47 protein-coding genes (2 of these 47 running past the window's edge) are annotated in these 57,671 nt (G+C 51.2%); 17 read left to right on the plus strand and 30 right to left on the minus strand.

Features of this window, described 5'->3' with window-relative positions; genetic code table 11:
- The 8 genes from pqqE to AB4876_RS06565 form a co-directional block, all read right to left on the minus strand.
- Positions 1-55, minus strand: partial view of a pyrroloquinoline quinone biosynthesis protein PqqE gene (gene pqqE, locus AB4876_RS06530; protein WP_368380845.1) — the beginning only. The gene continues 1,103 nt to the left of window position 1, outside the view; the window shows 55 of its 1,158 coding nt (coding positions 1-55); the start codon lies at positions 53-55; the stop codon falls past the left edge of the window.
- Positions 48-320 carry a pyrroloquinoline quinone biosynthesis peptide chaperone PqqD gene (pqqD, locus tag AB4876_RS06535; protein ID WP_368380846.1) on the minus strand — a complete coding sequence of 91 codons (273 nt, stop codon included), beginning with the start codon at positions 318-320 and terminating at the stop codon, positions 48-50. The genes pqqE and pqqD overlap by 8 nt, the downstream gene beginning before the upstream one ends.
- Positions 317-1,111: a pyrroloquinoline-quinone synthase PqqC gene (gene pqqC, locus AB4876_RS06540; protein WP_368380847.1), complete on the minus strand. Its 795-nt coding sequence runs from the start codon at positions 1,109-1,111 to the stop codon at positions 317-319. The genes pqqD and pqqC overlap by 4 nt, the downstream gene beginning before the upstream one ends.
- Positions 1,108-2,118 (minus strand): pyrroloquinoline quinone biosynthesis protein PqqB, encoded by a 1,011-nt coding sequence (gene pqqB, locus AB4876_RS06545; RefSeq protein WP_368380848.1) that lies wholly within the window; start codon positions 2,116-2,118, stop codon positions 1,108-1,110. The genes pqqC and pqqB overlap by 4 nt, the downstream gene beginning before the upstream one ends.
- Before the next feature lie 55 nt (positions 2,119-2,173).
- Positions 2,174-2,245, minus strand: a complete 72-nt coding sequence (gene pqqA, locus AB4876_RS06550) for a pyrroloquinoline quinone precursor peptide PqqA (RefSeq protein WP_368380894.1) — start codon at positions 2,243-2,245, stop codon at positions 2,174-2,176.
- 387 nt (positions 2,246-2,632) lie between these two features.
- Positions 2,633-4,153: an acetaldehyde dehydrogenase ExaC gene (gene exaC, locus AB4876_RS06555; protein ID WP_368380849.1), complete on the minus strand. Its 1,521-nt coding sequence runs from the start codon at positions 4,151-4,153 to the stop codon at positions 2,633-2,635.
- A gap of 250 nt (positions 4,154-4,403) precedes the next feature.
- Positions 4,404-5,585 (minus strand): porin, encoded by a 1,182-nt coding sequence (locus AB4876_RS06560; protein WP_368380850.1) that lies wholly within the window; start codon positions 5,583-5,585, stop codon positions 4,404-4,406.
- A gap of 442 nt (positions 5,586-6,027) precedes the next feature.
- A complete protein-coding gene (locus tag AB4876_RS06565; protein ID WP_368380851.1) occupies positions 6,028-8,340 on the minus strand; it encodes a TonB-dependent receptor in 2,313 nt (770 codons plus the stop codon).
- A 272-nt stretch (positions 8,341-8,612) separates the two neighbouring features.
- Between AB4876_RS06565 and AB4876_RS06570 the strand changes: the two genes are divergently transcribed.
- Positions 8,613-10,793, plus strand: a complete 2,181-nt coding sequence (locus tag AB4876_RS06570) for a 4Fe-4S binding protein (protein ID WP_368380852.1) — start codon at positions 8,613-8,615, stop codon at positions 10,791-10,793.
- Here the strand turns inward: AB4876_RS06570 and AB4876_RS06575 are convergent.
- Both AB4876_RS06575 and AB4876_RS06580 read right to left on the minus strand, forming a co-directional pair.
- On the minus strand, positions 10,790-12,667 hold the full coding sequence (locus AB4876_RS06575) for an N-acyl-D-amino-acid deacylase family protein (protein ID WP_368380853.1): 1,878 nt from the start codon (positions 12,665-12,667) through the stop codon (positions 10,790-10,792). The genes AB4876_RS06570 and AB4876_RS06575 overlap by 4 nt on opposite strands.
- Before the next feature lie 18 nt (positions 12,668-12,685).
- Positions 12,686-13,303 (minus strand): TetR/AcrR family transcriptional regulator, encoded by a 618-nt coding sequence (locus tag AB4876_RS06580; RefSeq protein ID WP_368380854.1) that lies wholly within the window; start codon positions 13,301-13,303, stop codon positions 12,686-12,688.
- 150 nt (positions 13,304-13,453) lie between these two features.
- On the opposite strand from AB4876_RS06580, the gene AB4876_RS06585 reads away from it, so the two are divergent.
- Both AB4876_RS06585 and acs read left to right on the plus strand, forming a co-directional pair.
- Positions 13,454-14,356, plus strand: a complete 903-nt coding sequence (locus AB4876_RS06585; protein WP_368380855.1) for an alpha/beta fold hydrolase — start codon at positions 13,454-13,456, stop codon at positions 14,354-14,356.
- Positions 14,357-14,615: 259 nt separating this feature from the next.
- Positions 14,616-16,559: an acetate--CoA ligase gene (acs, locus tag AB4876_RS06590; RefSeq protein WP_368380856.1), complete on the plus strand. Its 1,944-nt coding sequence runs from the start codon at positions 14,616-14,618 to the stop codon at positions 16,557-16,559.
- A 44-nt stretch (positions 16,560-16,603) separates the two neighbouring features.
- Here acs and AB4876_RS06595 read toward each other — a convergent pair whose 3' ends face one another.
- Both AB4876_RS06595 and yghU read right to left on the minus strand, forming a co-directional pair.
- Positions 16,604-17,215: a hypothetical protein gene (locus AB4876_RS06595; protein ID WP_368380857.1), complete on the minus strand. Its 612-nt coding sequence runs from the start codon at positions 17,213-17,215 to the stop codon at positions 16,604-16,606.
- A 225-nt stretch (positions 17,216-17,440) separates the two neighbouring features.
- Positions 17,441-18,283 carry a glutathione-dependent disulfide-bond oxidoreductase gene (gene yghU / locus AB4876_RS06600; protein WP_368380858.1) on the minus strand — a complete coding sequence of 281 codons (843 nt, stop codon included), beginning with the start codon at positions 18,281-18,283 and terminating at the stop codon, positions 17,441-17,443.
- Positions 18,284-18,510: 227 nt separating this feature from the next.
- Between yghU and AB4876_RS06605 the strand changes: the two genes are divergently transcribed.
- A complete protein-coding gene (locus AB4876_RS06605; protein WP_368380859.1) occupies positions 18,511-19,809 on the plus strand; it encodes a serine hydrolase domain-containing protein in 1,299 nt (432 codons plus the stop codon).
- A 98-nt stretch (positions 19,810-19,907) separates the two neighbouring features.
- Here the strand turns inward: AB4876_RS06605 and AB4876_RS06610 are convergent, their stop codons facing one another.
- The 6 genes from AB4876_RS06610 to AB4876_RS06635 all read right to left on the minus strand — a co-directional run bounded on the left by AB4876_RS06610 (position 19,908) and on the right by AB4876_RS06635 (position 25,848).
- A complete protein-coding gene (locus tag AB4876_RS06610) occupies positions 19,908-20,366 on the minus strand; it encodes a hypothetical protein (RefSeq protein ID WP_368380860.1) in 459 nt (152 codons plus the stop codon).
- A gap of 159 nt (positions 20,367-20,525) precedes the next feature.
- The gene (locus AB4876_RS06615) at positions 20,526-21,275 is read right to left on the minus strand and encodes a DUF2894 domain-containing protein (protein ID WP_368380861.1); all 750 of its coding nucleotides are present in this window, start codon (positions 21,273-21,275) and stop codon (positions 20,526-20,528) included.
- On the minus strand, positions 21,272-21,955 hold the full coding sequence (locus AB4876_RS06620) for an OmpA family protein (RefSeq protein WP_368380862.1): 684 nt from the start codon (positions 21,953-21,955) through the stop codon (positions 21,272-21,274). Before AB4876_RS06620 ends, AB4876_RS06615 begins: the two co-directional genes overlap by 4 nt.
- Positions 21,952-24,054 (minus strand): DUF802 domain-containing protein, encoded by a 2,103-nt coding sequence (locus AB4876_RS06625; protein WP_368380863.1) that lies wholly within the window; start codon positions 24,052-24,054, stop codon positions 21,952-21,954. Before AB4876_RS06625 ends, AB4876_RS06620 begins: the two co-directional genes overlap by 4 nt.
- Complete coding sequence (locus tag AB4876_RS06630; protein WP_368380864.1) at positions 24,051-24,863, minus strand: DUF3348 family protein; 813 nt, start codon at positions 24,861-24,863, stop codon at positions 24,051-24,053. The genes AB4876_RS06625 and AB4876_RS06630 overlap by 4 nt, the downstream gene beginning before the upstream one ends.
- A gap of 214 nt (positions 24,864-25,077) precedes the next feature.
- Positions 25,078-25,848 (minus strand): glutathione S-transferase N-terminal domain-containing protein, encoded by a 771-nt coding sequence (locus tag AB4876_RS06635; protein ID WP_368380865.1) that lies wholly within the window; start codon positions 25,846-25,848, stop codon positions 25,078-25,080.
- 257 nt (positions 25,849-26,105) lie between these two features.
- Between AB4876_RS06635 and AB4876_RS06640 the strand changes: the two genes are divergently transcribed.
- From AB4876_RS06640 to pta, 4 genes are all read left to right on the plus strand, one after another.
- Positions 26,106-26,894 (plus strand): enoyl-CoA hydratase/isomerase family protein, encoded by a 789-nt coding sequence (locus tag AB4876_RS06640; protein ID WP_368380866.1) that lies wholly within the window; start codon positions 26,106-26,108, stop codon positions 26,892-26,894.
- Positions 26,895-26,965: 71 nt separating this feature from the next.
- A complete protein-coding gene (locus AB4876_RS06645; RefSeq protein WP_301028373.1) occupies positions 26,966-28,336 on the plus strand; it encodes an acyclic terpene utilization AtuA family protein in 1,371 nt (456 codons plus the stop codon).
- A 1-nt stretch (position 28,337) separates the two neighbouring features.
- A complete protein-coding gene (locus AB4876_RS06650) occupies positions 28,338-28,670 on the plus strand; it encodes an AtuA-related protein (protein ID WP_301028372.1) in 333 nt (110 codons plus the stop codon).
- 200 nt (positions 28,671-28,870) lie between these two features.
- Positions 28,871-29,842: a phosphate acetyltransferase gene (gene pta / locus AB4876_RS06655; RefSeq protein WP_368380867.1), complete on the plus strand. Its 972-nt coding sequence runs from the start codon at positions 28,871-28,873 to the stop codon at positions 29,840-29,842.
- A 7-nt stretch (positions 29,843-29,849) separates the two neighbouring features.
- Here the strand turns inward: pta and AB4876_RS06660 are convergent, their stop codons facing one another.
- The 3 genes from AB4876_RS06660 to AB4876_RS06670 are packed head-to-tail and all read right to left on the minus strand — an operon-like array spanning position 29,850 to position 35,211.
- Positions 29,850-30,620: a M48 family metallopeptidase gene (locus tag AB4876_RS06660; RefSeq protein ID WP_368380868.1), complete on the minus strand. Its 771-nt coding sequence runs from the start codon at positions 30,618-30,620 to the stop codon at positions 29,850-29,852.
- Positions 30,621-30,641: 21 nt separating this feature from the next.
- Complete coding sequence (locus AB4876_RS06665) at positions 30,642-32,156, minus strand: ATP-binding response regulator (protein ID WP_368380869.1); 1,515 nt, start codon at positions 32,154-32,156, stop codon at positions 30,642-30,644.
- Positions 32,146-35,211, minus strand: coding sequence for a cache domain-containing protein (locus AB4876_RS06670; protein ID WP_368380870.1), 3,066 nt, complete (start codon positions 35,209-35,211; stop codon positions 32,146-32,148). Before AB4876_RS06670 ends, AB4876_RS06665 begins: the two co-directional genes overlap by 11 nt.
- Positions 35,212-35,403: 192 nt before the next feature.
- Here AB4876_RS06670 and AB4876_RS06675 point away from each other — a divergent pair, with 192 nt between their 5' ends.
- Positions 35,404-36,021 (plus strand): response regulator transcription factor, encoded by a 618-nt coding sequence (locus AB4876_RS06675; protein ID WP_368380871.1) that lies wholly within the window; start codon positions 35,404-35,406, stop codon positions 36,019-36,021.
- Here AB4876_RS06675 and AB4876_RS06680 read toward each other — a convergent pair.
- Genes AB4876_RS06680 through AB4876_RS06690 form a run of 3 tightly spaced genes read right to left on the minus strand, consistent with a single transcriptional unit; the run spans position 36,018 to position 39,641 of the window.
- A complete protein-coding gene (locus AB4876_RS06680) occupies positions 36,018-36,344 on the minus strand; it encodes a YqcC family protein (RefSeq protein ID WP_368380872.1) in 327 nt (108 codons plus the stop codon). The two genes, AB4876_RS06675 and AB4876_RS06680, sit on opposite strands and share 4 nt — an antisense overlap.
- A 6-nt stretch (positions 36,345-36,350) precedes the next feature.
- A complete protein-coding gene (gene dinG / locus AB4876_RS06685; RefSeq protein ID WP_368380873.1) occupies positions 36,351-38,474 on the minus strand; it encodes an ATP-dependent DNA helicase DinG in 2,124 nt (707 codons plus the stop codon).
- Positions 38,475-39,641: a 1-acyl-sn-glycerol-3-phosphate acyltransferase gene (locus AB4876_RS06690; RefSeq protein ID WP_368380874.1), complete on the minus strand. Its 1,167-nt coding sequence runs from the start codon at positions 39,639-39,641 to the stop codon at positions 38,475-38,477. It lies immediately after the preceding gene.
- A 352-nt stretch (positions 39,642-39,993) separates the two neighbouring features.
- Between AB4876_RS06690 and AB4876_RS06695 the strand changes: the two genes are divergently transcribed.
- Positions 39,994-40,593, plus strand: a complete 600-nt coding sequence (locus AB4876_RS06695) for a cysteine hydrolase family protein (protein ID WP_368380875.1) — start codon at positions 39,994-39,996, stop codon at positions 40,591-40,593.
- A gap of 16 nt (positions 40,594-40,609) precedes the next feature.
- Positions 40,610-43,189, plus strand: a complete 2,580-nt coding sequence (locus AB4876_RS06700) for a PAS domain S-box protein (RefSeq protein WP_368380876.1) — start codon at positions 40,610-40,612, stop codon at positions 43,187-43,189.
- 26 nt (positions 43,190-43,215) lie between these two features.
- On the opposite strand, the gene AB4876_RS06705 is transcribed toward AB4876_RS06700, so the two are convergent.
- The 6 genes from AB4876_RS06705 to AB4876_RS06730 form a co-directional block, all read right to left on the minus strand.
- Positions 43,216-45,486 carry a TonB-dependent receptor gene (locus AB4876_RS06705; RefSeq protein WP_368380877.1) on the minus strand — a complete coding sequence of 757 codons (2,271 nt, stop codon included), beginning with the start codon at positions 45,484-45,486 and terminating at the stop codon, positions 43,216-43,218.
- Positions 45,487-45,567: 81 nt separating this feature from the next.
- Positions 45,568-46,962 carry a parallel beta-helix domain-containing protein gene (locus tag AB4876_RS06710; RefSeq protein WP_368380878.1) on the minus strand — a complete coding sequence of 465 codons (1,395 nt, stop codon included), beginning with the start codon at positions 46,960-46,962 and terminating at the stop codon, positions 45,568-45,570.
- A gap of 11 nt (positions 46,963-46,973) precedes the next feature.
- Positions 46,974-48,152, minus strand: a complete 1,179-nt coding sequence (locus tag AB4876_RS06715) for a cytochrome-c peroxidase (RefSeq protein ID WP_368380879.1) — start codon at positions 48,150-48,152, stop codon at positions 46,974-46,976.
- A 12-nt stretch (positions 48,153-48,164) separates the two neighbouring features.
- Complete coding sequence (locus AB4876_RS06720; RefSeq protein WP_368380880.1) at positions 48,165-48,842, minus strand: c-type cytochrome; 678 nt, start codon at positions 48,840-48,842, stop codon at positions 48,165-48,167.
- 525 nt (positions 48,843-49,367) lie between these two features.
- Positions 49,368-51,224, minus strand: coding sequence for a S8 family serine peptidase (locus AB4876_RS06725; protein ID WP_368380881.1), 1,857 nt, complete (start codon positions 51,222-51,224; stop codon positions 49,368-49,370).
- A gap of 221 nt (positions 51,225-51,445) precedes the next feature.
- A complete protein-coding gene (locus tag AB4876_RS06730) occupies positions 51,446-52,465 on the minus strand; it encodes a DUF2804 domain-containing protein (RefSeq protein WP_368380882.1) in 1,020 nt (339 codons plus the stop codon).
- A 1,004-nt stretch (positions 52,466-53,469) separates the two neighbouring features.
- Between AB4876_RS06730 and AB4876_RS06735 the strand changes: the two genes are divergently transcribed.
- The 6 genes from AB4876_RS06735 to arsH form a co-directional block, all read left to right on the plus strand.
- Complete coding sequence (locus tag AB4876_RS06735) at positions 53,470-54,519, plus strand: DUF3034 family protein (protein ID WP_368380883.1); 1,050 nt, start codon at positions 53,470-53,472, stop codon at positions 54,517-54,519.
- A 41-nt stretch (positions 54,520-54,560) separates the two neighbouring features.
- Positions 54,561-55,022: a group I truncated hemoglobin gene (locus AB4876_RS06740; RefSeq protein WP_368380884.1), complete on the plus strand. Its 462-nt coding sequence runs from the start codon at positions 54,561-54,563 to the stop codon at positions 55,020-55,022.
- Positions 55,023-55,041: 19 nt separating this feature from the next.
- Positions 55,042-55,647 (plus strand): FMN-binding protein, encoded by a 606-nt coding sequence (locus AB4876_RS06745; protein ID WP_368380885.1) that lies wholly within the window; start codon positions 55,042-55,044, stop codon positions 55,645-55,647.
- Between the two features lie 22 nt (positions 55,648-55,669).
- Positions 55,670-56,563: a PepSY domain-containing protein gene (locus tag AB4876_RS06750; protein ID WP_368380886.1), complete on the plus strand. Its 894-nt coding sequence runs from the start codon at positions 55,670-55,672 to the stop codon at positions 56,561-56,563.
- Positions 56,564-56,597: 34 nt separating this feature from the next.
- Positions 56,598-57,281 carry a cupredoxin domain-containing protein gene (locus tag AB4876_RS06755; protein WP_368380887.1) on the plus strand — a complete coding sequence of 228 codons (684 nt, stop codon included), beginning with the start codon at positions 56,598-56,600 and terminating at the stop codon, positions 57,279-57,281.
- 114 nt (positions 57,282-57,395) lie between these two features.
- On the plus strand, positions 57,396-57,671 hold the start of the coding sequence (arsH, locus tag AB4876_RS06760; protein ID WP_368380888.1) for an arsenical resistance protein ArsH. The gene runs 432 nt beyond the window's last position; only the first 276 of its 708 coding nucleotides appear in the window; the start codon lies at positions 57,396-57,398; its stop codon lies beyond the right edge, outside the window.

A 57,671-nucleotide genomic window follows, 5' to 3' on the forward strand; every position in this document is an offset into this window, starting at 1 on the left:
GTTTAGCTAAAGACCCTCTAGATTTAATCGGGCTAGACAAAATCGGGCTAGACAAAATGCGTCCAGCCCTTGTCGTTGGCCGCGATAAAAAAGTCGATTACGTCGTCGGCTATGCCCTCACCGTCAGGGTATTTTTGTTCAAGGGAATCACTGATTTCTGCTACCGATTTTTTGCCGTCGCAGGCACTGAGTATTTCACCGGCGCTGGCATTGAGCTTAACCATGCCCTCCGGATACAGCAGTACAAAGCTGTCTTGCACCGGCTCCCACTGCAGGCGAAAGTGGCGGTGTAAACACGGGATTTGCTGAACGTGGTTCATAAACTGGTCCTCACAATCTGCTCTGTGCCGAGATGATGGTAGGGCGGCTGCATATGCACATACGCCATGCTGATGGCATCTAATAAGCACCACAGCACGTCTAATTTAAATTGCAGAATATTGAGTGCGTGTTGCTGCTGTTCTGCACTGCGAAAATGCGCCAAGGTAACGCTTAAGCCATGATCAACATCGCGGCGCGCCTCGCCAAGCCGCTTGCGGAAATAGCCCAGCGCCTCACTGCTAATCCAGGGATAGTGTTCGGGCCAGGAGCTTAAGCGACTCTGGTGAATTTCTGGGGCAAACATTTCGGTGAGCGACGAACACGCCGCCTCTTGCCAGCTCGCGCTGCGGGCAAAATTAACATAGGCATCAACCGCAAAACGCACGCCGGGCAGCACATGGCGGTGGTTCAGCAAATCATCACGTTTAAGACCACAGGCCTCGCCCAAGTATAACCACGCCTCTATGCCGCCCTTGTCATCACTAGGGCCATCGCCACGGCCATCCTGGTCGATAATGCGCTGCAGCCATTCGCGGCGAACCGCCCGATCTGGGCAGTTGGCTAATACCGCCGCGTCTTTCATCGGTATATTGCTTTGATAATAAAAGCGGTTAGCCACCCAAGCGCGAATTTGCTCTTTATTGCAGCGCCCCTCATGCATCGCAACATGAAAGGGGTGATAAATATGGTAAAAACGGCCTTTGTCCCGCAGCTCGCGCTCGAAGTCACTCGCCGACAGCGCCTCACTACGCTCGCTGATGGATGTGATGTGGTGCGCGCGCTGGGTCACCGGATCACCCCCACATTCTCCCCTTGATTTGGCACCTGAGCCGAAACGTCTGGCGCTAGGCTCGACGATTTAGCTAGCGCATCCTCACTGGCATCAAGCAGTATCTCCATACCGTCTGCCGCCACTTCGATCCCCTCTTTCGCCAATATGGCGCGTTCGGGAGAATCTTCGTCGAGGATAGGATTGGTGTTGTTAATATGAATAAGAATTTTGCGCTGGCGGCTAAAGTCGCGCAGCTTTTCGATCATGCCGCCGCGACCCGACTGGGGCAAATGGCCCATCTCTCTGGCGAGCTTGGTGCCCACCCCCGCAAAGATCATTTCGTCTTCGCGCCAAAAGGTACCGTCTACCATAAGGCAGTTGCTGCGCTGCATATAATCGATAACTGTGTCGTCTAAGCCGCCAAGACCCGGCGCGTAGAACACGCTGGTACCGGAATTCATATCTTCAATATAGAGCGCGACGTTGTCACCGGGGTGGGGGTCGTGCCGATGCGGTGAGTACGGCGGCGCTTTGCCGCAAATCGGCACGGCGGTTATGCGCAGACCGTCGAAACCCGCTGGTGTAATCGCACTGCCGTCAATGGCGAGTTCGCAGTAGTTAATACCGCCATTCCAGCTTTCTAACATGGTAAAAACGGGGAAGCCGGTGCTTAAATCTTGATGCACCATACGGCTGGCGTACACGTCGAAGGGGCAACCTTCGCGCAACATCAGCAAGCCGCTGCTGTGGTCAATTTGGCTGTCGACTAGCACCACCGCGCCAATGCCAGTGTCTCTTAGCCCGCGCTTTGGCTGCAGGATTACATTGGCTTCAAGCTGGGCACGGATGTCTGGCGAGGCATTAATTAACAACCAAGAAATACCGTCGATACTCACGGCAATCGACGACTGGGTTCGCGGCGTAGCGCGAATTTTGCCATTGCGAACGCCGTAACAATTCTGGCAATTGCAGTTCCATTGTGGAAATCCACCGCCTGCGGCAGAACCTAATACATGAACTCTCATTGCAATCTACTTCTCTGACGCGGCCACCCAAACACCGTTTAGGCAGCCTGCAAATTTAACGGTTTGCGAAATACATAGTGACTTCAAAACCTAATCGCAGATCTTGGTATCCTGGCTTTATCCACATGAGACTTACCTCTCTTATTTAAGTAGTTATTGCGTTTTCAGTATTCTGCGGCAGCTAACGGGGATGGTGTTTCTGCCACCCTTCGATAGTAAGCACAGCACCCCACCGCTAATACTGTACTTTAGAACTAGACCTAAGCGCTTTTAGTCCTAGGTCCATCGCGCGCCAAAACCGTCCAACAGCACTGCAGCGCTTAATGACAGGCAAAAAAAAGCCGCGACCTAAAGTCGCGGCAAACACAACGTCTTACCACTGCCTGGCGCGCACCTCTGACATAGGCCGCACCAGTTTAAACTGCGCATCAGTACCACAGCGCGCTGCAGCCTTCACCTCTACAACACACCCGCTAAGCGCTGGCTTTTAACAGCCTGTGGCTGACGTGAAAGCTTAGAAGAAGCCAAGCGGACTAGTGCTATAGCTCACTAACAAGTTTTTGGTTTGCTGGTAGTGATCCAGCATCATTTTGTGATTTTCGCGACCAATGCCGGACTTTTTGTAGCCGCCAAACGCCGAGTGTGCTGGGTAGGCGTGGTAGCAGTTAGTCCACACGCGGCCGGCTTGAATATTGCGGCCCATGCGGTAGGCGCGATTCATGTCCCGTGTCCACACGCCAGCGCCCAAGCCGTACTCGGTGTCGTTGGCAATGGCTAGGGCTTCTGCTTCGTCTTTAAAGCTGGTCACACCCAGCGTTGGTCCAAAAATTTCTTCTTGGAAAACACGCATTTTATTGTGACCTTGCATCAAGGTTGGCTGCATATAGTAGCCGCCAGCTAAATTGCCCTCTAAGACATTGCGGTTACCGCCAATCAGCATCTCAACGCCTTCGGCGCGGCCAATGTCCATATAGCTGAGGATTTTTTCAAGCTGCTGTAGCGAGGCCTGCGCACCCACCATGGTTTCGGTGTCGAGGGGATTGCCCTGCTTTATCTCGCGGGCACGAACCATAACCCGTTCCATAAACTGGTCGTAAATGCTCGCTTGCACTAGTACACGAGAGGGGCAGGTACACACCTCGCCCTGATTAAAGAAGCCCAGCAACATGCCCTCTACGCATTTGCTGATGTAGTCTTCTTCGTAATTCATCACGTCTTCAAAAATGATATTAGGTGACTTGCCACCCAACTCGACCGTTGAAGGAATCATACTGTCGGCGGCGTATTTAAGAATCTGCTCGCCTACTGCGGTCGATCCAGTAAAGGCAATTTTGGCAATGCGCGGGCTAGTGGCCAATGCGGCGCCAACATCTTTACCAAAGCCATTAACAATATTGATGGTACCGGCGGGAACAACGTCGGCAATCACTTCCATTAACACTAAAATGCTCGCTGGGGTTTGCTCTGCGGGCTTCATTACCACACAGTTACCAGCGGCCAGTGCGGGGGCTAATTTCCACGCGGCCATGAGCAGAGGAAAGTTCCAGGGAATAATTTGCCCAACAACGCCCAGCGGCTCGTGGAAATGGTAGGTAGCGGTATGCTCGTCTAACTCTGCAGCAGTACCTTCTTGGGAGCGAATGCAGCCGGCAAAGTAGCGGAAATGGTCAACCACCAACGGCAAATCAGCATTGAGGGTTTCACGTACACCCTTGCCGTTTTCCCAGCTCTCGGCGACCGCGAGCATTTCAATATTGCGTTCAATACAATCTGCAATTTTTAACAACACATTAGACCGCTCAGCGGGCGATGTTTTACCCCAAGCGTCCTTGGCTTTATGAGCGGCATCCAGTGCCAGCTCGATATCGGCTGGGGACGACTGGGGCACTTCACAAAAAGGCATACCGGTTACTGGGGTAATATTTTTGAAGTACTTGCCGTCAACAGGAGCGACCCATTGGCCGCCGATGAAATTCTCGTACCGGGCTTTAAATGTGATAACTGAGCCGGCTTCACCTGGTTGTGCGTAAATCATTTTTCCAACCTCGCTAGATATTATTAGTACGATAGATATTCAAATAGCCCAAACAGTGGCCAGGGCTGGTATTACTCATGCTATGACGATTAGCAGCAATCATTAACTGTACTTTGGTGCCCTTGAGCTTAGTCATTTAGTCGTAGACCCAGCTTTACAGCCCCATATACCGTGACACTTACCGACAAAAAATCCGGGCTCTCTTATCAAGAAGCGCCCGGAAAGCATCGACCCTAGGGGAGATTAGTCACTAAAAATTGGCGATAAGACCCAAGGCAAGGGTGCTGGTCTCTTCTTCTGCACTGCCAATTTCTAGGGTGTTCACGTTGTATTCCAGCACCGTGCGCAGCACCGCGTTAATGTCGTGAAACCACGCAATTTGGCTGGTGCTGTTATTCCACTCAGTTGAGGTTTCAACAGTGGTTTCACCGTAGGAGATAACAAAGCGCTCGGCGCCCATTGTGTAAGCCGCTTGGGCCACATAGCCGTCGCTGTCTACTTCCTTCCCGCCTTCAGAAATTAAACCCTGTAAACCGAGTGCCGAATCGGTAGCGGGCCCCAGCAGCAGGCCCAAACCTTCACCCGAGAAGCCAGACAGGTTTAGCGCAAAGCCGCCAATCTTAAATTTTGCGCCGTAGGAAAGTCCCTGCGAATCAACGTCGGCAACACCCACCGCCTCGCTCTCTGAGCTTTGCTTTAAAAAGCCCAGCCATGTGGTAAGGGAATTGCCCTCGCCCATTGCCGTGTTATAGGTCAGCTCGCCTTCGAAGCGCGGCATACTCTCTTCGCTGCTGCGCCCAGCGCCGGTATCTGTTGTGGTATTACCAGGATCGATAATGCCGACTGCCAGTTTAAAGCCGCCCGCAAAGTCTGGTGTGCGATAGGTGATCTGAGCGTGCGGGAAGGGATAGTGATAACCGCTACCAATATGACCAAAGGACACGCCCTGACCGTCGATCAAACCCAAGGTGTCGTTAACCGCGCCATAGCCCTGCAACATTTCATCTAAGAAAATGTTTGAGCGGCTGAACAGGGTAAAGTCTTTACCAAATAATACTTGGCCCCAATCGCTGTCGACAGTTGCGTAGAATTGACGCACATCAATACCGGTAGACGTTACTGCACTATCGCTGTCGTTAATTGTGACCCAGAACGACGAGCGGCCACCAACCTTAAGGTCGCCCACTTGTTTACTAAAATTAAAACCCACCCAATTTGGCAGCAAACCCATTTTGACCCGCGACTGGGTGCGATCCACACCGCTAATGTCATTATTGGTATCGCTTTGCACAAAGAAAGTATTAAACGAGGCATCTATCGATACCGTCGTGTCGCCTTGATTGTAAACCTCAACAGCCGCCATCGCCGGAATACTAAAAACCAGCGCGGTAGCGCCAGAAACCATGTGCCGTATTATTAAATTCTTATTCATGAGTTCCCCCAAAATTTTTGGCTGCTTAAGCCATCAACAGCGTCGCAATAAATTGCTCACCACATATAAACCCATCACCACATTGCAGCGATGCGCTTAATATGCGCAAATAGTTCCCGCATCCCCATACCACCTTGCGGCGAAATAAACGGTCTTTTGGCTATAAGACCAGACTAGAAAAGTGCTACGCCTAAAGGATGAAAAGCGGGTGGCGATGGCGCATTAATGGCTAATAATAAGATTTTGGAATTGCGGAAGAGCGTAAATAAAAGGCGGTAATTTATCTAAATAGGCTACACAGCAGGCAAGCCGTCAATAAGGTCATTCTTAAACATCGTTATGCTGAACTTGATCCAGAACCTAATACCACCTATGTAGTTCACAGCTAGCCCACCAGATGCCGGATCGAGTCCGGCATGACGACGTTACTACACTCGAAAACCTACCAACTGTACTTAAGCCTCAGCGCTAAACTGCGTGGCGGCGCGGGGCTGAGAAATCGCGGACTGTCATTATCTAAATCATCGAGCACTTCATCTGGCTCACCATACAGACCGAAGCGCTCATATTCTTCGTTTAGAATATTCTTCGCCTGAATATGAAAAGCTAGATTTTTAGTAGGACGATATTCCGCATTGGCACTCACCACCGTGTATGAGGCGGTTCGTGCATCTTGATTGGCTTCGTCACCCCGCAAATACACCCCGCTGCTGCTATTCACGCCAATGCCGCTACTCAGTTTTTCGGTCCATTGATAACCCAGCGAAAGTTTGGCGCTGTGCGCGGGAATCGACGGTATTTTGCTGCCTTTTTCAACACGCAATGCGCCGTCTATGTTACTGGGGTGGTTCGGCGAGAAGGAGGTGAACGCCGTTGCGTAGCTGGCATCCAGATAGGTATAGCTTGCGTCCAGCAGCCACTTGCCGCTGGTAACGGAGGAATTCGCTTCAATACCACGATGGCGGGTATCGCCAATATTTGTAAAGAAGCCTTGGTTGGACGACACACCGCCCACAGTTTGAAAATGGATGTCATCGCGATTGCTTGTGCTAAATAGCGCGACGCTCCAAACCTGCACGGTGTTTTGGATACTCGTGCCGCCAGCATGCTCACCACGTATTCCCCACTCCACACTGCGGGCAACAACCTCTTTCAGCGGCGGATCAGCAAGAAAGGTATTGGGCAGTACGCAGGGTGCGTCGGGGTGGGAGCACGCCAACTCCACGGGAGTTGGCGCTCGCGAGGATTGATACATGCCGGTGTACACGCTAAGGGCATCTGTTAAAAACCAGCGCAGACCTAAGCCGCCGTTTAAACTCGTATAGCGATGATCTGCCGTTAATTCTGGGCGCTCGCCACTCAAGTCTTTTGCGCCTACATCTACTTGGTTATAACGCAAAATCGCGGTCAGACTAAGCTGGTCGTTAAGCTGAATCGTATCCGAAAAATAGGCCGCCGCCATCGTGCTGCTGGCACGCAGTACCGTAAAGCCTTCTGCGTCATATAGGCCTGAGCCTGTGGTTGAACGGGTTTCGGTTAAGTTCGCAAACTCGACTTGGGAGTTAAAGTCGGTGATACCCGCCAGATAATCCGCGCCGACGGTGATGTGATGATTTAACGGCCCTACCTCGTAATTCCAAAATAGCTGCGCGCTGGCGCCCCAGCTGCGCTGCTGGCGGCGACTAATATTATTAACCGCATCAAATTCACTGCTCACCCCATTGCCAAACTGATCCCGCGCTAGCTCATCACTGTCGTCTTCACAGAGAAAATCGTCATTTGGCGTTTCGCATTTTTCAAATTCGCTGCCATCCCCATTAAAGCTATTGCTATACACCTGTCGATAAAAAACATTGGACGAAAACTTTACCTCCTCCGACAACCAGCGCGAGTACACAATATTCGTCATGCTCATTTGATTTTCTGTTAAATCTGGGTGGGTAAACACCGCATCACGCTCAGTCTCTAGTAAACCAACTGGAATGGCGCCATTGCCTTTTAGATAGGTATCCGAGAAGTTAAAAAATACGTCTAACTCGCTTTGTTCATCGTGGCGGCTCACTGCTGCATAGAGATTCCTCGCCTCGGTGGGCGAGTAATCTCGCCAGCCGTTCTCGCTGTATTTTTCTACTGACACAAACCCAGCCCAGTGTTCGCCGTGGGCGCCCTGTGATACCGATAGTGTGCGCTGCCCAAAAGAGCCCGCGCCAAACTCCAGTGCGCCGCTCGGCGAGGTAAATCCGGTCTTGCTGTTTATGACGATGGCGCCGCCCAAGGCGTTTTGACCAAATATGGGGTTCACCCCAGCAATCAAGGCCATTTCTTGCACGCTGCTCGCGGGTAATAAATCCCAATTTACCGTATCGCCAAATAACTCATTCACCCGCACACCGTTGTAATACACCACCAAGCCCTGCGCAGAACCCAATAGCGGCGATGCCGCGTAACCGCGAAAACGAATATCCGGTTGTAGCTGATTGTTCTGGGCGTCGCTAAGCGAAATGCCGCCGCCGTGTTGGTCTAAAAAGCCAGCCACCGAATAGGATTTATCTTTCTCTAACTCGGCCGCCGAGAAAATTTGCACTTGAAAGGGGGCAAGCTCGGTAAGCGTCCCCACGCCCATGGGCGACATGCCCACCACCCTCACATTTTCAAGCACCTTGTATTCGGTATTTGCCAAGGCCATTGACGATGTGCCCACCAGTAATATCGCAACGCATATAGGCCGCCGATATTTTATTTGCGAACTGCTCATTATTATTCTCCGCAGCGGGTATTAAAACTCCCCAGCCTACGGCATTACCGCGACGGCACAATTCAACTAAAGGGCGGCTAGGCAATTGCCACACCCTACTTTAGTCGCAAAATTGCCTCCCATAGCCTTGCCGCCGCCACTCTCGCCCGCGACCAAGACCAAAGTAGTAACGAACTGCGCGCTAAGTGGTATTCATTAAGGCCAATCGCTAATAGAGACTAGTTATTGCGCACCACCTCGGCAATAAAGTAGATAATTAGCAAGGTGTCGTCATGATTAGCAAAAGCAGCCACAAGCGCCACATTCCCTTACTCTTTGGCAGCCTGCTTTTGCTGTGCCTATTTAGCCTATACCCGCCTGCGGCTAGGGCCGACCTTAGCGCCAAGGCCAGTATCCCCGAAAACATTCTTGCGCTATTTCCCCGCGCCAACCGCGCGCCCGAGTTTGATCCGGCAACGAGAATTTGGGCGGTATATCAGCTCAATGAAGTTATTGGCTACGCCTATGAATCCAACGACTTTGTGGACTTCAAAGGCTTTTCTGGCGAGCGCATTAATGTATTGATTGGTCTAGACATGGATGGCCGCTTTGCTGGCCTGCACATACTTAATCATCACGAGCCCATTTTTCTGCATGGCCTTGGCCCCAAGCCACTAAAGGAATTTATTAACCAATATCCCCAACACAGCTTGTCGGAACATATTCTTTTTAGCGACCGGAAAACCGGACAAGGTGACGGCGGCAGCCACAACACTTACTTCGATGGCGTGACCAAGGCCACAGTGTCGATCATCGTTATCAACGACACCATCCTCTCATCCGCGCGGGAAGTTGCACGGCGAGTGCTTCCGGCTTTTGCACAACAAGCGCCCGCGGTGGTTCGCTCAGATGTATTTACTGCAATGGATTGGCAGGCGCTATTGGTGAGCGAGCTTGTTAAACACTGGACCATCCCCAGCGCGGATTTAGAAGCCAAGCTTGGTCACTCGCTGTCGAGTTATTTAGCAGACCAAGTTGACCTAAGCCAGGCAGACAGCAATGGCGATAGCAAAACTGAGCTTTACTATGCGTATCTAAATGCACCGAGTATCGGTAAGAACCTGCTTGGCGAGGAAGACTATCAGCGCTTAATGACCACGCTGAGTGACGGCGAGCAAGCTATCGCCATTATGTCTAGCGGGGTTTACGACTATCTCGGCGCCGACTTCCGCCCCGGTACGATTCCAGAGCGTGTCAGCCTTGAGCAAAACAATATCCCTATTACACTCCGCGATATTAATTTCTTTGATAGCAGTCAGCCCAATCTCCCTGAGGGCGCGCCAGCGCTCGACAACCTACGGATATTCAAAATTCGACCTCAGGCCGGTTTTGACCCCAGCAGCGCCATGCAACTGATACTGAATGTAAAACTAGATCGCAATCATTTGGTTCATGACAGCATTTATGTAAAGAGCGACTACGAGTTACCCGACAAGCTCTTTAGTCAGCTAAGCACACCAGAAACTAGCAAACCCGACGCCATGTGGATCAAAATTTGGAAGGGCCGCCTAAACGATATTGCAATACTCCTGTTGGGATTAAGCCTACTCACTGTTGCTTTTAGCCTTCAGCGCCAAATCGTCAACCATAGTCGTGAATTCCTATGGTGTAGACGTGGTTTTTTACTCTTCACCCTTGTTTATATTGGCGTTTACGCCCAAGGCCAACTGTCTATCGTGAATCTTATCGCGTTGTTTATGGGCGCTATAAATGGCTTTGATATCACTGTATTTCTGCTCGACCCCATCATATTTATACTTCTCGCCTACACCGCAATCAGTCTTGTGTTTTGGGGGCGCGGGCTGTTTTGCGGCTGGCTATGCCCTTTTGGCGTGATGCAAGAATTCCTCGCCAATGCCGCCGGCAAGCTGGGAATAAAACAGTGGCATATTAGCCCTCCGCTGCACCGCCACTTACTCAAGTTGAAGTACCTGATCTTGATTGGCTTACTCGGCACTGCGCCCTTCTCCCTTACCGCCGCAGAAAAAATGGCTGAAGTTGAGCCCTTTAAAACTGCGGTCACATTAACGTTTATGCGCGACTGGCCGTTCGTTATGTACGCGGCCATTCTTCTTGTACTGGGTTTATTCATTCATAAGTTTTACTGCCGCTATATTTGCCCGCTGGGCGCGGCACTGGCAATTTTGGGAAAGATTCATCGCTTTGAATGGCTGGACCGACGTCAGGAGTGCGGTAGCCCCTGCCAGCTGTGTAAGCATCGCTGTGGTATTAACGCGATAAACAAGACAGGCAGCATCGACTACGACGAATGTATTCAATGCTTAGAATGCGTGGTTATTTTACAAGATCCAGCGCAATGCGCGGCGGCGATGTCTGCTGAGAAAAAAAGCCAGAAAGCCCGCGCGCCACGTATTGATACTGTCACCATTATTGAAGGCAACAGTACTTCTTAGTGTGCGGTCGCTCTAAGCAAACGCCCCATCGGCTTTTTGCCAAACTGACCAGAGAATTCATCATTTTCCCAGGCGACATTACCGGCAATCATGACCAGCGGCACAACACCGTCGGAGCGATTCACTAATTGATCGTGATTGTATTCGGTGCGGAACTGGCGAATAACGTGGGCTTCGCCGTCGTAGTTCGCTAGCGCCTGTGGGTCAACTAAAATCAAATCTGCAGTATCCCCTTCGTTGATCGTGCCGCCTTTAACACCAAAGAGATTTGCGGCATCTTTGGTAAGTCGCTTCACCATATACGAGACGTCTTTATCACCGCCACTGGAGGCGAGTTTGAGGCTGCGCAAATTAACATCGTAAAACGCCATATTGGTCAGATGCGCGCCGCAGTCGTTGAAGCCTGGCATAAGCAGGGGATTCATTAATAATTCGCGAATAGTCTCTGGGTTGCGGTTCGCTGTGACTGTGCTCCAGCTAAGGTCAAGGTCAAAGCTACGCAACAGCTGCAGCATAAAGTCCGCTTCGTCACTGATCCAAAAGAAATCACTGTTAATAATCTCTTTTTCTGCTTCATTACATCCGCTCGGTGTCTCGCCGCGTTTAATCGCGATGATGCGGTCCAGCAGGTGCTGCATATTCAAGCCTACCCAATTATCAATTGGGCAGCCTTCCACGGTCATATCACTTAATTTGCGATTGAAAGCATAGTCTTCCATATTGAGAATACGCTTTAGCCTCGCCGCGCTCCAGCCATGCTTACCCTTTAGCCACATTGCCCTAAACGCTTTAATGTAATCGGCGTCATTCAGGATACGTAGCCGCGCGTCGCGATCTTCGATGTCAGTTTCATTCAGTTTTCTAAGCTCAGGTATCTCTTCTGATAATGGCGTTACTGCACCATCTGACCAAACTTTAAACGGCGCACCCAAGGCCTGAAGATGAAAGTCGCCGCGGAGAAATTTGGAATTTAAAACTTTGCTAAGCAACTTCGCTAAGCGTAGAAGTTTCCGGTTATTCGCCACATCTAAGGCAGCGACGACCGTGGTTCGCAATGGTCGTTTATGCAGTCTGCCACTGGTCAACAAAAACGTTTTTAAGGTGTTAATCGCACTGTCTTTTGGTGGTGTTGCCTGCCATACCGCGCCGTTGTCCCGCACGACCTGAGTCAATGCTTTAATTTCTTCGTATTTGGCAAATTGGGTGGGGATAGTTTTTTCGCAATTCGGCTGATTGGCCAGGTAATGAAAGGGCAAGGCGTCAGTCGAAAAGCCCGCGTAACCCAGTTTAAGCGCAGCGCCCAAGGTAGCCTGCATGTTCTTTAATTCACTGTCACTTGGGTCGCGGCTAATGCTGGCATCAAATCCCATGGTATCAATACGTAACATTGAGTGCGGAAATAGGGTGACGACATTAGGCCCTAAATTGAGTTGCTCTAGATGTTCCAAATACGCTTTTGGTGAATCCCAATCGACTTTGTCTGCGCAGCTGCGCAATAATGACTTTGGTAGATTTTCCACCCGAGCAAAGCAATCGACGATGGGGTCTATATCACCGCTGCGCTGGTTCCCAAACGCCAAACCTAAACTGCAATTTGCGATAACAACGGAGGTCGTACCGTGCCGCACCGACTCGGGCAAACCGGGCGCAACTTCGAGCTCTAAATCGTAATGGGTATGGATGTCAAAAAAGCCCGGCATAAGCCATTTTCCACTGCCATCGATTACGCGTGCCGCACCCTCAGTGGCTAAATTTTTACCTCTTGCCACAATTTTACCACCCGCGATTGCGATATCTTCTATAACAGCAGCTTCACCGTTATTAAAAATTTTGGCATTTTGAATTAGTGTGTCAACTATTGCTGATGAGCTCATGACTTATTATCTCTATTCTTATAAGTTATCGAAATAACTGGCGAGCATAGCTGCGCCCAGTTGTAATGTAAGCACTTTTGATTGTTCAGGGCGGCCAAATACCTGGCGATGCACCAAGCCCTCTGCCATGGCAAATAGATTAAAGGCAACGGCATCGGCGTTTTCAATATTAAAGCGATTCACAAACATCAATACCCGGTCATACAACATTTTTTCGCCTTGGCCTAAAATTTCGGCCAGATCAGGATCGAGTTCTTTGCGCTGCTCTAATATTTGGTGAAGCTCAGGCGCTTGCTCATGAAACCCATAAATTAACTCCAAAACCTGATGGAAAATCCGCTCCGTGGCACCCGTTTTTACACTGGCCGTTTCCGCCTTACTACTGAGTTCAAGGAACTCGGTCGCCGACGGCACTTGTTGATAAAGCTCTTCCATGCGCTGCTTTGCTATGACGCGAAGCATATCTTCTTTATTTTCAAAATACTGATAAAAAGTACCCGTCGCGACACCTGCTTTATTCGCCACTGTCTTTGCCGTGGTATCGTGATAACCAAGGCTAACAAAGCACTCGCTTGCCGCAGCGATTAAGGCAGCACGTTTTTGTTTGGCTCTAGCTTGCGTTGGCATGGCTTTCATTGGGTGGCTCTATTCGTTTATTTTTACGGCGTATCAAACTGCTTATCAAAACAATATAGCCAAAACTTGAACTAGACGTCAAGTTCAGTTTTAATGACAGCACGTTAGTCTATTCTTTTTGCTTAAGAGCATGGGTATATTGGGGTAAACATGGACACTGATAATAAAAGCAATTTAAAGACAGCCCTTACCAACTGGAAGGCCAGCGGAGAGAGGCTGGAACTCAAGGGCCACCAAATATTCGTTAAAGACGAGGGCCCGAGCGACCTCCCGGTATTGCTGCTTATCCACGGCTTTCCCACTTCAAGCTGGGACTGGTATGGCATATGGGATACGCTAAAAGCACGCTTTCGCCTAGTCACCCTCGATATGCTGGGCTTTGGTTATTCCGACAAACCCAATATCAGCACCTATTCCATTCACGGCCAGGCCGATATTGTTGAGGCACTGATTACCGCCAAATCTTTAGATCAGTTTCATGTCTTGGCCCACGACTACGGCGACACCGTGGCCCAAGAACTATTGGCACGACAGCAGCAGGGCGTCGGCGCTGGCACATGGTTGTCTTGCTGCTTTTTAAATGGCGGTTTATTTCCTGAAACACACCGCGCAATATTGACCCAAAAATTACTCCTGAGCCCGATAGGCCCACTGCTAAATAAACTATCCGGCTATAAGCAGTTCAGCGCGCGATTTAGCTCAGTATTTGGCGACCAAACCAAACCCACCGAAGAAGAACTCCGAATCTTTTGGGCGCTCATTAATGAGAAAGGCGGAAAGCACATATTTCACAATTTAATTACCTATATGCGGGACCGCAAAGAACATCGTGAACGCTGGGTAGGTGCACTGAACAACGCCACTATTCCGCTCGCCTTAATCAATGGCTCGGTAGATCCCGTCTCTGGGGCACACATGGTCGCACGCTATAAAGAGCTAAAATGTCGTTTAGATTACTTAGGCGAATTGGCGACCGTTGGCCACTATCCTCAGGTTGAAGACCCCGTAGGTGTCACGCGGCATTTCTTCAATTTTATTAATAGCCAAAAATAAGGTTCAACCAAGCATAGTTCGTAATGACGTGCTAGGTGCCTGTTTTACAGGTACCTAGCACAATAATTTTTTAAAGCGATTTTTGTAAATGTATTCCTACGCCCCACCGCAAACTTCCCGCAACTAATTAAGCACCACCAGCGCCGCCCAGCAGTAGCTGCCACTTTCTGTGTAGAAGCTTTACGACTTTAGTTCAATTGTTATCAGCAGCAAGCACAGTGACACTTAGCACCATAATTTTTATGTCGGAACGCCTGCCATGTCTAAAAACCTCGTACACAAAGTGCCTAAAAATTTTCACGATGCACACATCACCCCACAAAAATATAAAGAGATGTATCAACGCTCAATAGATGATCCAAATGGCTTCTGGGCAGACATGGCAACTGAGTTCTTAGATTGGAATCAGACATGGAACCGCGTTGTTGACTACAATTTTTCTAAGGGCCAAGCCCAGTGGTTTAGTGGTGCCGAACTTAACGTTAGCTACAACTGTATTGACCGGCACCTACCCAAGCGTGCGAAGCAAACCGCGCTAATATGGGAAAGCGATAATCCTGAAGAGAGCATGGAGATAAGCTATGCCGACCTCAAGACAGAAGTGTGCAAGCTTGCCAACACCTTAAAATCGCGTGGTGTTAAAAAAGGTGACCGGGTGTGCATTTACTTGCCTATGATCCCCCAAGCAGCTTACGCAATGCTTGCCTGCGCCCGCATTGGCGCGGTGCATTCTGTGGTGTTTGGCGGATTCTCACCAGAGGCGCTTAAAGACCGAATACTGGATGCCGATTGCCGGCTCGTTATTACCGCCGACGAAAGCACCCGGGGCGGTAAAAACGTACCGTTAAAGGCCAATGTCGACAAGGCACTCGCCCATTGCCCAGATGTCCACACCTGCCTTGTTGTTAAGTGCACCCACAACGATATTCCATGGGTCGCGGGCCGCGACATCTGCTACCGAGATTCCGTTAGCGTAATGAGCGCCGACTGCCCACCCGAGTCGATGGCTGCCGAAGACCCGCTATTCATTCTCTATACCTCTGGCTCAACAGGCAAACCCAAGGGTGTACTCCACACCACGGCAGGCTACCTATTGCAAGCGGCCATGACCTTTAAATACACTTTTGACTATCGCGAAGGCGAAGTCTACTGGTGCACCGCCGATGTTGGCTGGGTCACCGGTCACACCTACATTGTGTATGGGCCGCTGTGCAACGGCGCCACTAGCCTCATGTTTGAAGGCGTACCAACATACCCGGATGCCGGTCGTTGCTGGGACATTGTAGACAAACACAAGGTTAATATTTTCTATACCGCGCCAACTGCAATTCGCGCACTACAAGCCCAAGGCGATGAGTTTGTTAGCCGCAGTGATCGCAGCAGCCTACGTTTACTCGGCACCGTGGGCGAACCTATTAATCCAGAAGCATGGGAGTGGTACCACCGTGTCGTTGGCGACGCGCGTTGCCCGATCGTCGACACATGGTGGCAGACCGAGACCGGCACTCATATGATCACCGCACTTCCCGGTGCCACCGACCTAAAACCCGGTTCCGCGAGCTTCCCCTTCTTTGGCGTGCAACTGGCGTTGCTGAATGAAGACGGCAGCGAAGTGCAAGGCGCGGGTTCGGGCTACTTGGTGGTTAAATCATCTTGGCCAAGTCAAATTCGCACCATCTATGGCGACCACCAGCGTTTGATCGACACCTATTTTAGTACCTACGAGGGCTACTATTTCACCGGTGACGGTGCCACCCGCGATGCCGACGGCTACTACTGGATTACTGGCCGGGTCGACGACGTGCTCAATGTGTCTGGCCACCGCATGGGTACCGCTGAAGTTGAAAGCGCCTTAGTGCTGCACCCTAAAATTGCCGAAGCCGCCGTGGTAGGCTTTCCACACGACATTAAAGGCCAGGGTATTTATTGCTACGTCACCCTTATGGACAACGCTGAGGTCGACGGCAATTTACGCGCGGAACTCATTGCCTTGTGCAGCCGCGAGATCGGCCCCATTGCCAAACCCGATGTAATTCAATGGGCGCCCGGTTTACCAAAAACACGCTCTGGCAAAATTATGCGCCGCATTTTACGCAAAATAGCGGAGTCTGATATGGACTCCCTCGGCGACATTACCACCTTAGCGGACCCAACCGTAGTTGATACTTTGATAAAAGATCGCATCAGCATGATGGCCAAGTGAGGTAGCAAGAAAGAGGGTACGGGCTTACGATAAGCCCGTACCAGTCATTGCGCTGCCATCACCAGCGACTCCGGCTTAGCCACCTTGTCATTCAACCTCTCACTAGGCGGCAGTTGTCCACCATCTAGTTTAATTAAATACGCCATTACATAAGCGGCGGGAAATACTGCCACGGTATCCCTGCCTGGCTTTTTAGCCTCAAACCGCACCGCGAGACCAGACGCCATAGCGTCGTCTAACTGTTGGCGACTCAGCTCTGCAGTAACAATCTCCTGCTGCACGCACTCTAAGTACGTGCTACTACACCGCGAGAAGCGACGCTCTTCAGTATTAAAAGGCAGCGCTTGGCCGCCTAAGCTTGCCGCGCGGTAAAAACGCCAGCCTCCCATATAACGCATTTCCAATAAGACTTGATGACGCGCGACGCCCTGATCATCGGTAATGGTTCGAATATAGCGCTGGCTGTAATCATCTACCCAGCCAATCGGAACCCGCTTAGCGATGCTCATGCCGCGCAGGACCCGTTCTTTATCCACCCCGACCTGCTCATACTTAGTGAGCGCAACAATATCTGCCACGCTCAAAACATCTTGCGACTCTGCGTATGCCGCCACCGATACCCAAGCACCTAACAACACGACGATTAGCTGTTTCATACGTCCTCCACGAGTTAAATCACCCTGTATTATTATTTGGCTCAACCCAGTAACTGAGCGCTCAATCAATAATTACGAGATTCGACTCAAAGTGGATTTCGGAAGAGTTGGGACAACAATATCTGTATCGACTGTATTTAGCGCCCCGACATGGCGCTAAATACAGCAAGCAAATTAGAAGGAAAGGCTAACTGTTATTGAGAAGGCCACTTATCGACCGCCCCACTACTCAAAATCCTGCGCACTGTGCCGCTCGGCCATTTGGCTCTCTTCCGGCCCCCACACCCGATTCACTCGGCGGCCACGCTTTACCCCTGGGCGCAGCGCAATCTGATTTGCCCAGCGCAACACATGTGCATAAGAGGCCACATCAAGAAACTCCGCCGCGTCGTAGAGATAACCCTGCACCAATGCGCCATACCATGGGTATGTGGCGATATCCGCAATGGTGTAGTTATCGCCACACAGGTAAGTATTATTAGCAAGATGCTTATCCAGCACATCAAGCTGACGCTTAACTTCCATGGTGTAGCGGTCGATGGGGTACTGAAATTTCTCTGGCGCGTAGGCGTAAAAATGACCAAAGCCACCACCCAAAAAGGGTGCACTGCCCATATTCCACATTAACCACGACTGACAGGCAGCGCGCTCCGCCGCTTGCTTTGGATAAAATGCATCGAATTTTTCGGCCAAGTACAGCAGAATTGCCCCCGACTCAAAAATTCGAATTGGTGGGTTGGCACTGCGATCTAATAGAGCTGGAATTTTAGAGTTGGGATTAATCGCGACAAAGCCACTGCCAAACTGATCGCCATCGCTAATATTAATGGTGTAGGCGTCGTACTCCGCATCACTAATCCCCAGCTCCAATAATTCTTCCAGCATCACCGTGACCTTTACACCGTTTGGGGTCGCCAAGGAATACAGCTGGAGTGCATGCTCGCCAACCGGCAGTGCTTTTTCGTGAGTCGCGCCAGAAACTGGCCGATTGATATTGGTAAATTTACCACCACTCTGATTTTCCCAAGTCCAAATAGCTGGCGGCGTGTAGCTTGGTGATTCTGACATTTACATTGACTCCCGTTGCGGTGAAAACAGCGTTTACCCGACCTAATACGCTAGTTAAGCATGGTACAAGTGATATCACTAATAGAGCAATTAAGCGCCACTTTGTTACACCTACCGCGATAATCGCCCTATATGACCCTAAAAAAGCCAACATTGGAATTTTCAGCCATAGAGACAGTGCATTAGGCGTGCTATAAAAACGCCCCGCTTAAAAGCAGAGAAGTGATATGCCGGTTACTCCTAGTGCAAATAAAATCTGTAAGGCCATCTTTAGAGCCCCGACGCTGTCACCGACGGCCACTAATTCACTAATCATAGATCCCGCTGAGCAGCCTATCGACTGCGGCGATATTGAAGCTATTTGGGCAAGTGCAGAAGCTCTCCATAACAGTGGCATGCACCCGATGGTGAGCATGTGCTTACGCTATAAAGGTAAAACCGTACTGCATCGCAGTATCGGCCAAGCGCGGGGTTTAAATAATGAAACACCGGTGGGCGCACAATTAGATACGCCAGTATGCCTATTCTCTGCATCCAAGGTAGTCAGTGCCGTACTCATTCACAAGCTTGCGGAAGATGGCCTGCTAAATTTGCTTAATCCCGTGAGCTATTACATTCCGGCTTTTGCACAAAATGGCAAAGCCAGCATTTCGATATACCAACTTTTGGCACACCGCGCTGGTGTTCCAGGGGTGCCACCCGGCACATCGCCAAGCATACTGTTTGATCCGCAGGAATCATTGCGCCTAATTTGCGAGCAGCCGCCACTAGACAACGACGGCCGCGTGTTGGCTTACCATGCCATTACCGGCGGCATTATCGCCGCCGAGTTAGTTAGGGTGTGCACGGGCCTAACCATGAACGAATACCTAGACAGGGTTATTCGCAAGCCGATGGGCTTCAAGTCATTTACCTTCGGCATGCCCAAAAGCAGCCGAGGTAGCGAAGCCCAAAATTACATTAGCGGCCTTCCCAGTGTATCGATGCTAGGAAGACATCTGGAAAAAATTCTCGGCGCCAATGTCGATAGCGTGGTTGATATTTCAAATACTGATGAATTTCTCGACGCCATCATCCCCGCCGGGAATTTATACGCCAACGCCGATGAGGCCTGCCAGTTTTTCCAAATGCTGCTTCAAAAGGGCGAATGGCACGGCAAGCAAATTTTATCTCCGCTGCTAGTATATCGCTTAACTTCTGAGGCTTCGCGACCGCAACATGATCGCTCGCTCGGGGTTCCCATGCGCTACAGCGCGGGCGCGATGTTAGGCGGCCGCGTGTTCGGCCTGTATGGCCGTAACACACCCTATGCTTTTGGCCATTTAGGGTTTTCAAATATATTTTGCTGGGCCGACCCTGAGCGCGACATTGCCGTCTCGCTGCTGAATAATGGCAAGCCTGTACTGGGCAGCCACATGTTTCATCTACTGGGTTTAACGGAAAACATTCGCAAATGCTTCCCCCAAAAAAGTGATATGTCAGGCTGGAGTGGTAGCTTTGGCCAACATGAGCTAAGCCCTAGCTAAATCAGTTGCGGATCTAATCCGGCAGGAGTAGATCCGCATAACAACAGCAAAAATAAATGCTGGTATTATGCGATTAACTACCAAGATCCGCAGCGTGCTTACATTTCGTGTAGGCGATTAGCCGATTGCGCCATAAGCTTAATTTCATGCTCTTCAATGTCGATTAATTGTTCCAGCATTTCTGCAGCCGGTGTAGCAATACAGCGGCTCAGTAGGAAGCGGTAGAGATCAATCAGCTGCGCATGGATGGCACTAACCTCGGCGAACATTTCATCTGCCGACATTTGCGCCCAGCGCACATCGGTTTTTTCAGTATTAGGCAAGGGCTGATCATTTAAAAATTCCGCACACCAAGTACCCAGTGCAGCATCACTTTCCGTGGGTTTAAACGCAAAGAGGACTTTGGCTAAACTACGCTCATGATCGGCAATATAATCGCTGAGCATTTTTGCGCGCTCATCACTGCTACTCGCCACACTATCTTGCAAATAGCCGGCGAAGGACTGATGGTAGGCCGCCGACCACTCAACCATTTCCTGCATTGTTTCAATGTGCATATTGTTACTCCTAAGATCGCCAGTACGTGCTAAACGTATGCTTGGGACAAGTAAAATCACAAACATACTCACGAGACTGCGCAAAGGGGTACAGCACAAACCTTGGGCGAACGGCTGAATAAGCAGCTGCTTATTGCTCTATAAATTGAGGGGAGGTCGCTAGCTTGGCTTTTTCTTTGCCTTGCCGCGGCCACCGACCCGACTGTTTTTCTTATCGGCTTTGGTATTGGCAGCAGTATCTAATTGCTCTACCCAAAACAACGTGTCGAGATAGCTCACGTAGCGATTTAAATACTGCGGTGACAATTCGCGCATCATGGTCAGCGCCTTGATGGCCAGCATTTGAGGATTGAGCGGGCCGGGACTTTCAGGGCCTTCGGCAATCGCAAGCTCCACCCGTTTTTCGACGGCGCGGCGCTGCTGATGCACCCGCATGGTTTGACTGGCCTTTAATGATTTAAGCGGGCCGTCGCTGGTTTCTGGTTCTGCGCTCTGGCTTGAGCTCGGCTTGGGACTAGCAGCGTACATTTCCGATTGCAGTAGCGCGCGCTCCTGCGCCTGCATCTCCTGCTCCAAACCTAAGGGGCCTGCTGCGGCCTGGGGCTGCGCCCGATCTAATACTTGGCGCAACTCGACCAAGGCCTTTACGGTCGCACTCTGACACCCTGCGCTCGGCTGCACCTGAGCGGAATCAGACGCGGCAGACAAATCCTGCGCCGCCGCACGGGCATTACGATAGTCGGTTAAGGCTCGGTGACTTTTCGCTGTGAGCTGTTCATTTAACGGTTCGCTAGCCTGCTGAGCACGGATCGCCAGCGCTTCAATATAGCGAAAACGCACTGGGTCGAAGCTGTCGTCTCCCGCCGCTCGCAACGCGGCAATTTTCTCCAGCAGCGCCAAATTCGTCATAGTGCAGCTGCTGACGATAACGGCGCCGGTGCCGATGCCGCCCGCTTCACCATCGGCACCGGCGCCATTTCAACGCGACGATTTTGGGAGCGACTATCGCTGTCGGTATTTGCTGCCACCGGTTGCTGCGCGCCAAAGGCCGCAGCAAATACGCGATTTGGCGGCATGCCCTCGTCAATCAAGGCTCGGGTTACGGTTAGCGCGCGCTGAGCCGACAACTCCCAGTTGTCGGAGAAGTGTAAATTGCCCTGCTGAATAGGCAGGTCGTCGGTAAAACCGCTGACCATAAGTAATTGATCACTATCAATTAGATACACCTGTAACGGCGCCCGCAAGCTATGTAATAGCGCGCGCCCCTCGGGCTGCAATTCTGCTGAATTGAGCGAGAACAGTACACTGCCACTGATGCCAATACGACCATCGCGCAGGGTTACCCGACCACTGGCCAAGGGCTCGGCAAGTGCCGCTTCCAAAGCTTGGCGACGCTGCTCGGCCACTTCCCGCAACTGGGTTTCACGCTTTAGGGTTTGGGATAACTCCAACTGAAATCCCAAGCTCCACACCAGCAGCAAAACAAACACACCGACTAGGCCGGTCATCAAGTCGCCAAAAATCGCCCAGATTGGCGGTTCTTGATCTAGGCCTTCATCTAATCCGCCACCCATACCCGAAAGACTCACCCGCGAGCCTCCGCCTGAGCAACGGCCCTGCCAGTAAGCTGCTGCAGCTGACTGATAATGTCCTGTTGGGACAGCATATTGTGATCGATAATTTCTCGTGCCTGGGCAACGTAATATGCCATTTGCTCGTCGCTGCGCGCGGTGCTATTACCCAGTGCCGTTTCAATCGAGGCCATGGTCTTAATGAGGCTGGCATTCGATTCGCTAAACAAACTAACCGCACTGGTAAAGGCTTCGCCCATGCTGGCCAGCTCGGCACTGCTCACCTCAAAATGGCTAACAATATCGGCGAGCTTGGTGCTTTCATCGCTCACCTTGTCGCTAAATTGGCTGCCAATAGACTCAAGCAGGCCCGCGGAGTTTTGCAGAATACTTTCCACTGCCTCGCGCTGGCCAGCGGCTGACTGCTGCAGCGAATCCGCCAAACTATTGAGCTGGGTCATTAACTCGCGACGCTCGCCGAGCAAGCTATTGTCCCGCGCAATATTTTCGGTCATTTCCGTCCGCAATTTCGCCATCAGCTCTGCGGCAATACGCGGTGTTTCCGAAGCAGACGCTATCAATCTGCCCATGGGTTCTTCCAGCGCATTGGCCAAGGTAGCCAAGTGCTCGCCAACAGCGCCCTGCAATTCCGCCAAGCGCTCCACCGCCGCTTCACCGCGACGCTCTTCAATCTCTCGCAGGTTACTCAACTCGGTTTGCACAGTACTCGCCAATTCGGCCATGCGCTGCTGGTAGTCGCTCAGCCACTTCTCCTCGCTGCTTATCCGCGCCTGCACCAGCTGCTCAGAGCTGTGCAGCAATTGCTGAAACTCGGCGGCAATCTCTTGACTGCCCGCGTGGGCATTGGCCGTCAATTGCGCAGCACTATCACTCAGCAAGCTAGCACTGCGCTCAAACACAGCAGACCAATTAGCCAAGCGCGCCTGTTCTGCCGCATCTTGGCGAGCCAAGCTGTCGTCACTCACGCGACTAAAGGTGTCGAGCAGCGAATGGCTCGCCGCCGCAAATTCGCTATTAAAGGCTTTTAGGCCATCATCCACCTGTGCAAGCAAGGTTTCACTGCCGCGCTGCTGGGCTTGCATGCCCTGCTGCCAGCCTTGGCTGAACTCCTCAGTGGTATTAGCAAACCGGGTACTCAAGGCGGCGAGGTGTTCTTGCACAGCAGCGCTGATCTGCTGCTGACTGTTCTGCAGCGCTTGGCTAACGTCCTGCGCAAAGCCTTGCACCACCGGCCCAACACTTTCACCCACCAGCCGACCGCTGTCAGCCAAACTGCTTTTCAAAGAAGCATCAACCGAGTTTGCCAACTCGCGATACTGGGCTTGCGCCGCAACATGGAACCGCTCCTGACCAGAAATGAGCTTGCCGCCTAAATCATCACTCATTTGCGCTAACCGATCTGCCAATGTCGCGAGTTGCTGCGCCACATCGGGCAGGGCCGCCGCCTGCTGCTGCATAGCCTTGTAGCTTTGCTCGCGCTGATAACTTAAAGAAAAGTTTTTAAACGCCCCGCGCAGCTGGCCGTCGAGTTGGCGAGATACCTGCAAGCGCTGACGCCGACTTAGGGTAGAAATAAAGCCCAGCATCGCCGACGCCGTCACACCCGCCACCGACGTCGCAAAAGCCATCCCCAAACCCTTGATGGGCGCCGCTAAACCAGCGCGCACCGCCTCAAGTTCGGTGCTGCCTTCCAGTGCCGTAACCGCACCTTGCAGGGTAGTGACCATACCAATAAAGGTGCCCAATAAACCGAGCATCACCAATAGGCCAATCAGGTAGGGACTTAACACTGGCGCCGGCAAGCCCACATACTCACTTTGAATGCGTTGACCAACGGCATTGCGAAGCCCCTGCGGCACACCCGCCAACCACGCTTCTAAATCGTCTACGACATCCGCGTTTTTTGGCAGCGCCGCGCTGAGACCAAGACTGGCTTGCTGGTAGCGAATAAGCTCCGCAAAACCGGCAGTAAAGGCCAAGGCTATTAATACGCTCACACCCAGCGCCAGCCAATTGCTGCCGACAAAGGCCGAGGCCATCCACAAAACTACTACAGCGCCTATAACAAAAGCGACTACCGACAGGATTCTTGTCATGACTGTGTTGCTACCTCTACTTCAAGGGCTTCCATCAAACCCATCACTGGCATCAACCGTAACTCCAGCTCTGCCAATAACAAGCCCTGCATTTCTGTAAAAAAATTGTCCAGCCAAGCGCCTTTTTGCAACCAGAGCGCGGGACTATCGCTCATCAGCTCGGGCTCTAGCTCCAGTTTGAAGCCGGCATCTTCTGATACGCTGCGCTGGGCATCTTGTACCGCTTTGTATTGCTGACTTAAAAAATAAAAGCGCTGCGCCAATAAGCGCGGAATACTGGCCAGTACGCGGCGATTATAATCGCCTAGCTTATCTTCCAAACTGCGGTCCAAAGCCGCAAGTTGGGCGAGTTGTGGCGACTGTCCGGCAAGCGCATCTTGTAATTGCCGGCGCAACACCAAAACACGGTGATCAAGCTGGCTTTGATGCAAATTATAAAAGCGCTGATAGGCTTGAAAGCCCTGTTCAGGTTCAACAAGCGTTTCGGCGCTAGGCTGGGGCAGTATAAACGGTGCCCCACTACCCTGCCCCTCACCGGTTTCGGTAATAAAGCTATTAAGAATAAAAGCCAGCATCTCGGCTCTGGTCTGTAAAAATGTATTCTTAAGTTCAGCGACATTGGCGGCAGCTGGTGTAAACACCAATTTATTAAGGCCGCGCAGCGACTCAGACAAGGCGATAGAGCCCGACAGGTCGATTAACTGACCTAATTTTTCCGCAAAGTTTTTGTGGGGGAGCTCAGTGTCTGCCGCGACCAATTCACCCAAAACACCCTGTAAACGCGAGATTTTTATAGAAACCGGATTCATAACTGCCTTAGGGTATCGAGCCTGTATGTGGCGACAATACCGCGGGAAAGGGAAATCAAATTGCAGGGACCGACATACTCAAACCGTCTTTTGCGCCCAATTATCGCCATTTTGCCGCGATATTCAAGGATTGTGTCGCCATTGACGCTTTTCTTAGCAAGGCGCTGCCGGTGCTGCAGCGTAGCGGCATTCGCCGCCCTCGCCCAAGAGCATCTCAATCGCCGTAGATCATTTTTAAATACGCCAATATATCTCCCGACTCAAACATCGCCACCTCGGTGTTCGGGTCTACCAAATACGGTACCTGGGAACGCCCCGTGAGTTCATTAAGCCGAACCCGATTTGCGCTCGTGATGGGCGCCTCGGGGAAAAATTTAGCGCGCACCACTGGCGGCCCCATTTCCTCCCAGCGGGATTTACCGAAATTACGCAGCCGGTAGGGGATCTCCAATTCGCACAGTAGCTCCCGCACTGGCCGCGCATAGGGGCTGGATTCAAAGCTATACAGCTCTAATGGCGCTACCGGTGCCACCGAACTTTTCGCATTCATGCCCCGAGCGCGACCAATCGAACGGCTCACTGTCGCCAGCGTGGAACTGCTCACCGCCAACTGGCGCTTCAAACCGCTTGGCGCCTGTTTGCGACCACCGCCGTACTGCTTATACAAGTGAGTAATAATGGCGCTCGATTCTAGTATTTGATCGCCGGTATTGGGATCAACCAACAATGGAAACTGGCTGATGCCGCTAATATCCAGCGCTGCTGGCCTAAAGCGCATGCCACCCTTAGGGCAGGGATAAATCATCACGTCGAGATCCAGCTCGCAAAGCACTTCGCGCACCAAGCGACAATATGGGCAGGCTTCAATATCGTAGAGTTCCAACAGCTGCTCAGGCTGGCTGTTGTTTCGACCAAAGGCCGCTGTTCCCCGCCAGCCACGCGCACTACTGGCGAAAAGAGAGGTAGTTAAATCGAAGGCATTCATTATTTTTAGCGTTCCTAAAAGTCATGGTTTAGACGTCAGCCGTAATTTACACAGTATCAAGCCCCCTTGAATAGCCATAGATTCGCTTAATCGCGGCGACTGAGCCACGCAATATTGCCGAGGGCATCACCAAAAGCACTATTGAGCACTACTCAATAGTAATTTATATCAGGCTTATGGTATGCTCACTGAAATCAGTAAATTCGAGTCTCAGTATCAAGCTCCGCGAACTGAGCTTTTTCAACAAGGAATTCGGCATGGGCGACCAGACCATTCATTACCAACTCAGCGCCAACGGGATAGCGACGATCACCATGAATCGCCCCGACATTCACAATGCCTTTGACGATACCGTCGTCGCAGCACTCACCGCCGCCTTTAAAAAAGCCGGTGACGACCCCGCTGTTCGCCTTGTTGTGCTCGCCTCAACAGGCAAGAGTTTTTGCGCCGGTGGCGACCTCAATTGGATGCGTCGCATGGCGACTTACACCTTTGAAGAAAATCTCCGTGACTCGCAATTATTGGCCGAGATGCTCCGCACCCTTAACTACCTGCCCAAGCTCACCATCGCGCGGGTACAAGGCCCCGCTTATGGCGGCGGCGTTGGTCTAGTGGCCTGCTGCGACATGGCCATTGCCTCGCCAGAAGCGGCATTTTGCCTCAGCGAAGTTAAGGTTGGCATGATTCCCGCCACCATCGGCCCCTATGTAGTGCGGGCTATTGGCCAGCGCGCCTCACGCCGCTACTTCACCACCGCCGAATTAATCACTGCCAATAAAGCCTTGGAATTAGGCCTCGTTGCCGAAGTTGTGGCCAGCGATGAGCTCGACAACTGCATTGCCGGCATCGCCAAAGGCCTGCTCCGCAACGGCCCCCGTGGCGTTGCCGAGGCTAAGCGCTTGGTATTGGATATCGCCGACGGCGAAATCACTGACGCCATGATCGCCGACACCAGCCAGCGCATAGCCGAGACCCGCGGCTCTGACGAGGGCCGCGAAGGCCTCACCGCCTTCTTAGAAAAACGCAAACCCGCGTGGATTCAGTAAGCCCACGATTTAGAAAGAACCATTTAATACCAACTCAACAACACCGACCCATACGACGACAGGAACGCATTATGAGCCAAGACAAAACTGTCCTAATCGCCAACGGCCAAGGCTTCTGGGGCGACAGCCTCCTCGGCCCGCTGCGCTTGGTAGAAGAAGGACCACTGGACTATCTGACCTTAGACTATCTTGCCGAAGTCACCATGAGCATTATGCAGAAGCAAAAACTGCGTAACCCCTCTGCTGGCTACGCCACTGATTTCGTCGAAATGCTGCGTCAGATCCTGCCGACCTGCCAAAAGAAGGGCATTAAAGTCATTGCCAATGCTGGCGGTGTTAACCCCAAAGGCTGTCTTGAAGCGATTCAAGCGGTTGTTAAAGAGCTGGGCATGACCGGCATTAAAATCGGTATTGTTGAAGGCGACGATATTCTCGACCAACTGCCTGAACTGATGGCTTCTGGCGAGAAATTCAAAAACCTCGACAACGGCGAAGCGGTAGACACCATCCTCGACAAAATGTCGAGCGCCAACGTCTATATCGGCGCCAAGCCGATTGTTGACGCCCTAGCCCAAGGTGCAGACATTGTTGTAACCGGCCGCTCCACCGATCCATCACTGGTCGTGGCGCCACTGATTTATGAATTTGGCTGGTCAATGGACGATTTTGACAAGCTGGCTGCGGGCACCGTTATGGGTCACATCCTAGAGTGTGGCGCCCAGTGCACCGGCGGTAACTATAACGACTGGCGCAATGTGCCTAACTTCGCGCGCATCGGCTACCCCGTTGTTGAAGCCAAGGCCGACGGCACCTTTGTGGTAACCAAGCACGAAGGCACAGGCGGTTTGGTGAATATCGACACTGTAACCTCACAGCTGATGTACGAGCTGGGCGATCCGGTTAACTATTTAGGGCCTGACTGCACCTCTGACTTCACCACCATCAAACTCGAGCAAGACGGCGAAAACCGTGTTCGCGTTAGTGGCGTGAAAGGCTCAGCACCGACCCCGACCTATAAAGTGTCAATGTCATACGAAGATGGTTACAAAATCGTTGGCCAGTTGACCTACACCGGTCCCGATGCGATTGAGAAAGCCAATCTTGGCGCCGAGATTCTGTTTGAGCGGGTTGGCATGTACGGCAAGCCAATCCCCGAAGAAGACCGCTTTATTGAGCTGTTCGGCACCAATGTTTGCTACAAAGGCATTGTTAAACAAGATCAGCCGCCCAGCGAAGTGATGCTGCGCGTTGGCGCCAAGAGCCACGACAAAAACCTGCTCAACATCTTGGCTCGCGAGCTGGCCCCGCTGATCACTAGCGGCCCTGTTGGCGTCACCGGCTTTGCCGCTGGCCGTCCGCGCCCAACCGAGATCGTGGGTTACTGGCCCGCGCTGATCGACAAAACTAAAGTCAGCACCCGCGTGCTCGTGGAGGAAGTGTAAGATGGCCCGTGTACAATTATTTGATGTAGCAATTGCCCGCTCTGGCGACAAAGGTGACGGTTCTAATGTTGGCGTTAAAGCCCGCACCCCCGCGCTGTATGAGTTCCTGCGCGAGAACCTGACCACTGCAGTGGTTAAAGAGCACTTCAAGGAAATCTGCTTTGGTGACGTGAAACGTTACGAGCTGCCTAACCTGCAAGTATTGAACTTCATTCTAGAAGATTCACTTGGCGGTGGCGGCACTGAGACCTTGATTATGGATGCTCAGGGTAAGGTTCACAGCCTTGCCATGCTCCACATGGAAATGGATATTCCCGATGAGCTGCTGGCCTAAGGGCCGTGCGCTTTGCTGCTTGTAACAATTAATTAGCGAGCAGCAAAGCCATCGACACTTCCTTATTCAGGCCGGTTTACCGGCCTGAATACTATTTAGCTTAGCGACACTCATTAAGCTAAATAGTATTATCCCCCCGTACCATCAAAAAACGCCCCCACAGCGTAAAATCCATCTGATCAGCCTTATAAGTGACTACTATGAGCGGAATTCTCAGCGCCTTGCACCAGCAAGCCAAAAGCCAAACCCAACGCGTAATTTTGCCAGAACACTACGACCCGCGGGTTATCGACGCCGCCGCCAGTCTTGCCGCGCAAGGGCTGGTAACGCCGATACTCATCAGCGCGCCGGACGCTAGCCCAGCGCCTGCCGGCGTTATTATTTTTGATCAAGAAGCGGACGCCGATCACTGGCGCCAGCAAGCGGTGAACGCCTTTACTGCGGCCCGCGCCAGCAAAGGCATGACCCCAGAAAAAGCCAGTGAGGCATTAAAAAGCCCAGTGTTGCTCGCCGCCGTGCTCATTAAAATTGGCTACGCCGACGCGGGCGTCGCCGGCTCCACTGCCACCACCGCCGACGTGCTAAGAGCGGGTATTCAAGGTTTGGGCTTACACGCCGACGCCAAGCTGGTATCGAGCTTCTTCTTAATGGAACTAAGCGACGGCCGAGTACTGACCTATGCCGACTGCGGCGTAATCCCCAGCCCAGACAGCAACGAGCTGGCCGAAATTGCCATTGCCAGCGCCGCGAGCCATCAACGCCTCACCGCTGAAAAACCCAAGGTGGCAATGCTGTCGTTCTCAACTAAAGGTTCTGCCAGCCACCCCTGCGTAGATCATGTTACAGCAGCGCTAGACCTCGCCAAAAACCGCGCGCCCAGCTTAGATATTGACGGCGAATTGCAATTTGACGCCGCTTTTGTCCCAGCCATTGGCCAACGCAAAGCCCCGGAATCCAGCGTAGCCGGACACGCCAATGTGTTTGTGTTTCCAAGTTTGGATGCCGGCAACATCGCCTATAAGATCACCGAACGCATCGGCGGCGCCAAGGCGCTTGGCCCACTATTACAGGGTTTGGCCAAGCCGTGGATGGACTTGTCGCGGGGCTGTAGCGCAGCAGACATCGTCGATGTAGCCGTGATTGCCGCGGTATTAGCGCAGGCGCCGAGCTAAAGCGCCATCACTCGCGAATGATTGCCGCGCCGCAGGCCTCAAGCTCGGCCTTGCGCGCGCGCCAATCTGGCAGGGCGGCGTCCATTAAGGCATAAAAGCGCGGACTGTGATTAAACTCTTGCAAGTGACACAGCTCGTGCACAATAACGTAGTCGATACAGCGCTCACTGGCCTTAATCAAATGGGTATTTAGGCATAGCTTGCCACTGCTAGAGCAGCTCCCCCAGCGCGAGCGCATTCGCCGCAAGCGCAGTTCTGGCAGCTCGCTCACCCAAGCCAATTGCCCCGTAAAAAACGCCAGCCGCCGCGCAAATAAAACCTGGGCCTGTTGTTTATACCACTGCTGTAGAGCTTGGCTTATCGCCTCTGGAGTGCTCGGATTGGCACGCGGGCTAATTAGCAGCTCGCCATCATGCAACACAATGCTGACGCGACGCGAAGCACTCAACTCATTAATTTTCAGGGTATAGCGCTGTCCTAGATACAAATGGGTCTCACCATCTGCGAAACACAAATCAGGGTTGCGGTACTGCTGGCGCTGCATGTCTTGGCGCCGCTGAAGAATCCACGCACTATTGCGCTGTATTAAGCTATCAATGTCGCGCCGCCTTGCGGCAAAGGGTGAGCGCACCAGCAAGCCACCCTTGGCATCCAGCTGCAAGGTGAGCTTGCGCCGCCGCCGGCGACTGCGAATTAAGGTCAGCTCTAACTCGGTACCCTCGACCCAAACCCGGGTCTTACTGCACTCTTCTAACGGCTTACGCCGCAGCAGCTCCATAGTGTTTATCGCGCCGTTGATTTAGACATGAGCGGGAAAGTGGCAATGAAATATCGCCCCCCCAGCCGGATTGTGTTCGTGGTGTATATTGCCGCCATGGGCTTGCATAATAGATTGGCAAACCGACAAGCCAATCCCCATGCCGCCTTCTTTGGAGCTTACAAAGGGACTAAACAATTGGGCTTCAATTTCCGGTGCTAAACCGGCACCGCGATCTGTCACACTAAAACAAACCATGCCGTCTTCTAGGTAGGTTTTCACCTCTACCGGATCTTCATTGCCCGCATTCGCCGTTGACTCCATGGCATTGCGAATCAGATTCAGGGCGACTTGCTGCAACTGGACCTCATCGACGTGAATTTCTGGCAGATTTTCAGCGCCGTGCAACACCACCGGTATCGCGTTTACCCGCGAATCGACTTCTGCCAGCGCCAATACATCTTCTAATACGCTGTTAAGGGCAAGGACTTCGCGACCGCCCGTAGGCTTTTTCACGTAGCTGCGCATGCGCTGAATCACCGCCGCTGCGCGCTCGGCCTGAATCGAAATCTTACTCAGCACATCGTTCATTTTTTCGCGCTTGTCTTCGGGAAGATCCACTAAAAGACGCTGCGCCACACGGGCGTAATTAGTTACTGCAGTAAGTGGCTGATTCACTTCGTGGGCAATACCTGCGGCCATTTCACCGCCAGTGCTCAAACGCTCGATATGGGCCAAGTGCTGGCGCTGACTGTCGAGTTCTTCCCGCGCCAAACCCAGCGCCTGCTGGCTGGCCAACCACTCACTGATGTCACGCAACACCAGCACCGCGCCACCCTCTTTGCGCGGCGAACCGCTGAGCGCCACCCGCACAGTCTCACCATTGCGAGCAGTGAGTTCGGCGTCTTCCTTGCGTAAACTCACCCCCCCTTTACACAATAAGCCCAGCGCCTGACTCAGGGAGTTGTCGTCGGGGAAAAGTTTAAGTTGGCCAAACAACTCACCCATAACATCCGATGCCGGCCACCCCGTTAGCTGGGCGGCGCGAAGATTCATCGAGCTGACCCGACCATCCACATCTAAACCAAATATGCCTTCTTCAACGGCATTTAAAATCCGCTGATTCTCATCTTCCAGCTCACTATTGCGACGCGCCAAGGCGCGCTCTAAGCGCTGTATTTTAACGTGGGTGCGAACCCGCGCCAGCACCTCGTCGGTTTGAAACGGTTTGGCAATATAGTCCACGCCACCAATCGCCAAGCCGTGAACTTTCGACTGGCTGTCGGTGAGTGCCGACAGAAAAATAATCGCAATATTCGCCGTTTCGGGATCGGCTTTTAGGCGCTCGCACACCTCAAAACCATCCATTCCGGGCATCATGACATCTAAGAGGATTAGCGCTGGCCGAGCTTTGCGCGCAGTAAATAAGGCCGCATTGCCATCACGGGCAGCTAGCAGCCGATAGCCGCTGCCTTCAAGGGTTTTAAATAAAACCTGTAAGTTAGTCGGGTTGTCATCGACTAATAATATCTGCTCGCCACTCAACTCACGCGCCATTAAAACTGGCCTCGCCGGCAGCGCGTTTTAACAGCCGCGACAAATTGTCAAAATCAAATTCATTGAGAAACTCTTCCGCCTCTTCAACAAAACCCCGGCACTCGGGGTTTGCCCGCCGCAGCTGACCAAGTAATTCACGGGTACCGGTGATATCACCCAAATCCACCGCCATCAGCAGCTCTTGTAAATCGCGATCAGGTGGTAACACAACCGCCGCTTTCGGCGCCTCAGGCACAACCTCATCAACCGGAGCCTGCGCCGCTGGGACTGCCTCGCCACCGCAGGTTTTGGCAACGATCTTCATTAAGTCTTCCATGCCAATTGGCTTAGGCAAGAATCCATCGCAGCCTACTTCAACGGCTTCGGCCATCATATCTTCGTCGGTGGTGGCCGAGGCCATCACGATGGCAACGTCGTGCATGCCCATTTCTTGTTTAATTATGCGCGTTGCCTCCATGCCATCCATTTCTGGCATACGCAAATCCATTAATACTAGTAGTGCCGTACGCTCTTTTAACAGCTCAATCACTTCCAAGCCATTGGCCGCTTCGCGAATATCAGTACTGACATCTTCAAGCATACCAAGTAACACATGGCGGTTTACCGCAACATCATCGGCAACAATAATTGCTGGATTATTGCCCACCATCGCCATCAATTCGGGCACGGGATCAACTGATTCAAGCAGTGTGTCGGCGGCCACACTGTCGCCTTCGACTTCGAGCAAGGGGATATCAAAGTAGAAGCAGCTACCCTGGCCAAACTCACTGCTCAAATTCAGACTACCGCCCATAGCCTCAACAAGACGCCTGCATATCGCCAAGCCTAAACCGGTACCTTTGCCATCTTGGGGATTCACCTGCCGGAAGGGCTCAAAAACGTCCCGCAGCTTTTCTTCTGGTATGCCCATGCCACTGTCTTTAACGGAAAACAGCAACTGGGCCAGTTCTTGATTAACATCCAGCTTCAATTCAACTTTACCGCTGGCGGTAAATTTAACCGCGTTATCGAGTAAGTTAACTAACACTTGGCGTAGCTTTACCTCGTCGACTTGCACATGGCGCGGCACATCTTTGGCGATATTAACCACAAAGTCTAAACCCTTAGACTGGGCTCGATGGCCAACAATATCGCTAACACTAGACACAATTTCATTCAAATCATTGGCTCGGCAAACAATATCGATATTGCCGCTTTCGATCTTCGCTAGATCCAACACATCATTAATGAGGGTTAGCAAATGCTTGCCGCAACTCTCGATGGCACGTAAATACTCTTGGCTGCCACTGGGCAGACCCTTTTCGCGCTGCAGTAATTGAGCGTAACCCAAGACCCCGTTCAGCGGGGTCCGCAACTCATGACTAACACTAGATAGGAACTGACTCTTGGCGTGCAAAGCGTCTTCTGCGGCGATTCTCGCGTTTACCAACTCTTGCTCAATACGCTTGCGATCGGTGATGTCGGTCATGATACCCATTGCCCGAATCGGCTTGTCGTTGGCATCGTTTTCAACTACATCACCGCGGCTGTATATCCAGCGATAATTACCCGCGCGGTCTCTAACCCTAAATTCCACGCTATTGCCGGTGGCCAGCCCCAGCCAACTGTCGACTGCAGAGGCGATAATCTGCATATCATCATTATTTGCAATATGTTTAAACGCCCCTACCGGATACGGTTTGGTCGGCACGTCGTAGCCAAGCATACGAAAGAAACTATCACCCACAGTGACCAAGCCGGTCTGCAGATCGAGATCCCACAAATGGTTTTGCGCGGCATCTAGCGCCAGCTGAAAACGACGCTCACTCAATTTCAAGGCGCGCTCAGTTTGGGTGCGCTTTTCAACCATGAAATTAGCGTCTTCGGCCAACTTCTGAAACTCAGCAAAAGGCAGTCGGTTCACATCAATCGCGGTCGAGCGCTTACTGGCGTCGGCAAAAAATTGTTGGAAAATTGTAAACCCAGCGGCGCTGCGGCGAGCCAACCAGCGCGCCGCGAGGGTCGAAAACACCATTAGGGCAAAAGCGATAATCACAATAAAGCGGATATGCTCTTGCACGCGCTCTTGCAGAGCTGCGCGCTCCTGCGCCAGCTTCACGTTTAGCTCGTCGAGAAACACACCCGAACCCAAGGTCCAACCCCAGGGTTCAAAGCGGCGAATATAGGATATAACCGGTTTGTTTTCACCGCCTTGATCTAGCCAATTCAACTCAGTAAATAAACTGTTATTGCTACCACTAACCTGTCGGCTCTTTTCGACGATACTGGGCATCAAGGCGCCGACGCTAGCGGGATCATAAGCGTTGACCAGCTGCCGGCCGTCACTGTCGACCACAAACATTATGGAGTTATCAGGGTCGATCGGCACTGCAGCAATACGCTCCACCACTTCGCGTTTGAGACGACCAACCTCATCGCGCAGATACACACTCGCGCCCATGTATAGATCGAGGGGCTTGTAGTAGTAAACAAAGCTGAAATTGCGCTCGGTAGCCGAGCGGCTCTGAGTATCGGTAAAGCGATACTCAAGGAAGTCGTAGTTTTTGTCTTTTATCGAACTGCGAATCTGACTGGCAAAGGCGTCGAGTGCGGCTCTATCAGAAATACGCTGACCACCACGGGGGTGCATTGGCGGCAGCAAAGACTTGCCCGCACCATCAAACAAAAAGAAGAAGCCTTTGTTGTCTAGAAAGCTCAGCGAGCTCATGGTGGCCCGCAGCCGCGTAATTTGCTCGGCGCGGCTCTCCCCCACAAACTCTTTGCGAGTAGTTTCGATTAACGATAAACCAACAGCAACCTGCTGACGCAGATCGTTGTATAGCTGGCGATTAAGCTGGGTGCGCTTAAACTCCAAGTACTCCATGGCCTTGTCTACTTCGCGGCGTAAAAGCTCGCGACGCGACTCTATATAACTGTCACGCCACGCCTCACTCTGCTGAGTGTAACGCTCGTATTCCTTGGCAATCCAGATATAGCCTAATATCGCCAGTGGAATCGCAGACAATGCGACTAGGCTTAAAAGGTATATTTGTACTAAACTGCGCTTAGTTCGCATGCGCAACCCTTGTTGTGTGACAAACTCATGTTTGCCTTGCGACGTATAATAAGGCGAAAGCTTATCCAGTCTTGACCCGTATCGCCAGTATCATTAACGAAAACATGAATACAATTAATTAAGCCCAGCAATAGCTTAGGATTTCATGGTAGCCTAAGCCTACGATAAAACGGTAACCGCAAGGACGTAATAATGACAGTAGAAGCCACGGTGTACCTCGTTGAGGATGATGACGCGGTAAGAGATTCACTCCAGATGGTATTGGAATCAGTAGGCCATAAAGTGGCCAGCTATTCCCGCGCCGACACTTTCTTAGAAGACTATAGTGTAGATATGGCTGGCTGTCTGGTGCTGGATATTCGCATGCCAGGCATGAACGGCATGGAATTACAGCGTCAGCTCAATGCCCGCAATTCAATTCTGCCAATTATTTTTGTAACGGGCCACGGTGACGTGCCCATGGCGGTCGACGCCATGCAGCGCGGCGCGGTAGATTTTGTACAAAAGCCCTACCGCGAAGAGGAGCTGCTGGGCAAGATTCAGCAGGCCATCGCCGCCGACGTTGAAAACCGTGCCGACCTCGAGGAAAAGCATAAAATCCGCGCCAAGTTGGCCGATTTAACGCCCCGCGAAACCCAGGTCATGGAATTGATGATTGAAGGTAAAGCCAATAAAGTGATTGCCTACGATCTCGACATCAGCCAACGCACGGTAGAGATACACCGCGCCCGGGTTATGGAAAAAATGAGCGTGCGCTCGCTAGCCCACTTAGTGCGCATGGTTATGGCGGCGGAAGAGAGCAACAGCTAAGAGCCACCGCCCAGCAAACTATCCATTCGCGTCAATGCGGCCAGCAGACCAGCCACCGGCAATTGCTGGCCGCGAAAATACTCCTCTGCCATCGGTGTAATTCCGCTGGCCTTTGGCAGCCCCTCTTCCTTCGCCACTAAAAAATGCATTTTGGGAATAAATACAAACTGCAGCCACTGAGCAAAGTTCAAGGTATCTACCGAAAAGGGTTGCTCGCTACGCAGCGCTTCTGGCGCCGGGGCAATCGCATCCCAACAACCAATTTGGCGCAGCTCAGCTTCAATATCAATTAAAACTTCAACCACTTGATGGTAATGACTCATCCCTAACTACTCAATAATTTGCTGGTATGGCGGCATCGACGCCAACATTTTACGGCCGTAATGACGGCTCACAATACGTCGATCAAGAATAGTGATGCGACCCGTATCCGCTTCATTACGCAATAGCCGACCACTGGCCTGAATTAAACGCACCGCTGCGTCGGGCACGGTGATGTCCATAAAGGGATTGCCCTTGTTGCGGCTTATCCACTCCGCCAGCGCCTCTTCAACAGGATCTTCTGGAACCGCAAAGGGGATTTTTGCAATCACCACATGAGTGCAGTATTTACCGGGTAAATCCACCCCTTCGGCAAAGCTGGCCAAACCAAAAATCACACTGCCCGCACCATCATCCAAACACGTGCGATGGCGAGTGAGGATCTCGTGCTTGGGCAAATCATCTTGCGCCAAAATACGGCCCTGCCACTCTGCAGACAAACCCTCGCGCACCGCCCGCAATTGCTTGCGCGATGAGAACAATACCAAGCTGCCCGCATCGGCATCTAATAAGGTCGGCAGCATATCTATGAGGGCAGCGGTGTGCGCCTCGGCATTACCGGCATCGCAATCCATCGCTGGAATATACAGTTCGGCGGCTTCAGCGTGACGAAAGGGGCTGGGCACAACCTCAAAGCTGGCATCGGTGTCTAAACCGGCACGCATACTAAAACGATCAAAGCTGCCCAGGGCAGTCAAAGTGGCAGAGGTGAGCACGGCGCCAAAACAGCGTGACCACAAAGCAGATTTCAGCGCGTTTGCCGCCAAAATGGGGCTGGCATTCAACTCCACATCAAACAAGCCCTGCCCAGTTTCAACTAACGCCAACCAACGTGCATTGGGCGGTTTCTCCTTGGTTGCGTCACTGGCAAAGGAACGCCACAAGGCGGCGGCGGACTCAGCCCTAAAGCGTGCCATAGACACCGTGGTCAACCACTGCTCATTTGCTTCGCGGTTGCCGCTCAGCTCATTATTGTCCATGCCGCCTTGCAGGCTATCGACAATTTTCTCAGCCTGCTTAATCACCTCGCTAAACCCCGCCAACAAGCTCTTGGCATGGTCAACCAACACTGGCGGCACAATACCGTCGGCAAAGCGCAGACTTTTCACACCCTGGCGCTCCTGCGCGCCCTCTAAGAGCTCTTCCAATACTGGGCGCAGCGGTATGAGCCCACGTCGTACCGCAATCAAAAGGCTCAACAAACTTTCCAGCTCGCCGCGAATACTGTTATCCATTATCGGCAGCGCAACCATAGCGCTGAGCGCGCGCTCAATCTGCTCCATCCAGCGCTCAGTTGCCGCCAGACGGAAGTTTGCGCTGAAGTGGTTAATGACTTTGTCGGGCAGATGGTGGGCTTCGTCGAAGATGTAAATACACTCTTCTGGCGGTGGCAGGATCGCGCCACCACCCAGCGCTAGGTCGGCAAGCACAAGGTCATGATTGGCCACGATGACATCGGCTTGGGTCAAAGACTCGCGGGCTTTAAAGAAACTGCACTGTTTTACATGGCTGCAGCGCCGGCCGGTGCACTGGGCGTGATCAGTGGTGACCCGCGCCCATTTTTCGTCGGCGATAACGGTTTTCCAATCATCACGATCACCCGCCCATTGTCCAGCGGCCATCTGCTGCGCAAAATCGGTATACAGCGATAAGCTCTCGGCATCTGGTGCGGCCATATGCTCATCAATATACAGCGGTAACACCTTGGCATCGCCACCCGAGAGCAGCTGATCGAGTTTAGACAAGCAAATATAGCGACGACGGCCTTTAGAGAGACTAATGGAGAATTGCAAACCGCTATTGGTGAGCACATCGGGCAGATCCCGGTAGATAATCTGCTCTTGCAGCGCGACAGTCGCAGTGGAAATAACTAAGGTTTTATCGCAGGCCTTGGCGATAGGCACCGCCGCCACTGCGTAGGCTAAGGTTTTACCTGTTCCCGTACCGGCCTCCACCACACAAAGATGGTCGCCACCCCCGCGCTGCTGCTCCTGATTACGTTTTATACCGCCAAGAGTACGCGCGATATGGGCGATCATCAGGCGCTGACCGTAGCGGGCCTTAAGTTGTTTTACATCCAAAAATTGGCGGTAGGCGTCTTGAATTGTCTTTTTTAACTCGTCGGTGAGCACCTATATGGCCTCTTCAACGATCCGCAGGTCGGCGCTATCTAGTTGATTTATCACCGGATTAGCGTAAATTTCCATCGCCTTACTGCGGTAATCCGCGGGTATTTGGCTAAAGCGTTTATCAAAAACCTCAATATCTGCTGCAGTTATCTCCGGCAGCATCGGCAGGGTTTTCCAGTTATCGTTCTGAACTACCCGCATATAGGCAATGATATTACTTGGATGTAGGCGGTATTGGTCAATTATGACCTCATCCAACTTCGCTGCCACGGCAACAGCATCGCTGAATTCCCCCTTTAAAGGCGCGCCAAAAGCAACGTGAACATGGCCTTTATTGCCAACGATGCCGGTAGCGATGCTTTTTAAATCTTCGTGCTCGGCCTTTTGATAGGTACCATCGCGCTCGATATGCACCAGCTCCTGCGCCTTGGCGGCATCTAGCGGATCCCATTCATAGGAAATTGAGACCGGCACAATATTGAGCTTGTTCACATAGTCAGAAAAGCTCTCGTCGGGCTTGTTCTGAGCCATGCCAATCATTTTAATGACAGCGGCTTCGGTGGCGTCGTTACCATCTTTGGCGCGGCCTTCACGCTGGGCAATCCAAATCGAACTGCGCTCTTCCAGCAGAGAGAAGCGAATATAGCTGGCCAATTGCCTAAATGCCGCCAGCATCTGTCGCGGGCCACGGGCCGAGCGGCGCACAATAAAACTTTTATTTAAACGCATTAAATCAGCGGCGAAGGGCTTGGACAAAAGATTGTCACCAATGGCGATACGCACGGTATCGCGCTCGTGATGGTAAAGCGCGTAGTTAACAAAGGCAGGGTCCAGCGCAATATCGCGGTGGTTGCTGATATATAAATACGCTTGTTCAGCCTCAAGTTGCTCTAGGCCAGAGACCTGGAAGCTGATGGTATGCCCCTCGATCATGGCATCCATATAACCTTTTACTACCCACTGAAAACCGGCAACATTGGCAATGCCCTTCATTTCACGCGCCAAATACCACCGCACCAAAGGCCTAACCAACCATGGCAAGGCCTTGTTTAAGCGCGGCAAGCGCAGGCTGGCAATGATATTGAGCATTTCGGGATCGACCAATAACTTTGCCAATACCGGCGCCACTTCGTCGTCGTGGTAGGGCCGTATCTCAGCGAAGGTATCCATTGCTCTGTGCTCTCAACAATATAAAGGGGCGTACAATAAAGGATTCGGTCGCAGGCGTCATCTCCCCCGCCAAGCCAAATTCAAACTAAGTCCACTTACAAAAAGCCAATGGCACAAGAAACCCACTATGGACTCGCAAAACGCTAGGCCATCTTATCTTGCGTCGCAATACAAAACGCAAATTGCAAAAACTGCTTACCCACCAACAAAACACAATCACTATTGTTAAAATAATTTATAAAAATCAATACCTTAATCCGAACTTTCGTATTGGAATGCAAGTTGCAATAACTGCTTCAAGTCAGCAAACATTACCTCAATCACTGTAAAAGCCACGAATACGGAGTAGATCATGAGTACATCAGGCCGCACTGCATTATTACTTATCGGGTTTCAAAACGACTATTTTGCCAAAGACGGCATTCTTCATGCTGTAATTGAAGAGTCATCTCGAGTCAGCGGAGTATTGAAAAACACCTTAAACCTGCTCGATAACTCGGCTGAGGTTTTCGATCTTGTTGTATCAACCCCGATTCACTTTACCGACGACTACGCCGAACTCGAAGAACCGGTTGGCATACTCCGCACCATCAAAGAAGTAGGCGCCTTTCGGGCCGGAAAATCCGGCGCAGAAACCATCCCTGAACTCAAACCTTACGCAGATATTATTACCGAGGTACCCGGCAAACGCGGTTTAAATGCCTTTTCTAACACTCATTTAGAAGAACTCTTGCGCAGTAACGACATAGAACATCTGATCTTAGCGGGTACCGTAACTTCAATATGTATCGACTCTACTGGCCGCCACGCTGCCGATCTCGGCTTCAAAGTCACCGTACTGTCAGACTGCACCTCAAGCCGAACGATATTCGAACAAGACTTTTACTGCGAAAACGTGTTCCCGCTGTATGGCTCCGTGCGCAACTCATCTACACTGATCGAAGCAACATAATTTTAGAGGGCTTAGAATGGGCGCCACAGACAGCGAGCGCGAGCTTTTGCTTCAACACCGTATGGTTGAGGAGCTGGCGGCTAAACACCAAGAATTCAAAACCTTGACGGATTTACTTGAAGAAATTGTGTTTCGCTGCGATGACAGCGGGCAATTAACCCTGCTTAACTCCGCGTGGACCCGCAAAACTGGCTGGCCCGTTAATGAGTGTCTTGGCCGGCGCTTTGTGGAGTTTATTGAAGACAGCGATGCCCTCAGCCAATTAAGCAGCAATCTCTACGACGATGAGCCGCTGATTACCGAGTTGCGAATCGCCAGCCGCTTTGGCGACGTCAAAACCTTTAGTATGCGCGCCCGCCGCAGCGGCAGCGCATGGTACGGCTCGCTCTACGACGTAACCGAACTACATTTGGCCATGAATGCGCTAGAAGAAAGCCGCGAGCAAGCCCGCAAACTCGCCTTAGTCGCCAGCCGCACCGACAACTTGGTTATTATCTCTGATGCCAAAGGCCGTATCGAATGGGTCAATCAGAGTTTCACCCTTATTACTGGTTACAGTTTGCAAGAGGTGCGCGGCAAAACCCCCGGCTCATTTTTACAGAGCCAAGAAACCAATATTGAAACAATAAAAAAAATGAAACTAGGGCTCATCCATGGCAAGGGCTTTAATGTTGAGATTCTCAATTGCAGTAAAGAGGGCCGCCCCTACTGGCTGGCCATAGACTGTTCACCAGTGCATAACGAGCGGGGTGAACTGGTCAATTTCATCGCGGTGGAGCGCGAAATAACCGAGCGAAAACAGGCCGAGCAGGCGCTTAGAGACAGCGAACAACACTACCGAAATATTTTAAACACTGTCAGTGAGCCCATTTTCTATTGCGACACCGCTCTGCAAATTCAATTTGCCAATCCTGCGTGGCAAAACTTAACGGGCCAAGTTTTTAACAGCGAGTCCCCCCAACATCTCCAACACTTTATTCACCCAGAGGACATTCCGCTACTCGAAAACGCCCGGGACAATATTTGCGCCGGACTACCGCCTAGCAGACAAGAGCTACGCCTACAGGACAGTCAGAAAAACTGGCGTCGAATCGAATTACTGCTATCAAGCAATGGAGTATCGAGCAGAGGGCGCACTCAGCATCTTACCGGTGCGCTATTCGACGTTGATGAACGCTGGCAGCAGACTCAAGCTATATTACAATCCAAGGCCGAGGCCGAAGAATTATCTAAATCGCGAACCCGCTTTGTGGCCAATATGTCCCACGAGATTCGCACCCCGCTCAATGCCATCCTTGGCATGGGCTCAGTATTACAGGAAACTGAGCTCAATCCGGAGCAGAGGGAGTATTTAGATACCTTGTGCAATGGCGGCAAGGCTTTGCTGGCGCTTGTCAACGACGTGCTGGATTTATCCAAATTAGACTCTGATGACATCCAGCTTGAGCAAATTGAATTCCATCTTGGCGAGCTGTGCGAAGAAGCCGTCGATATTATCGCTGCTCGCGTTGAGGAGAAAAATCTAAGCTTGACCATGCACTGCACACCCAGCGTGCCCCAAGTGGTCATCGGTGACCCCCATCGCATACGCCAATTGCTGATCAACTTGCTAGGCAATGCGGTGAAATTCACAACTCACGGCGGTATCACAATTACACTAGACTGGCTGCCAGTAAGACCTAGCGGCGGTAATTTGCAACTCAATATTATCGACACCGGCATTGGCATTCCCCAAGACCGCATCGCCAGCCTATTTAATGCGTTCATTCAAGCCGACACCTCCACAACACGCCGCTATGGCGGCACCGGTCTTGGCCTAGCGATTTGTCAGCAAATTTGCACCGTCATGGGAGGCAAGATAGATATCACCAGCACCCTTGGCGTGGGTTCAAGCTTTAATTGCCAACTGCCCTTTACCACGGGGATCGCAGAGTCGCCGACGCATGACAACACATTACGCGGAATAAATCTCGATAAGCGCGGCGACTTGGTGAGTCAATCACTGGCTCATTGCATGGGTTATCGATATCAGGCCGAACAATCGCCGGACGGTCGCAGCAGCCTTAAGCTGATCGCCGATGACGGCAATATTTTAAGTTTGAAATCACCCCAGTCCAGCGCCGTGCTAACGCCAAACCGGCTGTTGCGCAAACTCCAAGCTCTCGACAAACAATCGCCCCAAACATCAATACCGAGAACTGATCGCGGCGAGTCGTCACTGCGAATTTTAATTGCCGAAGACTCCATCCCCAACCAGATGGTAGTGGATGCAATGCTCAAACAGCTGGGCTATAAACAGGTCTCTATTGTCGACAATGGCCAGCTCGCCGTTGAGGCCGCCAGCCAAGCAGAGTTTGATTTAATCCTACTGGATATTCACATGCCGGTTATGGACGGCTTAAGTGCCGCAAGGGCCATTCGCGATCATCTGCAAGAAGCGACCCCGACGATTGTCGCAGCCTCGGCCGATGTCACCACCGATGCCCGCAAAGACGCCAATGACGCAGGCTTTGATGACTGGTTACCCAAACCTTTTACCCGCGAACTTTTGCAAGCATTGCTAGAAAAAACCAGTGCGCAGTTAAATATAAGCTAGGTTATATTTAACTGCGCGGCGCGCCCCTAAAATACAAACTTCATATCTAGCCCGTAGGTCAGCGGCGCAATAATACCCACATGGTAAGTGCCTAACTCGCCACCGGTTAAACCGCCAGGCTGAGAAACGCGCTCATTACCCAATAAGTTTTTACCCCACAGTGCAAACTCATAGCTGCCACTCGGCGTCGTCCACGCCAAGCGCCCATTGAGTAAACTGGTATCATCACCGTAGCCATTAACGCTATTAAACTTATCTAGATGGTCCTCATTGGATTGCTCAATATTTTCCTCATAAATATAGTCAGCATGGAGCAATAACAAACCGTAGTCAAACTCCGGCGACCAATCCATTGTCAGCGTGTATTCCTGAGGCGCGGTGGCATTAACTTGATTTGCCTCCTGAAAATTACCGTCCTTGTCGTAGTAGGCCGCGCGGCTCGACTCCTGCTCGCGGTAGGTGTAAATCAGGCCGAAACGGAGATTGTCGTTTACCAACCAATCCGCCGTTAGCTCAATCCCCTGAATATCCTCATCGGTACTAATCACCGTCGGTACCGCGCCGTTGTCGTCAGGCCCTTTGGACTCTATTGATTCTTGACGATCGTCAATTATCATCTTGAACAGCGCAATTTGGGTGCGAATTTTATCCTCGAGCAAATCTCCTTTTAGGCCCAGCTCGATGTTCGTTACCACTTCTGGCGCCAAAGGCACTACTCTTGAGCCAGTATTTAATGAGTCGTAACCACCAGACTTATAGCCGGTGGAATAGCTCAAAAATGCCATTGCGCCCTCGCTAACTTGAAAGTTAGCGACCACTCGGCCAGTGATTTTGTCCCAGCTTGCACTGCCTTGCTCAAGACCGTCAGAATTAAAGAAGAAGTTTTCGCCCTGAGCTTGCGAGAGCGGGAAATCGGTTAATGGCGCATCCCAGCTAAAGGACTTTTTATCATTGCTGTAGCGCAAGCCAGTAATAATATTTAGCCAATCATTGATCGTAAAATCGAGGTCGGTAAAAAAGCCATAGGTCTCGAAGTCACCTTCATTGGTCATGGTCTCGGTAACATAATTGCCCGAGATAGGTCCGCCTATCAGAGTATTTAAAACCCCCGACGGTACACCGGTCATAGCCGAGGCCAACTCGACCACGGCGCCATAGCTAAAGGTCAATGCCGTTTGCTGATAGGTATCTTCCTTGCTGTAATTTGCGCCAAACACCGCGTCGACCCAATCTAGCGCCACATTAAATTGCGCTTCAAAGTAAGCGATGTCAGAGTCTTCTATATTGTTGGTATCGACATAGACTGACTCGTCGGCAGTGGCATCTTCATCCTGTAAATTATACGTTTCAAAGGCGCGATAGCTGGCAATCAAACTCATGGTGGCAACATCATTTATGTCGTACCAAAGCTTGCCGGTAATGCCCTGCATATCGCGGGTTTCACCGCCATTAATGGCGTCGGTCTCTAATTTTCGCTCGGTAGGATCTGGGTACGTCGCGTACTCTTCACTAGTACTAAGGCGAGCCTGCGGGCCATTGTCGACTCTATCGATGTCGTATGCCATTTGCAGTGTAAGTCGATCGGTGGTTTCCCAGCGCAGCGCCATGCGTGCAAACTGGTTATTTTGTTCACCTGGATCAGGCTTAGCTGGGCCGAGCATGTCGAGCACCGCACCACGCTGGTTGTGTAAAACATTCATGCGCAAGGCGAGATTGTCGGTGAGCGGGGTATTACTCATACCCTCGATCCGAAATAAATCGTAGTTACCAAGCTTTGCCGTAATAAAACCTTCGCGCTCATCCAAGCTCGGCGCATTGGGAATAAAATTCACCACCCCCGCCGCCGCGTTGCGACCAAACAGCGTGCCCTGCGGGCCCTTCAATACTTCTACTCGCTCCATGTCAGAAAATGGCACAGTGATGGCCGCGCGCGGTAAATACACGCCATCGAGAAAAGTCGCAACCGACGGATCGCCGCCAGTACTAATATTCGAACTTTTAATCCCGCGAATAACAAAGGAGGATTGTGTCGAGCCACCACCGCGAACATCATCGCCCACTTTCAGACCAGGGATATAAGCCTGAATATCCTCCATGGTCAGTGCGCCGGTATTTTCTAAATCTTGATTGGTAAAGGTATCTACCGTAACCGGCACCGTCATCGAGCTCTGCTCGCGTTTCTGGGCGGTAACCACAACCTCCTCTAGGGCGAGGTTCTTAGCGGCCTGCGCTGTGTGCGTACCCAGTACTGCCAGCCCGATTGCACAGGCCATGCGACTTCTACTTGTGGATGTCATATATCGCCCTCTCTCGCCATCAATACCAGTGGGCACCGCAGCGCGATACCCACCACACTCAAAACCAAATACCAGCGCAAATTACTTGGTGACCTTCAGCATATAGTCAGCCACTTCTTTTCTTAACTCTGGAGACAAATGCCCCTGCGACGGCATCGCTGGGTAGTCCGGCCGTACTTTGTGTGGTTCGGCGATATAGTCAGCAATGCCCTGTGCGTCATTGCGATATAGGGCCTGAACGGTCAATGTTGGCGGGCCGATCATGCGTAAGTTATAGGCGTGGCAGCCCGCGCAAATGCCCTGATAAAGTAATTTGGTACGGTTGGTTACGGTGACCGGCTCATTCGGTGCGCCACCGGGAATAAGGTAGCTGTGTACATCTGCCGTGCTTGTGCGCTCACACTCCGACCATTTTTTAACCCCGAAACTGGTGTAGCGCTCGCGATTAATAATGCAGTTGTCCACCTCTTGGGCAGAGCCAGGAGTTGCCAAAATATCTGGGCCGCTGCGGCTAAACTGAGTTAGCATCAGCGCCTTTACTTCGGCGACAGGATCAGCGCCGTTATCAAACATTAGGTTGTCGAGAAACACCAAACGGTCGGGATTAGGCTCGGACTCTGGATCACTGGAAATATCGGTAATAAAAGCTAAGTCGGTAATCACGATGCCAGCGGTTTTATTCCCCGACACAATATTACCTTCCACAATCACATCGTCTGCAGCCATAACCACAATACCAATACCGCGCGGCACCTTAGAGACGATTGAACCCGGCGCGCCAAAGTTGGCGGTATTATTATTCACCACAAAGTTATTGCGCAAAATTACGTCATAAGTGGTTTTAATCGGCAAGCCCGGCGTAATAAATACCAGTAAACCGGCAGTATTGTCGTGGGCGTAATTATTTTCAACTAAGGCGTGACGGGTGTTTTCAATTTCGATACCGGCAACATTGTCAAAGACTTCATTGTGGCGCACATCGACGTTATCGCACATGCCCACATAAATCGCCGCATCTTCAATGCCACTCAATACGTTGTATTCAATCAGGCCATTTTTACCAAACTGGGGAAAAATTCCATACACCCCAGTGTCGATAACTTTGTTATAGCGAATGGTAAAGTTATTACCCGACTGCCCCATAATCGCATTGCCCTTGTAGTGGGTAATGGTCAGCCACTCCACGGTAAAATTATTGCCCGAGTATAGAATTGCATCGTTGCGCTTGCCCTCACCCTCCATCACCGGCCACTTGCCGTCTTCGACCACCCCGCGCAGAGTGATATTGTCTTTATCGATATACACACTTTCTTTATAGGTACCTGGATAAATTAATACCACATCGCCCGGCTCTGCCTTATTAACAGCATCTTGAATCAACTCACCGTCTTTTACTGGAATGTCAGCCGCCAACAGACTCGGCGTAGCGAACAGCAAGCTCAGGCTCAGCAGCCCCAATCGAATCGGGTTTTTCATTATTACGCTCCTCAATGTTCAGCGTCTGGATTATTCGTAGTTGATGCCGTCACGCCAACGGGTTTCAGCCCAGAGGGCACCGCGCTGGGAAGTACCGGCATAAAGCTTTCATCGGTTAAGGTTTTCATAAATGCGACGAGTAAATCTAATTCGCGATCAGTTAAATTGGGTTCCCAAATATGCCAATGCAAACTCAACTTCTCTCCGGCTGGCACTGCGTGGCCGCGCCCACCGGTATAAAACGCGACTGCTTCACGCAAGGTCGCAAAGCGACCGGAATGCATATAGGGCGCACTTAATTCAATATTGCGCAGTGTTGGCACTTTAAAACCGCCACGCTGCGAGGCGTCACCACTCACGCCCTGAACGCCGCTATCTAAGGGTCGCCCCTCGGGCTCCGGCGCACCGATTACCGCAATTTGCTGATTGGTAAATGCCGGTGGCGTGTGGCATTCAGCGCACCGCGCCACAAAAGAACGAAATACATTCATACCTTCAATTTCGTCTTGATTAAGTACTTCATGTACGCCATTTGCATATAAATCGTAGCGGCTATTCAAGGAAACCAGCGACGCTTCAAAGGCGGTAATGGCGGTGTAAATTCGGTCGAGACCTATATTGGGGTCACCGTATGCCTGCTTAAATAAGCTCGGGTAATTGTCGTTTTGCTGCAAACTCGTCAACAACTGCGCGCGGGTATTACCCATCTCGATAGGAGAATAGAGCGGGCCCTCCATTTGCTCTTCAAGAGAACTAGCTCGAGCATCCCAAAACAAGCGTTTTAAGAAACCTACATTCCACAAACTTGGCGCCGAGCGATGCGCTAGCTGGCCGTTAATTCCAACGCTAACACCGCGACCATCGGCAAAGCCCTTACTGGGTTGATGGCAAGAGGAGCAAGCTAGTGTTCCGTCTCCGGAAAGCAGGGGGTCAAAAAACATCAAGCGACCCAAGTCAATCTGCTGCGGCGTAAAGCCCTCGCGCAAAGGCGGCAAGCCCGTTTTCAAACCGCCCACGCCGGAGTTTTGCAAGGAGGCGTAGTCGCCATACAAACTCTGCAAATAGCAGCGTCCCTGATCGGGCCGAAACCCCGCAGGGCAAACATCGCTTAACTGCCATTCTGCGCTCACCTTGCTGGGCGCGCCCAATGTCAGCGCCACCAGGCCGATCAGCAATACTTGGCGAAACACCCCCATCACGCCTCAGTCTGCCAAAGACTGAATATAAACAACCACATCCTTGGCGACCTCGGCATCCGGTAAGGTTTTACCCATCATATACATCTGATAGCCATAGCGGTCAGACTCATCACTGCCACGCAGACCTTTGCTGAAGTGGTCAAACTGCTGGAGTAAATACCAATCATCCACTCCCGCCAGCGCGGGCACCTGTAATTTTTCGTTACCCTCTGCCACAGGCCCGTGGCAGGCGCCACAGAGATTAGAGTAGTAGTCGGCACCGCGCTTGGCATTCCCCGTAAGTGTCCCGGCAGCGGGTTTTGCTTTGAAATCGCCAATGTAGGCAACGACGGATTTTATCGCTGCGTCATCGGGCAGTGTTTTTGCTATCGCCTGCATTTGCGCACCAAAAGCATCGTCGGGATGACTGCCGCGCAATCCAGAGCGGAAACCGACCAGCTGCCGTTCCAAGTACCAGCTCTGCTGATTGCTGAGCGAGGGTGCGCTAAGCGCCTTATTTCCTTCACCGCTGGCGCCATGGCAGGCTGCACACGCCGCATACAGCTTCTCCCCTGAAGCAGAACTGCTATTCTGCAGAGCCGCTACCGCAGCGCTGGCCGCTTGCTCGCTATTTGCATTAGGTGCTGGATCATTACTACACGCCGCGAGGGCAAGGCTAAGAAGTAATATCGGTAATTTCATATTTTGTTTCCTTAATGGACCATAACTCTGAATACAATCGACGCTCAGCCCGCAGTCGGGCCGCAGTCATAATTTTTATAGTGCACCAGCCCCCACCGCGCCCATTACCCGCCAAACACTCAATGCAATGGTTATGTGTTTTACTCAGACTAGCCTATGTTTACACTGTCATCAATAGATCATACAAGCTACTTTTTCGACGACAAGTAGGTAATTGCCGCCATAATCCTGAGCGTTAGGCAATTTTAGCGACCAGGTAGCAGCGCTCTAAAATGGCCATTTTAAAGTCCACTGCGTCGCAGAATGTATTCACCGACTAGAAAAATACGCACTAAATCGGGGCCCGCGACCAAAGCCTAAGGCTCGAGACAACGGTTTAAACAGCTAATTTTATAAGGCTGGAGCAGCTGATCTTAGTCGTTATTATTTTGGTGCACGCATAAAAACAGCCTAACGCAAGCAAAAAAAATGGGCACCAGATTGGCGCCCATTTTCACATGCTGCGTAGCACCTTTACTTGCGAGACTATGGGATATCGGTATACAAAATATAGTCGCCAACGCCGCTATATGATTTTACACGCCAGCGATATGTTCCAGAATTGCCGGTGTAGTTCACAGTTTCATCAGCGCTAGCCGTCTCTCCGCTCGCCACAACTGACCAGCTTTGAAATAAAAACCCACCCAACTTTTCTAGGTAAAGATCAAAATCGGCACCGACCGGCCCCTGCAAAAACCCGCGAAACTCACCACCGCTGCTGCTAAACCCGCTGCTGTTTGGCGTGTACGCTTGCGCGCCGGACGCGAGAGTTCCACTGGTTTGCGCGCACTCTGGGCACGGCCCTGAGCCTGGTAAATTAACGACCACGTTCTCACTTGCACTATCTTGCTGAGCCGAAACGTCAGTAATAGTTAGGGTGACGGTATAACTGCCTGCGCTGTCGTAACTGTGACTAACTGTTACGCCGCTGGCCACGGCGCCATCACCAAAATTCCACTGATACCCAGTAATGCCATTATCATCACTTGAGCCGCCGCCATTAAAGCTGCAGGCTAAATCGGCACAGCTATAGCTGAACGACGCACTGGGCGGGAAGTCGCTTGGCGCACCAACGTCACCCGCTGCGACCTGCAGCAGCAAATTCGGCGAACCGCTACCCAGACCACTCAACTTACCGCTTACACCATCATTAATTAAAGCTGCAAAAATCGTCGCAGGACTTGCCGAGGGATTTTGCGCCAGCAGCAACGCAGCTGCACCCGCAACATGGGGCGCAGCCATAGAGGTACCGCTAATAGTATTAGTGTCGGTATCGTTCTGATACCACGACGAGGTAATCGCCGAGCCGGGCGCAAAAATGTCAACGCAGCTACCTTTATTAGAGAAAGACGAGCGCGCGTCATTATTACTCGTCGAACCAACAGTAACGGCCTCGGCAACACGGTTGGGCGAACCTGAACACGCATCGGTATTGTCATTGCCCGCGGCAACCACAAAAGTAACACCGGCATTTATTGCAGCACGCACCGCAATATCAAGCGCATCACTATTAGTGCCGCCCAAGCTCATATTGGCAACAGCGGGGCTCGCATGATTGCCTGCTACCCAGTCAATACCCGCAATTACAGCGGAATTACTTCCCGAGCCATTGCAATCAAGCACCCGCACTGGATGCACTGTCGCGCCTTTGGCAACACCCCAAGTACTTCCTGCTGCGGTTCCAGCCACGTGGCTGCCGTGCCCGTTGCAGTCTTCAGTGTTTGCGGGATCAGTACTCCCAAACAAAAAGCCGCTCGACACAAAGTTTTGGCCATTGCCTACTCGGCCACTGAACTCACTGTGGGATTTGCGCATACCCGTGTCAATAATATAAATATGGGCACCGCTGCCATCGCCGCTGTATTGATAACTGCCGTCGAGTGGCAAGCTGGGTTGATCAAGACGATCTAAACCCCATGTCGCACCACTCTGGGTGGCAGCAATCGCGACTGTGCGATCTTGCTCCACCAATTCCACCAAGGGGTTTTGCGCCAGCAATGCCGCGGCCTCTGGGCTTAATTGGGCAACGAAGCCCCGCAGCGTGTACTGGAAGGTGCCTAGCAGATTCCCGCCGACACTATTTAATAAGCTGGCAACAACGTCATTGAGAGGCGCGCCAAGCAAATCGGGAAGCTCTAGCTTGTTCAGTAGGACGATGTACTGGCCATCGATGGCTTGCCCTGCACTGAGGTTATCTGACACCGACGTTTCAATTGCACTTACATTATCTGCTGCGTCATTCACTACTTTTTCAGCATCAACACCGCTGCCACCGCCGCACGCGGCTAGCGACAACAGCATAAATCCACTTAATAGGTGGCGACGATTCAAATTAACAGCCATGCGTAAGTCATCCTCTCTTAAATTCTTATTAAATCTGCTACCAACATTATTTTATTGGCAGGGGACTATAGCGAATATAAGGAGTAACAACAGTGTAACCGGCGTAATTGCGACAAGTAATGCCCCAAAATGTGACCAAGCGCTAATTCAAGAACGCTAATCAGCTATAACCATTAGTTGGTTTCTAGCACTTGGCATTAAATCGGGCACAGAGGGAAAACTCACCAGCGAGCATAGTGGTCTTCTGCAAAGCCCCAAGCATTGCTAAGCTCTATAGTCTCGCTGGGCAAACTAATCCGCCCATCAAACACCCCAAAGTGCTGGGTAAAATTTGACGCCAACAGTAGCGCATTACGTTTTTCCTTGCGCTGACCAACGGGCTTAAAACGTAAATCTACTTGACCGTCAGCCGAACGTATTCGCCACTCGGCCATTTGCTCATAGCGGGAAAACTGAAAGTCGGCCATATCAACCTTCAGCAAGCGACCATCTAACCACAAGGCATTTTCAGTGAAGCCCGTCTCATTCACGCCCGCAGCAAGGTTTAAGCCTAAACGGCGACCATCAGCCAAGGTATAAGACAAACTCGCCCAATTCCAAAAGGTCTCGCCGCGCATATAGCCCGCACTCCAATCGACTGAAGCAAGGCTATTCATAGCTGCCAAATCAAAGTTTTTACCTCGCCATTGCAACTGTCCCTGACAGGGCAGCGCCGCCGTTTTTTGCGTAAACACCCAGCCCTGATAACCGGCCCGGGTGCAGATCGCCAATGGGGTACAGCTGGACTCGTCGATTTGCGCAACAATTTCGACGCCGCCCACCAAAGACACCCGCAACTCACGCTGGGCCTTAGTTTCATCAGCAGTAATCGACACTGTATTCATACCTTTCCTAAACACCGCCTCCCCCGCGTTCGGGCAAAGACTCATGGCGGTATTGTGCGACAGCGGCTGCGTAAAACTAAACTCATCAAACTCGCCGTCTTGAGTGCTGTAGAGGTAGACAAAAACATTGCTTAGCAATTTCAGATCGACTATCGCAATCCCCACGATCAACTCAGGGCTAACGAGCGCTACAAACTGGAATTGATTAAATTTAAAGCGCTTAGCTAGACCACCCAACTTGCGGTCCATGGGACTACGCAAATCGTAGTCTAGGTAATTGATTTCGCGAACACCGTCAGCAAACAAGCCAAACTCGGGCTGACCCGCACTATTAATTAATCTTGGTATCACCGGCATCGGGCTCTCTTTATTAGGAATATCAAATAGACAGTAAGTTTTCGCGTAATTGCACTTCCACTGGCGCTAGGCTAAAACCCTAACCACCACGTCAGATCTAAAGCGCAATATTCTCTGAGCAGTATTGGAACATTTTTCCCAGACCTACCGCCAGCTAGATATAGGCGCGTGACTCAAAGCTATATAAATGAGAGACCTCGAGAAAATCATCGGTGACGCAAGTTCGGTAAACTTTTCATCGAGATCGCCATACCTATTGGCCAATAACTTAGCATCAAATAGGCGCAGGCCAGCTACCTGCACCTATCAACAGTGACGCCAGCCCTTTCGCTGGCAATCAATTACCAGCTGCGACACACGTAAAATCTGTGTTACGACCAATTAGCAGGTACGCAATCTCAATATATGTGAGACGCATCACACTCAACACGCTGAGTTAATTAGATAAATAACCGCTCAATCAAAATAACCCAGCAATAACAAAGTTATTTTGCCCCAATTTGCACCAAGCATTGGAAATTCAAGTCGATAAAATGGCAACATTTTCGTGCAACTTATGAAATCCCCATTTTAATGCATCGGTAAAACACTAAATTAAGCACTCACAATTAAAAATAAATCCTGCCCGAAATTTTTCAATATCCAAAAAAAATGTTCCAAAATAAAACTCATCAAAATTTATTTGCAAATTCCTGCACCCTTAGAACGCAAAACCCCCTAATAACCCAAAGAATTACCGCACCAAAACGCACCACAAATTCACCACTAACTTCCGCTAATTTCTCTTTATTTTCATGTGGCACACCCATTGCTATGTGTGTAATGCACCCTTAACAAGACGGATAGCGTGTTTTAGAGCGGCAACAATTTGGAGGGTAGGAGCGATCGCGTTACCAGGCGATTATTCTAAAATTCCATTTTACCGACACTACTACTAGACATTTCTGCAAACGCGGGGCGCTTTACTCAAGCACGGTAGTTTTCTATTGATTAGGAGCATCAAGATGGAAGAAGCAAAAAAAAATGGCTTGCGTCTTTTTAAAAGCGCAGCCCTCGTTGCCGCAATTCTTGCGAGCAATATAACTCAGGCCGAAATGTTTAATACCGGCAAGGTACTCGCGACCGGCGGCGTTAGCATGATCGACGGCGCAGGCGGTGGTGGTATCACTCCTTGGGCTACTATCACGGGTTATGCAACTCGTGACGGCATTAACGGAAACGTGCATTACACATACGCACCACTCGCAAATTATACCTTACATTCGATCGGTGCAGCGGTTGGCTTTTGGGATCGTTTTGAGCTCTCGTATACAAAGAGTAGCCTCACTACTGGCTCGACCTTCGATACCCTCGGTTTAGTTTTTGACACCGTGGGAGGCCTTACCGGCGAATTAGCTGGCACACCGGTCAATACTGGCATCGAACCATTCAACACCACTATTGAAATGGATATCGTTGGCGCCAAGGTTCGGGTTTTCGGCGAAGCTATCTACGATTCTGATAATCTTATTCCTCAGATTGCCATCGGTGGTTTTTACAAAAAGAATAAAAACGATGAACTACTAACCACATTAAAAGCAGCCAAGACCAAAGATTGGGAAGCCTATATTTCGGCTACTAAAATTTTCTTCCCCATTAACACACTGATTAACATTACTGCGCGTTACAGTGCAGCCAACCAAACCGGCCTGACGGGATTTGGTGGACCAGACGGCGATGACAAGGAAATTCGGCCAGAGATATCCCTAGCCTACTTGCTACGCAAAGACACTGTAATTGGTGTTGAGTGGGCAAAACACGGCGACAACGTCAGTGGCCAAAGTGTGGACGTTGCAGGCATAGACCTAACTGAACTACAACCAACCTTAGGAGCTCTTGGCCTTGGCAATTTAGCCGGAACACTTACCCAGAATGAAAGTGACTGGTATGACGCCTTTATTGCATATTTCCCCAACAAAAACCTGTCAATGACCTTTGCCTACGCAATGCTCGGCGACATTACCATTACACCTGACCAGCACGGCTTTTATCTATCACTTCAGGCTAGCTTCTAAAAGCGTTATTAGCTAAGTCCACTCGATCTCAGGAGAGCATCATGAAACCGATATTTCGCACTATCGCTATTGCAATTCTCGCGGGTACCGCAGCCCTGCCTAGCTTTGCCCAAACCGGTAAAACACCGACTTTACCCGCCCTAGACGACGACGCACTAGAACAGTGGGGCGGCGAAGAAGGCGTGCGCAACTGGGTAGAGAGCTTGTTTTACTACATTATGCTAGACAACCGGATAAATCATATTTTCCGCGAGTTCGGCAACATCGAACGTCAGATATTCTTAAATACCCAACTTGAACAAATGGTATTAGGCGGTGCAGTGGAATACCAAGGTGCCAGCATGGCAGCGGCACACGCCGACCTCGGTATTACAGTCACACAATTTAATGCAGTTGTTGAAGCAGCTTACCTGGCTTGTGAACGAGTCACCGTAACCTACGAAGCGTGCAACCAGTTAATCGCTGCACTCGCCCCGCTAGAACGCGTGATTGTAACTCGCTAATCAGTGCTACGGAGAACACATGCTCTATCCATTTGAAAAAATGGGCGGCACGGCATCTAATTCAGATGCCGTTGCGCGGCGCCCACTAGATGTAGAAAAAATAATGTTTTTTTTATTTTTTCTACTTATCAGCAGCCTCTATTCAGGAAATGTAAAAGCATTTGAACTTTATAAAACATTTCAAACACCAGATGTATTTCTCGCCGAAATGTTTAACAACAATGTCCCGACGCCAGTGGTACTTAATCTTGACTCACAAGCACAACGGGAAATTAGCTCGGTCTTTAAACGCCCCTTTCCGTCTCAACGCGTTCGTTACTGGAAGGACGAGAACAAAACGGTTTGGATATTTGATGACATTGGTAAAGAAGGTTATGTGCCCACCACATCAGGATTTGTCATCAGTGATGGCGCCGTAGAGGCGGCCAGAGTATTAATTTATCGTGAATCACGCGGCGAACAAGTTGCGGAGCCCTCTTTCCTCAATCAATTAAAAGGTGCAACTGCATCCGGCACGGCACTGAGCAACGAAGTAGACAATATTACCGGCGCTACACTGTCAGTCGTGATGATGGAGCGTATGGCTAGAACAGCCATCACCTTAGATTCTTTAAGTCGTAAATAAACGGCCTTCTGGGAGGCTCTCTATGAACACTCAACAAGCGCTTCGAGCCGAAGCAGACCCAAAAAGCTTTGGTAACGCTAAACAAACAAGCGCCAAGGCGACTATTCAACCTGTAGCGCCGATGAAGAAAAAAATGGCTGCACCCAAACGCAATACCTCAATGCTATTGCGTCAATGGCACCAGCGTCTAGGCATATTTGCCTTTATCTTTATGGGCTGGCTTGGTTTTAGCGGCATCCTACTTAACCAAAGCGTCAGTATGGGTCTAGACGCCATTAGGGTCGGCTCAACCACATTGATGTCACTGTATGGATTGCACACAGAAATTCCAGAAAACGGCTATCTATCTGATGGTCACTGGTTAGTGACCACCACTGAAAATACTGTTCTGGACGATATAGCCCTCGATCGGCACATTCCTTCGCCGCTAGGCTTTGTCGACATTGTGAATAACGGTGAAGAACTTTTATTTGTTGCTACAAATGACAAGATCACCTTACTCGCCCCAGACGGCGCAGTTATTGAAGAGCTCAGCGGTTATATGCTCCCAGTCGGACATATTCGTGGCATCGGTAGTATTCAGCAACAAGACACATCATTTTTGGCCTTGCAGGGCGAAGGGACGTACATAAGTGCTGACGGACTCAGTTGGCAGGCGATCGAAGACGATAGCGGCGTTAACTGGTCTTCACTCACCCCCCTAACCGACGCAGCAAAACTGGACGTAGAACCCTACGCTCATCCTACAGTTGCTCTAGAGCAAGTACTGATCGATATGCATAGCGGCCGCCTGTTTGGATCATTCGGCTCAACCCTCATTAATTTTGTTGGCGCTGCAGCTGTATTGCTGTCGATTACTGGTATATGGATGACTTGGCGAACCAATCGCATGCGTAATGCGCGTCAAAAGAAATAATCGACTATTCGCAACCAACGATATGGAGGCAAGAATGAAAACCTATTTAATGTTTACGTCATTAGCCGCCCTGATTATGTTTGCCGGCGCAGCAATATCCTCAGACATGATGGCGCCTAAAGCGGGCGCCGTTAAAATCGATAATTATGCCTTTGGCCCCAAAACCATTACTAGCACCCCAGGCAGCGAAGTCATTTGGATCAACAATGACAGCAGCAGTCACACTGTTCGCATTAATGGCCACGAAAGCCCACGCTTACGAAAAGGCGGTGAGTACCGCCACACCTTCGCTAAAGCTGGTGAATATCATTACCAGTGCGGTATTCATCAATCGATGAAAGGAACCGTTGTTATTGCGGACGCCAGTGGCGCTGACGGCATACAAGCGAAAGCAAAGCTTACGGGCACAACCATACCCGCACCAAGTCACTCGGCAGTCCCGAGCCCTGTAAAAAAGCACATCACGAGAAATGGCAGCACTATCTCTATCGTCGATTTCATGCGTTTTTCACCAACTGAGCTTAGCGTCCCAGCAGGAACTGAAGTAACTTGGAATAATCACGATGGTTCAAATCATATTATTCAAATCGGCAACGTAAAAAGCCCGCGATTACGTCACGACAAAAGCTTTTCCTATCGCTTCGAAAAGACCGGTGAATACCCCTTTATTTGCGCTATACACGGTAAAAAAATGTCTGGGAAAATCATCGTAGAATAGGGATCGGCGCTACGGCGCCCGCTCACATTCCGAGGGTGCTAACGCCGCAGTTGATCCACCCTCGCAGCTAAGGCAAACTTAGCCCCTCATTTTCGTCACGCTGACAAAAGCCCTATGACCGACATTATTAACTGCGACCCCGACGCCCTAAGCCTCATCAATACAGATCAATTATTACAGCCCGTCAGCGATGACAGCCCGATAAAAATCTTAATTCTCTACGGTTCACTACGAAATCGCTCGTTCAGCCGCTTACTTGCCCAAGAGTGCGCGCGGCTACTGAACTATTATGGCGCCGAAGCCAGAATATATAACCCCTCTGGCCTACCCCTACCCGACGATAGCGGCGATGACCACCCCAAGGTCGTCGAGCTGCGCGAGCTCGCACAG

Origin of the sequence: Zhongshania guokunii (genome assembly GCF_040892635.1) — a bacterium.
GTDB classification, from domain to species: domain Bacteria; phylum Pseudomonadota; class Gammaproteobacteria; order Pseudomonadales; family Spongiibacteraceae; genus Spongiibacter; species Spongiibacter guokunii.

Bases quoted from the DNA above. Each gene is read 5' to 3' on its own strand.
- AB4876_RS06695 (WP_368380875.1), top strand. From the start codon at position 39,994: ATGAGTACATCAGGCCGCACTGCATTATTACTTATCGGGTTTCAAAAC.
- AB4876_RS06595 (WP_368380857.1), bottom strand. From the start codon at position 17,215: ATGAAACAGCTAATCGTCGTGTTGTTAGGTGCTTGGGTATCGGTGGCG.
- AB4876_RS06650 (WP_301028372.1), top strand. From the start codon at position 28,338: ATGGCCCGTGTACAATTATTTGATGTAGCAATTGCCCGCTCTGGCGAC.
- AB4876_RS06675 (WP_368380871.1), top strand. From the start codon at position 35,404: ATGACAGTAGAAGCCACGGTGTACCTCGTTGAGGATGATGACGCGGTA.
- AB4876_RS06610 (WP_368380860.1), bottom strand. From the start codon at position 20,366: ATGCACATTGAAACAATGCAGGAAATGGTTGAGTGGTCGGCGGCCTAC.
- acs (WP_368380856.1), top strand. From the start codon at position 14,616: ATGTCTAAAAACCTCGTACACAAAGTGCCTAAAAATTTTCACGATGCA.
- AB4876_RS06705 (WP_368380877.1), bottom strand. From the start codon at position 45,486: ATGACATCCACAAGTAGAAGTCGCATGGCCTGTGCAATCGGGCTGGCA.
- AB4876_RS06750 (WP_368380886.1), top strand. From the start codon at position 55,670: ATGAACACTCAACAAGCGCTTCGAGCCGAAGCAGACCCAAAAAGCTTT.
- AB4876_RS06730 (WP_368380882.1), bottom strand. From the start codon at position 52,465: ATGCCGGTGATACCAAGATTAATTAATAGTGCGGGTCAGCCCGAGTTT.
- AB4876_RS06690 (WP_368380874.1), bottom strand. From the start codon at position 39,641: ATGGATACCTTCGCTGAGATACGGCCCTACCACGACGACGAAGTGGCG.
- AB4876_RS06700 (WP_368380876.1), top strand. From the start codon at position 40,610: ATGGGCGCCACAGACAGCGAGCGCGAGCTTTTGCTTCAACACCGTATG.
- AB4876_RS06645 (WP_301028373.1), top strand. From the start codon at position 26,966: ATGAGCCAAGACAAAACTGTCCTAATCGCCAACGGCCAAGGCTTCTGG.
- AB4876_RS06710 (WP_368380878.1), bottom strand. From the start codon at position 46,962: ATGAAAAACCCGATTCGATTGGGGCTGCTGAGCCTGAGCTTGCTGTTC.
- AB4876_RS06740 (WP_368380884.1), top strand. From the start codon at position 54,561: ATGAAACCGATATTTCGCACTATCGCTATTGCAATTCTCGCGGGTACC.
- pta (WP_368380867.1), top strand. From the start codon at position 28,871: ATGAGCGGAATTCTCAGCGCCTTGCACCAGCAAGCCAAAAGCCAAACC.
- AB4876_RS06720 (WP_368380880.1), bottom strand. From the start codon at position 48,842: ATGAAATTACCGATATTACTTCTTAGCCTTGCCCTCGCGGCGTGTAGT.
- exaC (WP_368380849.1), bottom strand. From the start codon at position 4,153: ATGATTTACGCACAACCAGGTGAAGCCGGCTCAGTTATCACATTTAAA.
- yghU (WP_368380858.1), bottom strand. From the start codon at position 18,283: ATGTCAGAATCACCAAGCTACACGCCGCCAGCTATTTGGACTTGGGAA.
- AB4876_RS06725 (WP_368380881.1), bottom strand. From the start codon at position 51,224: ATGGCTGTTAATTTGAATCGTCGCCACCTATTAAGTGGATTTATGCTG.
- AB4876_RS06735 (WP_368380883.1), top strand. From the start codon at position 53,470: ATGGAAGAAGCAAAAAAAAATGGCTTGCGTCTTTTTAAAAGCGCAGCC.
- AB4876_RS06565 (WP_368380851.1), bottom strand. From the start codon at position 8,340: ATGAGCAGTTCGCAAATAAAATATCGGCGGCCTATATGCGTTGCGATA.
- AB4876_RS06605 (WP_368380859.1), top strand. From the start codon at position 18,511: ATGCCGGTTACTCCTAGTGCAAATAAAATCTGTAAGGCCATCTTTAGA.
- AB4876_RS06660 (WP_368380868.1), bottom strand. From the start codon at position 30,620: ATGGAGCTGCTGCGGCGTAAGCCGTTAGAAGAGTGCAGTAAGACCCGG.
- AB4876_RS06745 (WP_368380885.1), top strand. From the start codon at position 55,042: ATGCTCTATCCATTTGAAAAAATGGGCGGCACGGCATCTAATTCAGAT.
- AB4876_RS06635 (WP_368380865.1), bottom strand. From the start codon at position 25,848: ATGAATGCCTTCGATTTAACTACCTCTCTTTTCGCCAGTAGTGCGCGT.
- AB4876_RS06575 (WP_368380853.1), bottom strand. From the start codon at position 12,667: ATGAGCTCATCAGCAATAGTTGACACACTAATTCAAAATGCCAAAATT.
- AB4876_RS06630 (WP_368380864.1), bottom strand. From the start codon at position 24,863: ATGAATCCGGTTTCTATAAAAATCTCGCGTTTACAGGGTGTTTTGGGT.
- AB4876_RS06670 (WP_368380870.1), bottom strand. From the start codon at position 35,211: ATGCGAACTAAGCGCAGTTTAGTACAAATATACCTTTTAAGCCTAGTC.
- AB4876_RS06585 (WP_368380855.1), top strand. From the start codon at position 13,454: ATGGACACTGATAATAAAAGCAATTTAAAGACAGCCCTTACCAACTGG.
- AB4876_RS06665 (WP_368380869.1), bottom strand. From the start codon at position 32,156: ATGGCGCGTGAGTTGAGTGGCGAGCAGATATTATTAGTCGATGACAAC.
- AB4876_RS06680 (WP_368380872.1), bottom strand. From the start codon at position 36,344: ATGAGTCATTACCATCAAGTGGTTGAAGTTTTAATTGATATTGAAGCT.
- AB4876_RS06640 (WP_368380866.1), top strand. From the start codon at position 26,106: ATGGGCGACCAGACCATTCATTACCAACTCAGCGCCAACGGGATAGCG.
- AB4876_RS06570 (WP_368380852.1), top strand. From the start codon at position 8,613: ATGATTAGCAAAAGCAGCCACAAGCGCCACATTCCCTTACTCTTTGGC.
- pqqB (WP_368380848.1), bottom strand. From the start codon at position 2,118: ATGAGAGTTCATGTATTAGGTTCTGCCGCAGGCGGTGGATTTCCACAA.
- pqqD (WP_368380846.1), bottom strand. From the start codon at position 320: ATGAACCACGTTCAGCAAATCCCGTGTTTACACCGCCACTTTCGCCTG.
- AB4876_RS06580 (WP_368380854.1), bottom strand. From the start codon at position 13,303: ATGAAAGCCATGCCAACGCAAGCTAGAGCCAAACAAAAACGTGCTGCC.
- AB4876_RS06560 (WP_368380850.1), bottom strand. From the start codon at position 5,585: ATGAATAAGAATTTAATAATACGGCACATGGTTTCTGGCGCTACCGCG.
- AB4876_RS06755 (WP_368380887.1), top strand. From the start codon at position 56,598: ATGAAAACCTATTTAATGTTTACGTCATTAGCCGCCCTGATTATGTTT.
- AB4876_RS06625 (WP_368380863.1), bottom strand. From the start codon at position 24,054: ATGACAAGAATCCTGTCGGTAGTCGCTTTTGTTATAGGCGCTGTAGTA.
- AB4876_RS06615 (WP_368380861.1), bottom strand. From the start codon at position 21,275: ATGACGAATTTGGCGCTGCTGGAGAAAATTGCCGCGTTGCGAGCGGCG.